The sequence below is a fragment of the Pseudomonas sp. Ag1 genome, from assembly GCF_000278565.1.
Taxonomy (GTDB): Bacteria; Pseudomonadota; Gammaproteobacteria; order Pseudomonadales; family Pseudomonadaceae; genus Aquipseudomonas.
In genome coordinates this window covers 1-57671 of the sequence record NZ_AKVH01000100.1, presented here as the reverse complement: position 1 = coordinate 57671, position 57671 = coordinate 1, and the positions used below count along the sequence as shown (strand labels likewise).

Genomic DNA, 57671 nt, shown 5'->3' with positions numbered 1-57671 from the left:
GCCCAGTACCCACGGTTGAATCAGCGACAGCAGGGCAATCTGCTGTGGGTCAAAGCGCTGTTTGGAGCCCAGGGACAGGCACAGGGTTCGCCCATCCGGTTGCTGGCAGTTGAACTGGATTTCATCGGCCACCACGTTCAGCCGGAAGTAGCGCTGGTAATACTCGGTCAGCTCGAAATGCTCCGGGGCCACTTCGGCCAGGCGAAACAGCCCGGTGCGCGAGTGTTCGCGGCTGGCGATGTAGAAGGGATCGAGCAGGTATAAACCGTTGAGGTAATCCTGGAACAGATGGTCGGGTTCGCCGTCCTGGCCCGGGCATTCGGCGAACACCAGGGGTTTGTGCTCGCTGCTGAACAGCAACACCACCCAACTGTCGAACGGCACATATTGGTCCAGCAACCGGACAAGCTGCGTCCAGAAATTCGGCTGGTCCAGGGCGTCTATCATCTGCCCCACCGAACGGTGCCAGGCGATGTCTTCCAGCGACAATGTCATGCATCTACCCCCATAGGGTTAACCCGGCTGCGTGATTTCCCGAGTGTTCGCGGCTGCGCATACTGCGCCACAGATAAAGAACAAGGAATAACCATGAAGGTCGAATTTGCCCAGCTGGCAGGCCGCGATAACGGCACAGCTTACAACCTTGAGCGCGCGTTGGCGGCAATTGCTGCGTGTGCGGCGGATACCCAATTGGTCGTATTCCCGGAAACCCACCTGATGGGCTTCCCGACCGCCGGCACTGTGGCGGACGTCGCCGAACCAGTGGACGGCCCGACCGTGCAGGCGATTATCCAGGCCGCCCGCGCGCGCAACATCGCCGTGGTCATCGGCATGGCCGAGAGCGACGCGGGCCAATTCTATAACACCACCTTGATGATCACCCCGGACGGCATCGCCCTGCGCTATCGCAAGACCCACCTGTGGGCCTCGGACCGCGGCGTCTTCACCCCGGGTGACCGCTACGCCACCTGCGTGTGGAACGGCGTGCGAGTTGGCCTGTTGATCTGCTACGACATCGAATTCCCGGAAACCGCCCGGGCCCTGGCGCAGTTGGGCGCTGAAGTGTTGATCGTCACCAACGGCAACATGGACCCGTACGGCCCCACCCACCGCACCGCGATCATGGCCCGCGCCCAGGAAAACCAGGCGTTCGCGCTGATGGTCAACCGGGTGGAAGAGGGCGATGACGGCCTGATGTTCGCCGGTGGCAGTGCGCTGGTGGACCCGTTTGGCAGCTTGCTGTTTGAAGCCGGGCGCGGGGAAGGGCAGTTCAGCGTTGAACTGGACCTGGGGCAACTGGCGGCGGCGCGACAGGACTATCGCTACCTGGATGACCAGCGCTTGAAATTGCCGGGGGAGGTGATTGAGCGCGAGGACGGGACGCGGGAATTGTTGATCCCCAAACCCTGACACGGGTCTCGTGGCAAGGATGCTGTTGTGGCGAGGGGGCTTGTCCCCCGTTGGAGTGCGAAGCGCTCCCGCTTTTTCTGGGGCCGCTTCGCAGCCCAACGGGGGACAAGCCCCCTCGCCACAGAAGCTGCATTTCACCAAAAAGCTGCTTCAACCATAAAAATTATTGCGTTCGCTGCACCGACTTCAGTTCTGCCATAAATCTAATAATTGCGCGGAGAATCGCTCATGGCTCGTTTGCAACGCACCCTGTCGTTAGGGTCGGTGGTGCTGTTTGGCATCGCCTATATGACACCGATCATTGTCCTGGGCACCTTCGGTATCCTGGCGCAATCCACCGCCGGCATGGTCCCGGCCGCTTACCTGGCCGCCCTGGTGGCGATGTTCTTCACCGCCATGAGCTACGGCCGCATGGCCTCGGCGTTCCCGGTGGCCGGGTCTGCCTACAGCTATGTGCGCAAGGCCATCAGCCCCAAGCTCGGGTTTATCGCCGGTTGGGCGGTGTTGCTCGACTACCTGTTCCTGCCCATGGCCATCTGGCTGATCGGCGCGGCCTACCTGCATTCGGCTTTCCCGGCCGTGCCGCAATGGGTCTGGGTACTGGCGTTTATCGGGGTCACCAGTGTGATCAACATCATCGGCCTGAAACTCGCCAACGGCATCAACGCCTTGCTGATGCTGGTGCAGTTCCTGGTGCTGGTCGCCTTCGTCGCGCTGTGCATCCACTACATCGGCGGTGATGCGAGCAAGCCGCTGTGGACCATCACCCCGTTCTTCAACGGCCAGATGCAAATGCCGTTGATCATGAGCGGTGCGGCGATCGCCTGCTATTCGTTCCTGGGCTTTGACGCGGTCAGCACCCTGACCGAAGAAACCCGCGACCCGCGCCGCACGATTCCCCGGGCGATCATGCTGATCACCCTGATCGGCGGGCTGATCTTCGTCGGTGTGTCGTACTTCGTGCAGATCGCCCACCCATCGTTCGAGTTCACCGACGTGGATTCTGCCGCCTACGAGATTGCCCGCAACATTGGCGGCGACCTGTTTGTGTCGATCTTCCTGATCGGCCTGATCGTCGGCCAGTTCGCCTCGGGGCTGTCAGCGCAGGCCAGTGGTTCGCGGTTGCTGTTTGCGATGGGGCGCGACGGGGTGTTGCCCAAGTCGTTCTTCGGTACCTTGCACGCGCGCTTCGGTACGCCGGTCAACAGCATCCTGCTGTGCGCGGTGGTTGCGTTACTGGCGTTGAGACTGGACGTCACCACCTCCACCTCGTTCATCAACTTCGGTGCGTTCCTGGCTTTCAGCCTGGTGAACCTGTCGGTGATCTTCCACTACTGGATCGGTGCCAAGCAGCGCGGTTTGCGGGAGTTGGTGCTGTTCCTGGTGTTCCCGACCATCGGCCTGGTGGCGGATTTGTGGTTGATGGTCAGCCTTGATCACCTGGCGATTTACCTGGGCCTGAGCTGGTTGGCGATTGGCCTGGTGTACCTGGGTTTCCTGACGCGGGGCTTCTCCCGGCAGCCCCCGGAAATGGACTTTCAGGAAGCTGCATAGAAGCTTGGGGTCTATTCTTATTGCAATCGGTTCTCGTTTGGGTGCATCATTTGTGTTACTGTATAACACTTGATGTTCACCCAGACGCCCCGGAGGCCTTATGAAACCTGGTATCCACCCCGACTACCGCACCGTGTTGTTCCATGACACCGCCGCCGACGTTTTCTTCCTGATCGGTTCCACCGTGGAAACCGACCGTACGCAACAACACAGCGACGGCAATACCTATCCCTACGTGCTCCTGGACGTGTCCAGCGCCTCGCACCCGGTGTACACCGGCCAACAGCGCAAGACCCAGTCCGAAGGCCGCATCGCCGGCTTCAACAAGCGATTTGCGTCGTTTGGTTCGGCCGGTAAAACCGCCGAGGCGTGATGCACCGCGCGTTACCTCAGGGCCGCTTCATTCAATGAAGTGGCCCTTTTTTATACCCATCTGACGAAGTGATATCGCAAGGCCATCACTGCAAAGAAAAACCGACTAAACTGCTGGGTAATGGCCAGGAGGCTGTTACCTTGACCGTAGGACACGCACATCGACGCTATACGAGGTGCCCCATGGGAGAGTCAGTGACCTTCGCAAATCCCGACCGTCCGGTGGTGCTGTTGATTGACGCACACCCGGACGTGCTGGACCGCCTGACGCAGTTGCTGCGCCTGGAACCCTTTGAATTATGCAGCGCCACCGACGCCGCTCACGCGCTGGCGATTCTGGCGCAGCAACCCGTCGACCTGGTGATGAGTGCCGCGCGCCTGCCGGACATGGACGGCGCCACCCTGCTTGCGCAGATCCACCATGATTACCCGCACACCGTGCGCATCCTGCTGACCGGTGAAACCGACCTGACGCTGATCATCAAGGCCATCAACGAAGGGCAGATCTACCGCTACCTGAGCAAACCCTGGAAAGACGAAGAACTGCTGCTGGCGTTGCGGCAATCCCTGGCCCATCAACACTCCGAGCGTGAGCGCCTGCGCCTGGAGCAATTGACCCGCCAGCAGAACGACGAACTCAAGCAACTCAACGCCAGCCTGGAAAAACGCGTGGCCTCACGCACCAGTGAGCTGCAGCAAACTGCTGACATGCTCGACCTGGCCTACGAAGAACTCAAACACAGCTACGCCACCGGCACCGAAGTGTTCTCGCTGCTGGCCAACCTGCGCTTGCCCCGAGCCAAGCAAACCAACCGGCAGATCATCGAGCTGGTGCGCACCTGGTGCCACGGCCACGGCCTGGATGAGGCCAGCAATCGCGACCTGACCATGGCCGCCGCGCTCTACAACATCGGCAAGTTGAGTTGGAGCGACAACATGATGGTCTCTCCCAGCGACCTGCTGCACAGCACCTACCGTGAGCGGTACCGGGCGTATCCGGCCCAGAGCGAATCGTTGCTGATGACCCTGGAACCGATGAAAGACGCGGCACGCTTGATCCGCCACCACCAGGAACGCTGGGACGGCAGCGGTTTTCCCGACCACCTCAAGGGCGAAGCAATACCTGTAGGTTCGCGCCTGTTGAAACTGGCGGTGGACTTCATCGAATTGCAACGCGGCTTGATCCTTGAGCGGCAGATGAACAGCGACGAAGCGCTGCTCTACATCCGCAAATACGCCGGGCGCCTTTACGACCCGGACATGGTCGAGGACTTCATCCAGGCCTGCGCCGCGTTCCTCAGCGACGTGACCCTGGGCGACCCGTCGGTGAAGGTCCTGACCACCCGCGAACTGGCCGAAGGCATGGTGCTGGCGCGCAACCTCAACGCCGACAACGGCATGCTGCTGCTCAACGCCGGCAAGGTGTTGAACCTGCCGCTGGTGGACAAGCTGATTGCGTTCGAGGCCATGGAAGGGGCGAAGTACAGCGTGTTCATCAAGGAGCCGGATGAGGCACTGCTTTCGGGGTGAGACCGGTTCATGGGATCCTTGCGCCTTTGTATTCAAGGCGACCTTTTCATGACCTCCACCATTCGCATCGCCGCCGCCCTGCTGATCGGCAGCGACGGCCAGACCCTGCTGGTACGCAAGCGCGGCACCCAGGCCTTCATGCAGCCGGGCGGCAAGATCGATGCCGGCGAGCAACCCGCAGAGGCTTTGGCCCGTGAGCTGCACGAAGAACTGGGCCTGCGAGTTGATCCGGAGGCGGCTGTGTACCTTGGGCAGTTCTCGGCGCCGGCGGCGAATGAGCCGGGGTTCGTGGTGCAGGCCGAATTGTTCCAGGTGCACATCGACGTGCCTGTGACACCGGCTGCCGAGATTGAAGAGGTGTGCTGGATCGACCCGGCGGGCGACGGCGGTTTGCAGCTTGCGCCGCTGACCCGGGATTTGATTCTGCCGTTCTACCGCGCCTCTCTGATCCCTGCCTGATCTTGTGGCGAGGGAGCTTGCTCCCGCTGGGGCGCGAAGCGGCCCCAGGATTTTTGGGTCTGCTGCGCAGCCCAGCGGGAGCAAGCTCCCTCGCCACAGGTATCCGCTACAGGTCAGCGAACGGCGCTGACGCCGTCCAGGGTCGAAAACGAGGTGTCCTTGGCCGTCAGCAGAAAATCACGCATGTACGGCGCGTCCAGCATGTCGGCGCGAATCCCGGCGTACAGCGTGGCAAACAAACCTTTCTCCCCCAGCCGCTTGGCCTTCACATACCCCCGGGAGCTGTATTCATGCAGCGCCCAATGGGGCATGCCGCACACGCCGCGACCGCTGGCCACCAACTGCATCATCATCACCGTCAGTTCCGAGGTGCGCACCTGGGCCGGTTCTACATCCGCCGGTTCCAGGAAGCGGGTGAAGATGTCCAGGCGATCCCGCTCCACCGGGTAGGTGATCAGGGTTTCGCTGATCAGGTCTTCGGGCACGATGTACGGCTTGTTCGCCAGCGGGTGCTGGTTGGCCACGGCGAGCATGGCTTCGTAGGTGAACAGCGGTACATAGGTGATGCCCGGCAGCTCCAGCGGGTCCGAGGTCACCACCAGGTCCAGGTCGCCACGGGCCAAGGCCGGCAGCGGCGCGAAGGCGAAGCCGGAGGCCAGGTCCAGCTCGACTTCCGGCCAGGCATCGCGGAACTGGTCGATGGTCGGCATCAACCACTGGAAGCAACTGTGGCACTCGATGGCCATGTGCAAACGCCCGGCCGTGCCGCCGGCCAGGCGCGCGATGTCGCGTTCGGCACCGCGCAGCAAGGGCAGGGTGGCGTCCGCCAGTTGCAGCAGGCGCAGGCCGGCGCTGGTGAAGCGCAGCGGCTTGGTCTTGCGCACGAATAACTGCATGCCCATGCGCTCTTCCAGTTCCTTGAACTGGTGGGAGAGCGCTGATTGCGTCAGGTGCAGGCGCTCAGCGGCCTCCACCAGGCTGTCGGCTTCGCGCAAGGCGTGCAGGGTCTTGAGATGGCGGATTTCGAGCACGGGGTCTCCATGAATATAACTTGTGACAAATTCGGATCGGTTGAGTTTGTCTCATGTTGATAGGCCTGTCGACCGTCGTGCTCAAGTCCCGCCGCCTCACACCCCGGCAAAGTGCCGGGTGGCCAGCGCTCGCCCGATATTGCCGCGCCAGATAGGGTCCACCGCGGCCCCGGCTTGCGCCTGGGCGACTTGCCATTGCAGGCCCAGGTTGCGCTGCTCGGGAATCTTCAAGTGGGCCTTGATGAACTCGTCGAACTGCGCCCCGGCCTTGTCGTAATGAAAGTGCGCGTACCACAGGGTGGCGGGCGGCGTTTGTGTCAGGTCCTGAACCACGTATTCCTGAAGATAATCCGCCCGTCCTTTCTTGCCTTCATTGAGGTTGCGGGCCGGTTCGCCCTTGCGAATCTCCACCACCCGTTGTTCGCGAAGGTAGTCCAGATAACCTTCGGTAGGGGTTTTGCTGGCGAGGGTCTGGCGGATTCGCAGGTTGCGGCCCTTGATGGTCAGCTCCGCGGCCTTGGCCCGCAGTTGGCGCACGAGGTCCTCGGTGGGGTCCAGGCGTTCCAGGCGATTGGCCCGCAGGTTCAACTCGGCCGCTTCGCTGACCAGCAGGTGTTCGAGGTCCACCGGCAGCATTTTTTGCTCGGTGTAGGCGATGGCGCGGCTTTCGTACTGCGCGACGTTGTCGAGGCGAGCCCTGGCTTCGCTTACCACGAAGGGCTTGACGTTGGACTCCGGCGGCGCGGGTTCCGAGGCAGCACTGTCCTTGAGTCGGGATTTGCCGCCGGGGCCCTTCACCCAGGTCTCGACGCGCCCGCTGGCGCTCTCAACCTGGTAAGTGGTGGCTTGGGTTTGTGGGTCGATGCTCTCGGTGCCCACCAGGGAAATATTGTCCTCGGTGTCGAATACCCGCCGCACGGGTTGCCCGGCCGGTGGGCGGCTTGCCGGCGACTCCTTGATGGCCCGGCGGGCGAGTTCGATCATCTGGTCAATGTCGACGAAAAACGCACTGAGTTGCGCCTGGTCGAAATGCTGCGGGTAACCGAGGTTCCAGGTGCGGATGGTCAGCCGGAATTGTTCATAGGCCTGTATGCAGTCTTCCAGCACCTTGCGCCGCTGTGTGATGTTGGCGCTGGCGTTGGGCAGTTCAAAATGCGAAGCCCATGCCCGGTTGACTTTGGCGTAGCTGTCCCGGGCCTGGGCCCGCAAGTAGAACCAAGACAGCTCGGCAACTTCGGGGTAAGTCTCAAGGGTATCGAAGCGGTGTAAGAATTTCAGGTGCGTGCGGTAGCTGTCATTGAGCGTACGTCGGAATTGCTCCAGCATCGGGCTTAGCCGGGTACGGTGGGCGGCATCGGTAACCTGATCGAACCAGCGGTTGAACTGGGAAAAGTCGGCATCGATCCGGTCCAGGTCACGCAGAATCTCGCTGCTGATCCTTTTACGCTGCCGCAGGATCTCCAGCATGGCGGGAACGATTGCCAAGGTGTCGAAAACCTCGGGGGAGATAGCGGTCATGTTATGGGTTCCAAGCTCCAGGATCCGTGCCTCGATCTGCTTGAAGTGATAGCGCGCCCGGTTCAGGGTGGTCAGGGTCAGGCGCGCCGCATTGCGGCTCATGTCCTCTCTGATCGCGCGCTGGCGGTTGCCGCTGGTAAAGGGCACGAACTCCGTCAGTTCCTGATACTGGCGGCTGTACAGCTCGATGTCCTGCTCGAAGGCTCTGCGGATCGCCGGGCCTGCGCTGTCGGTGCGGGCCATCAGTTCTTCGGTTCGGTTAATGGAGAGCGCAATCAGGTCTTCGCGGCTGTTGATACTGTTGGCCAGCGCCTGTTGGCGGCGCAGGGCGCGGTCGGTCCACCAGCGTGGCAAGTAATCACGGATCGACTGGGGCCAGATCGGATCAAGCACTTCGGCCATATGCCCGAGCACGCTGCCGCCACCCGCCAGGCCGCCCTTGAATGCGCTGCCGTAGACGCCGTAGTGAGTGTCCCATTCGCCGTTTTCATCCAGGGCAATCGGCTGCTTGTAGGTTTTGCTGCGGGTCGGGCTCAGGCGCCAGTCCAGGGGATCGCCGGCCAGCTCAACCTGATAGATGCGCCCGCGCCGCATGATGAAGTCGCCTTCGGTATGCCGGTACACATTGCGATAAAAACCGTGGGTCTGCGGTTGCAGCCCGGCCAGCGAGATCACTCCTTCATATTCATAACCGGCGAAACGCTGTGCCGCCCGCCGAGCCTGGGTGACCGAGGGCAGGTGCAGGCTGGCGGCGCTGCTGGCCAGATGGCGCAATTGACGCTGGCGCGTGGCGGCGCGGGCGTTGACCGGCAGGGCTAGGCTGCCCGGCAGAATGTCCATGGCGCAGTCGATCAGCGACAACAGCACCGCCTCGACCTCGGCCAGGCCATGGCCGACGTTCCCGCGCAGGAACGCAGCAGTGGCCAGGTTGGCACTGGACCAGGCGTCATACAACGCGACGACCGAACCGACGAAAGGCACCAGCCCCAGGGCGATTTTCAGGTAGTTGAAGATCAGCCCGGCGCGCAGCGCATTCTGCTCCAGCAACAAGGCCGCGTTGGAGCGCGAGGTCGCGCGGTGCGCTTCTATGACGCGGCCCATATGGGCGTTCAGCAAATGAGTGGCCAGCGATGTGGTGGCCGGCCACGGGGTTCCGACGGCAAAGACCGGATCAAAATTCCGTTGCTGGGCCTGGGCGATCCGGGCGAGGTGGGCGGCGGTGTCGCCCTTGATGGCCAGGCCGGCCAGGTAGGCGCTCATGCCGCTGACCAGGCTGAGGTCGTAGAGCGCCTTGCGGGCCAGTTCCAGGCTCGCGTAGCGCCGCAGGTCCTGGTTGTCCGGGCTGTTCGGCAGGTACAGCAGGGTCAGGCCGGAGACTTGTTCCTGAATAAACGTGACCCCTGACAGGGTGGTCGGACCAAAGTCGGTATCTTCACCGCCCGCACTCAGGGTGGCCGGCAGCAGCACGATTTTCTTGTCTTCCACCTGCCAGGCATCCGCGTTGTCGGCGTCGATGGCTATGCTCAGCAGCCGCAGATCGTTGTCGTCGAATCGCCCCAGGGCCCGCGCGCGTTTGCCTTGCAGCTTGAGCATCAGGCGCAGCGGCTCGGTCAGGCATTCGCGACGGTGCTGCGTGGTGAAAGGCGCCGCCGCGGGATCACCGAGGAAGGTGCGGGTGATCAAGCTTTCGTAGGCCCCGGCGAGGTCCAGCTCCTTGACCAGGGTCTTCAGGTATTCCAGGGACAGGCCGGTGGTCAGCCGGGTGGTTTCAGGGGCATTGGGGCCGGAGACATCGAGCTTCATGTAGGTCAGGCGCTGGGCCAGCGTCGGGTCGATGTTTTGCTGGGCCAGTTGCAACAATGACAGGGTGCTGCGGCGGGTACTGGGCACCGTCACATACTTGAACGGTGTACCCGGGCCCGCGTATTCGGACAGGTATTCGCGCTCCTGGCTGACCGTATCGGGCAGGTCCAGTTGCACCGACCAGGTGTGTTCAAGCTGGAAGTCTTCGCGCAGGCGTTGGTCCAGGCGGCGCTGGCCGAAATCGTCGAAAGGTTCCAGCTCGCGTTCGAGCAATTGCTGCGAGCGATGCAGGGCGCTGATCTGCGCTTGAATCAGGTGCTTGAGTGCCAGGCGTTCATCTGCCGGCAACTGGCTCAACTCCCCAGGCAGTGCCCCGGCCAGGGTGCTGCTGCGTTGTTGCTCGAGCAGTTGTCCATACGCCAGTTCCCGCGCCGGGCACACCGGGGTTTGCAGGGTAAACAGGGTTTGCTCTTTGAGTCTGTCCAGGCCTTCGGTTCGCTCCTGGCCGAACGGAGGCACCGGGAAGAGGGAGATCAGCGCATACGCCTGTTGTTCGCTGGCGTACAGCTGCTGTTGCAACGAGTATTCAATCGGGTCGCCGGTGAGCAGCGACAATTGCAGGGTGACGTCCTGCGCTTCGCTCGACAGCTTGAACAGCGAGTGTTCCAGGGCTTGGCGGGATTCGAAACGCTGCAGGCCGCCTGCATTGCCGGGCCAGTACAGCAACAGGCTGTGGGGCGCCGAAGAGGTCAGCGCGCTGGTCTGGGTGATGAGCAACAGGCCTGTCAGCTCCTCGGAACCTTCCCTTGGGTCACGGCTGGAGAGGATCAGGCGGGTCACCGCGACAGCCGGGCGGCGTTCCGGGGCCGCGGGGTGTTCCGTGACGGCCAGGAGCAGGCCGTGTTCTTCATCGCTGATCTGCTGGAGCGCATGCTGGATGGCGCCCTCGGCGCGCAGGGCGGCGAGCCGCGCCTGGTAAAGCGCGTCATAGTCCGGATTGGGTTTTTGCCGCAGCTCAAGTTGATCAAAGGCGGCTTTTTTTGCCAGCAGGCCGCTGGCGGCATCATTACCGGCCTGCTCTGCGTCTTTCAGCGCTTGCATCAAACCCTTCAACTGCGCCAGCCGGGCGGTTTGCTCAGGGCCATCGCCCAGGAAGCGCTCCAGTGCGCTGCGTTGCAGCCTGATCGCGGCCCAGCGTTGGCCCAGGGCAATGTCGGCGCTGAGATGGCCGAAGGGCAGGGCAGGAGGCAGGTCGTCAGCGTCCGGGCCGGGCGTATCTGCCGGTTGATGCGGTGCGATAAGCATCGGGATTTCCCGGCGCTGGCTGTCCAGGCGGTCGGCATCATCCAGGGCATGGCTGGCGTAACGGGCCAGGTCACTGCCATTGCGATGACGGTTGCGCAGGCTTTCCAACTGAGCCGCGTGCAGGTGCGACAGCAGGTCCAGAATGCCGTGCTCCAGGGGTTCGGTGCGCGAGCTGTATTCGACGGTGACAGCGTCAGCCGCGACGTCCGGCGGGATCAGTTGCTGATGCGCTGCGACCAGCCACTGCTCCATGTCGCGGCGTTGGCTGAAGACCATCACGCCGGGTTGCCGGCAGGGCAAGTACAGGGTTTGTGTCAACAGCGGCTCCTGGCCCACGGAGATGACCCAGGCGCCAGCCAATTTGACCTTGCTCTGGTCGGGCAGCAGCAACGCCAGCTGGCAGGTCTCGACGGGGCGTACGCCATTGGGGGTGGTGACCGGGTTGAGCACTGTCTGCAACGAGATCAGTTGTTGGGCACCCAGCCTTCCCTGGGCATAGGCCGATTGCCCGCAGGCCTCGAAATGCTGGCAGTACAGTTGTGCCGCCCGCTCGCGACGGGACAACGGCGTACCCGGCGCCCGGGTACTCCAATAGTTTTCCCAGCGGGCGCTGAGCAGTTTCCCCAGGCCCAGTGCCTGGAGCCGCTTGAGCAATTGCACGGGCGTGAGGGCTGACAGGCGGTGGGACGCCAGGCCGACCACGGTGCTGCGGGCATCCAGGGTGGGGGAGATGTCTGGAAACTGGCAGATAAATCCCCAGGCATCCACCAGGCTGACGAAGTGCTCGTCGTGATCTTCGGTCTTGAGAAAACCCAGGCCGACCGGTGCGGCGCCCAGTTGCCAATGCTCTGTGAGCAGTTGTTCGATGGAGTCGCGCACGCCGGGTGCCTGGGCAATCAGTTGATGCAGTTCCTGTTGGCTTTCGCGCCAGCGCGCTGAGGCTTGCAGGGACAGGCTCTGGTCCTGGAGGCGGGCCTGGCCTGGAAGCGACGGTGAGGCGAAGTCGCTCAGGGTGGCAGACGGGGGAAGTAGGGTGAGGTCACTCATGATGGTGTGTTCATGCTCTGGTGAGACCGGGCTTGCCGGTGAATGCACCATTAAAAAGGCGGGGCCAGGGCGTGAGGTGATAGATAGATACGCGGATGACCGTTGGGCGCCCTTCATCAAACTGTCACTGAACTGTGGCAGCGCGCTTGTACAAAGTTCATCAGACTCGCGCTCTACTGGGGTTCTGCGTTTCGGTGTTTTTCATGCGCGTGTTGTTTTTCATGGCCGCTCTGTTATTCGGCCTGCCGTCCTTTGCGGCTTCTCGATGTGATGTGAATGTCCCGACTGAACGGGTTGATCTGGAACAGGTGAGCCTGGCCTACCAGAGCATTGGTCGTGCCTCCGACCCGGCCTTGCTGCTGGTGATGGGCCTGGGCGGGCAGTTGATCCACTGGCCGGACGAAGTGGTGGTGGCCCTGTGTGAGCAGGGCTTTCGGGTGATTCGTTATGACAACCGTGATGTCGGGCTGTCCACCTGGCGCCAGGCACCGGCCAGCGCCAACCTGACCTTTGAAGTGCTGCGCTACAAGCTCGGCCTGCCGGTGGCGGCGCCCTACACCCTGACCGACATGGCGGACGACGCACTGGGCTTGATGGACGGCTTGCACATCCAGCAATTCCACGTGCTGGGCGCGAGCATGGGCGGCATGATCGCCCAGCACCTGGCGGCCATGGCGCCGCAACGAGTGGAAAGCCTCACGCTGATCATGACCAGCTCCGGCGCCGAAGGCCTGCCGGCACCGAGTGCGGCGCTGGTGCAACTGTTGTCGCGCCGCAGCGCGCCCAATCGTGAAGTGGCCCTGGAACAACAGGCCGACCTGCTGGCGGCGCTGGGCAGTCCTTATGTGAAGGATGATCGCAAGGTGCTGTTGCAGCAGGCGGCGCAGTCGTACGACCGGGCGTTCAACCCTGACGGTGTGAAGCGCCAGATCATGGCGATCCTTGCCGAACCGAGCCGGGTGCCGTTGCTCAATCAACTGCGTGTGCCGACGCTGGTGGTGCATGGCACGGCCGATCCGTTGTTGCCGGTGATGCATGGGGTGCACCTGGCGGCGCATATCCAGGGCAGCCAGTTGCGGCTGATTCCGGGGCTGGCCCATCGTTTCCAGGAGGCGTTCAAGGCGCCGTTGCTGGCGGCGGTCTTGCCCTACTTGCAAGCGCATCGGCAGGATGCGGCGCATTGGGCGCAGATCGACCCGGTGGTGCCTGCGAAGGTTTTGTAAGGGCTTGACGGGGTGTATCGTGGGACCTTTCCGGCGTTTAATGCCAGCGAGGTTGCCTAGTCATGAGTACTCCCCTGAAAATCGATTTCGTCAGCGACGTGTCGTGTCCCTGGTGCATCATTGGCCTGCGTGGCTTGACCGAGGCCCTGGACCAACTGGGTCCGGAGGTGCAGGCCGAGATTCATTTCCAGCCGTTTGAGCTGAACCCCAACATGGCTGCCGAAGGGCAGAACATTACCGAGCACATCACTGAAAAGTACGGTTCCACGGCTGAGCAGTCCCAGGCTAACCGGGCGCGGATTCGTGATATGGGTGCGGAGTTGGGGTTTGCGTTTCGTACTGACGGGCAGAGTCGTATCTACAACACGTTTGATGCGCATCGTCTGTTGCATTGGGCGGGGCTTGAGGGGTTGCAGTACAACCTCAAGGAAGCATTGTTCAAGGCGTATTTCACTGACCAGCAGGATCCGTCTGATCACGGGACGTTGGCGGGGATTGCCGAGGGTGTTGGGCTGGACCGTGTGCGGGCAGAGGAAATTCTGGCTTCGGACGAATATGCCGCCGAGGTGCGGGAGCAGGAGCAGTTGTGGGTATCTCGCGGGGTGACTTCTGTGCCTACCATCGTGTTCAACGATCAGTACGCGGTGAGTGGTGGGCAGCCGGCTGAGGCGTTTGTCGGGGCGATTCGGCAGATTATCAGTGAGGCCAAGGGCTGAATGGGGGCTGTCAGATAAAAATTAAAAAGCAGCCGACCTGAGTGTTAGAAGCAAAAGCAGAGCCGCTTTATGTGGGAGCGGGCTTGCTCGCGAAGAACCAGACGGCGCCGCGTTGAATCAGGATGCCCGAGTCATCGTTAACGACCTTCGCGAGCAAGCCCGCTCCCACATTTGGAGCGTGCCCGCCTTTGATTTTGCTGTTGCTTCAATCAAACTTATAGCTGATGGCCGTCTGCACCTGCCCCTGATTCACATCCCCGGTCTCCTTGACGATGCTGCTATTGGCCGCTGACCCCACCAGGTGTATCCAACTGGCACTGGTCAACAGCGACCACTTCGCATCCAAAGGAAACTCAAAACTCTGCGTCAACGTCAGGTTTTGAAACCCGGCACTGGCGTTATACGGCCGAAACCCGGAGGCCGCAGCCTCATTGGCATCCACCCCGAAAAACGTCTGCGCCTGGCGGGCATCGGCAAAGTGCGCCATCAAGCCGGTGCTGCCGATAATGCCGCTCCCCAACGGATAACCCAACTCGCCGCCGAGCTTGCCCACCACGCCGCTTTGATCACGCGCCCCGCCCACGGCCTGACCCACCTGTGCATACACCCGCCAGAACTCAGCCGGAGCGTATTGGATGAAACCGCCGATCTCGGCCATGTCCGAAACATCGCGTAACCCACGCAACGAGCCATTGGCCGTGCGCCCCGGCAGGTAATTGATATAGGGCCCCGCGGTAAAACCGTTGGTATTGAGCGCACTCCAGGTCAGCCCATCGTCGGTACCCAGGCTGACACTCCCCCAATCCAGGTCGAAATACGGGATCGGCCGCGTTTCGTAGCGGCTGCCCGTGGGATCGTGGGGCTGATAGCTGACGCCTGCGCCGGCTTCACCGGTAATTCCGTCCGCCAGCGCAGCGCCGCAAACGCCCCACAGCCCCAGCAAACCGGTGAATACAGCAAAAGTAACCCTGAACATGGAGCCATTTCCTTTTGTGAACATGCGCGCATGAACGCGCAAACGCCCTGCCTTAGGCAAGCACTCATCTAGGTTGTAGCAAGCTACAAAAATTGTAGCAAGTTCCGACACAACCACACGCCGATACCCGCCAAACCCTTTGAAAACAGGGGTTGGTGGCACTTGGCACACTCCATGCTCTATCCCCTGCAAGCGCAACAGCGCGTTCCTACTTCATAGGTAAATGCAGATGATCCACTGGCATATCGTGTGTGACTTCGACGGGACTATCACTCCTACCGACGTCATCGACAACGTCCTCCAACGCTTCGCCGGCCCCGAGTGGGAAACCATCGAGCAGGAATGGCTGGATGGGCACATCGGTTCGCGCGAATGCCTGAGCCGTCAACTGGCGCTGATCAAGGCGACCCCGGCCGAGTTGCTGGCGTATTTCGACAGCGTCGAGATCGATCCGGACTTCCCGGACTTCGTCGACCACGTCATGGGCCTGGGCGCTTCCATTGAAGTGGTCAGCGATGGCATCGAACAAGGCATCGCGCGGATTCTGTCGCGCAACTACGTGACCTTGCTGCCGATCCTCGCCAACCGCCTGCGCCAGGTCGACCAGAACAGCTGGCGCATCGACTTCCCGTATGCCAGCGACGCCTGCCGTGCCGCCTCGGGCAACTGCAAGTGCAAGTCCACGCCGCGCAACAAGCGCGTGCTGGTGATCGGCGACGGCAAGTCCGACATGTGCGTGGCCTCCACCGCCGACTTCGTCTTCGCCAAGGCCAGCCTGGCCGACTACTGCGAAACCAACAACATCCCTTACGCGCGGTTCGACACCTTCGCCGAACTGCCGGCATTGCTGGCCAAGCTGCCTCAGGGCATCGCCGCCAACGCCACCTCCTTCAGCACCTCTTCCGACAATCAGGAACTCTTCCACCATGTCTGATATCCGCATCGCTACCGCAGAAGACCAGGTTCTTCTGGATAAAGAAGCCAAGTACTGCTCCTACGGCGACACCGTTCACTACATCGACCCGCCGCGCATTTTCAGCCGCTGCGAAGGCTCCTACGTGTGGGACACCGAAGACCAGGCTTACCTCGACCTGCAAATGTGGTACTCGGCCGTTAACTTCGGTTACGCCAACCCACGCCTGAACAACGCGCTGAAGCAGCAGATCGACACCCTCCCGCAAATCGCCAGCCAGTACCTGCACAAAGGCAAGATCGAGCTGTCGGAAATGATCGCAGTCGACGCCAAGAAAAAATTCGGCCTCGACGGTCGTGTGCACTTCAACGTGGGCGGTTCGCAGTCCATCGAAGACTCCCTGAAGGTGGTGCGTAACGCCACCAACGGCAAGAGCCTGATGTTCGCCTTCGAAGGCGGCTACCACGGCCGTACCCTTGGCGCTTCGTCGATCACTTCGAGCTACCGCTACCGTCGTCGCTATGGCCACTTCGGCGAGCGCGCCAACTTCATCCCGTTCCCGTACCACTTCCGCGGCCCTAAAGGCATGACCAAGGAAGAATACGGCAGCCACTGCGTGCAGCAGTTCGCCCGTCTGTTCGAAACCGAATACAACGGTGTGTGGGACCCGAAAGTCGGCCAGAGCGAATACGCCGCCTTCTACGTCGAGCCGATCCAGGGCACCGGCGGCTACGTGATCCCGCCGATGAACTTCTACAGCGAGCTCAAGCAGGTCCTCGACCAGCACGGCATCCTGATGGTTGTCGACGAAATCCAGATGGGCTTCTGGCGTACCGGCAAGCTGTGGTCGATCGAACACTTCGACGTCAAGCCGGACGTGATCGTCTTCGGCAAGGCATTGACCAACGGCCTGAACCCGCTGGGCGGCATCTGGGCCAAGGAAGAGTTGATCAACCCTAAGATCTTCCCGCCAGGCTCCACTCACTCCACCTTCGCGTCCAACCCGTTGGGCACCGCGGTAGGCCTGGAAATGTTCAAGATGACCAGCGAAGTCGATTACGGCGCAATGGTCATGGCCAAGGGCAAATACTTCCTGGCCGGCCTGCAAGAGCTGCAAAAGCGCTTCCCGATCATCGGCGACGTCGATGGCCTGGGCCTGGCCCTGCGCTGCGAAATCTGCGGCCCGGACGGCTTCACTCCGGACAAGGCGACCCTGGACTACATGGTCGAGGAAGGCATGAAGGGCGACATGGTGGTTGACGGTCAGAAACTCGGCCTGATCCTCGACGTGGGCGGCTACTACAAGAACGTGATCACCCTGGCACCGTCGCTGGAAATCAGCTACCCGGAAATCGACCTGGGCCTGAAGCTGCTCGAGCAACTGCTTGTGCGAGCGACCAAACGGTGAGCAGCCACGAGATCGACCTCGGTGAAGGTGATGCCGGCTTCGTTCTCGGTAGCGGTCCGATTGGGATCTTGTTGATCCACGGCCTGACGGGCACCCCGACGGAACTCCGTCGGGTGGCCCAGGGGTTGGCCAAGGTCGGTAACTGCACGGTGTACGTGCCGACCCTGGCCGGCCACTGCGGGGACAACAGCGACCTGCAAGCCACCGGCTGGCAGGACTGGTACGAAGGCGTGCGCAAGACCTTCGTCGCGGTGAAACAGCGTCACGAGCAGGTATTCGTCGGCGGCTTGTCGATGGGCGCGGTGATGTCGATGTACGTGGCGTCGCAGTTCCCCGGCCAGGTTGCCGGCTTGCTGATGTACTCCACGACGTTGAAGTACGACGGCTGGAGCATCAACAAGATGGCGTTCATCACGCCCTTGCTGATCCGTATTCCCTTCGGTGTGCGCCTGTTCCGCTTTACTGAAAAGCCGCCCTACGGCATCAAGAACGAGCGCCTGCGGGCGATCGTCGAGCGGCAGATGAAGGAAGGGGAGAGCAGCGAGGCGGGTCTCTTGACCATGGAGGGCGTCACGGTGCGCGAGTTGCACTGGATGAATGCCGTGGTGAAGAAGCTCATGCCATCGATCAAGACCCCGGCCCTGGTGCTGCATTCCATCGAGGATGACATCACCAGCCGTTGGAACGCCGATTACGTGGAACGCCATCTCGGCGGCCCCGTGACCAAGATCCTGCTGGACAACTGCTACCACATGATCACCGTCGACCTGCAATACCGTCGGGTGATCGAGTTGAGTGCCGAGTTTGTCGGGCAGCACGCACACGCCACAGAGGCACCTGAAGATTATCGACAGCTGGCTTGAACCCTAAGGATTTGACGTGATCACCGCCCAAGCCTTTTCGACCATTCGGGCCATCGAACGCAGTGCCTGGAACGACTGTTTTCCCGATGCCCTGGAGGATTGGGACTATTACGTGGCCGTGGAAAACGCCGCTATTGATGACTTTCAGTGGCGCTACCTCGCGGTGTTTGACGATGCAAGGCTGGTGGCGGTCGCGCCGGCGTTCATCACGCGGTATCGCCTGGACACCACCGTGTCAGGCGTAGGCAAGCGCTTTACCGAGCGCCTGGAGCGACTGTGGCCGGGTGTTTTGAAGTTGGGCCTGTATGCCATCGGCTCGCCGGTGGCGGAGCAGTGCAATGCGGGCATCGCCAGCCACGTTGCCGAATCAGGGCGCGAGGCTCTGCTTGCGCAATTGCTCGCTGCCGCGCGCCAGGATGCCGATACGTTCGGCGTCGGGCTGGTGGCGGTCAAGGATGCACCGACCAGGGACGAAGGCTGGTCAAACAGCTGCCTTGGCGCGGGTTTCCAGAGCATGCCCAGCCTGCCAACGGCCTTGTTGCCGATCCCTTTTGGTTCAGTGGACGCCTACCTCGGTTCCCTGGACAAAGCCACCCGCAAGGACCTGCGTCGCAAACTGCGTGCGCCGGGGCCGCGTGTCGAGTGGCGACGCAACATCGACGACGTACTGCCGCGCATCATGGCGCTGTATGAGGCCACCCTGGAACGCTCCGACCTGCAGTTCGAGCGACTGCCGGCAGGCTATTTCACCGGTATCCTTGAACAGCTGCAGGAACGTGCGGTCTGTGTGCTTTATTGGGTGGACGAGCAACTGGTGGCGTTCAACCTGATCCTGTTGAACCAGGATCGCCTGATTGACAAGTTTTTCGGCGAAGACAGTGACTACAGTCGCGAATACAGCCTGGCGGTGCGCAGTTGGTTAACCAACATCGACTACTGTATTCGCAACGATATTGCATTATATGAATGTGGTCAGGCCGGCTATGCCAGCAAGTTGCTGCTGGGCTGCGAGTTCCAGGGTAACAGCATGTTTTTCCGCCACCGTAACTGGCTGGTCAACCGTGCGCTGTTCGTTGCAAAAGTGTTTCTCCGACCGGATCGATCCGACCCTGCCATGGCTGCTGCGATAAGCGAAACCTGATGATCAACAAGACCCGCCAAAAAGCCCGCCCCTTTGCCATTTCGCGTTGGAGCGTCCAGCGCAAGCTGGTGTTGGCGTTCTGGCTGGTGACAGTAATTCCGACGATGATCGCGGCGGAGCTGGCCGCCACGACGTTGTCGCAGATCTTCGACAGCAACGTGCGCATCTGGCTGCAGGAGTCGACCAAGATCGTCAAGGACGAGATCGGCGACATCCTCCACGACAACGCCCGGGTTGCCCAACTGTTCCTGCGCTATACCAAACCGCCGTCGTCGCGCCAGGCCGAGAAACACGACAAGCTGACCGCCGATATTGCCGCCGCCACCGACATCGACGTGGTGGCGCTGATCCGCAGCAGTGACCACAAAATCGTGTTTACCACCGCCGCCGATGACATCGTCAAGCAAATCAACCTGGCCAGTAATGCGGTGTTGCAGACGGTCCAGGTGGGTGGCGTGACCACCGGGGTTGTGGTGTCCACCTTCGAGACCAGCGAGGACGGCGTCGATTATCAACTGCTGGTGGCCACTTATCTGGACAGCAGTTTCCTGACCAGCGTGGCCGATGTGCATTCCCTCGACCTGCGTTTGTACCTGGCCAACCCCACCGGGTTTTCGGAGATTTTCTCCACCCAGCGCTTCGTCGATCACCCCACGCGGATTCCTTCGAGTATCGAATCCGCGCTGCGCAGCACCAAGCAACCCAGCGAACAATTCACCAACAACTACAGCGGTTTGTACTGGCCGATCTTCAACGATGCCGGCGAGCTGCAAGGGGTGATCTTCAGTGGCTTGCTGCGCCATACCAGCCTGGTGGGCCTGGTGAACCAGAGCAATCTGTTCGTGTTGATCTTCCTGCTCAGCTCGGCGTTGTCCCTTGGTGCGGGCATGCTGGTGTCCCAGCGCCTGACCCGGCCATTGCGGGATCTGTCCGAAGGCGTCAGCGCGGTGATCTCGGGTAACTATCAGCACCGTGTGGCGGTCAGCGGCGGCGACGAGTTGGCGCAACTGAGCAGCACCTTCAACCACATGACCGAGCGCCTCGGTGAGTTGCATCACCTGGAAGCGCAACTGCGCCGCCGCGACCGCCTGCATGCACTGGGCGAAGTCGCGATGGGCCTGGCCCACGAAATCCGCAACCCGCTGGGCATTATCAAGACGGCCACCCAATTGCTGCATCGCCGCGCCGATTTGCCGGAAACCGACAAGCGTCACCTCGAATATGTGATCAGCGAAGTCAGCCGGATCAACGACCTGATCACCGAATTCCTCGACTTCGCCAAACCCAGTGCGCCGCTGCGCACCGTGCAGGCGGCACGCCCGGTGGTGGAGGAGATCCTCGGCTTCTGCGGGCCTGAGCTTGCGACCCATAACATCGACGCGCAAATTGATGATGCGGCTCCCGGCGCGACGATTTATGCCGATGCCAAGCAGCTCAAGCAGGCGTGCCTGAACCTGATTCTCAACGCCATCGACGCCATGCCCGGAGGCGGGCGCCTGACCCTGGGCATCCACAGCGTGGGCGGCAACACGGTGATCAGCATCGGCGATACCGGCGAGGGCATTGCGCCGGACATGATCGAGCGGATCTTCACACCATTCGTCACCACCAAGGCCTCGGGCACGGGCTTGGGTCTGGCCAAAGTGTTCTCGATCATGGAAAGTCATGACGGCAGCATCGAATGTGTCAGCGAGACAGATGCCGGCGCCACCTTCAGCCTGTACATTCCGGCCCAGGGTGCAGACGACGGCGATGATGAGGATGGTGATGACGCATAACGTATTGGTAGTTGACGACGAACCCAAGCTCTGTGACTTGCTTTCGTCGGCCTTGAGCCAGAGCGGGATCCAGGTGTTTACCGCCGGCAACGGCCTGCACGCGCTCAAGGTGCTGGAGCAGGAAGATATCGACCTGGTGATCAGCGACTGGCGCATGCCCGGCATGGACGGGCCGGCGCTGCTGGCGGAAATCAAGGTGCGCTACCCGCAACTGCCGGTGATCGTGATGACCGCCTACAGCACCGTGAAGAACGCGGTGCAGTCGATGCGCAACGGCGCCTACGACTACATCGCCAAGCCCTTCGATATCGACGAGCTGGACATCACGGTGGCGAAGGCCCTGCAGTTTCGCGACATCATGCGCGACAACGCGCGCATGCGTGCCGAGTTGGATGAACATGCGCAGTTCGACAGCCTGGTGGGTGACAGCCCGGCGTTCCGCCGCGTGCTGCACGCCGTGGACTCGGTGCGCGACAGCAACGCTACGGTGCTGCTGACGGGCGAAAGCGGCACCGGCAAGGAGATGGTCGCCCGCGCCATTCACAAGCACGGCAACCGCGCCGACAAGCCGTTTGTGGCGGTCAACTGCGCGGCAATCCCCGAAGGTTTGCTGGAAAGCGAGATGTTCGGCCACCGCAAGGGCGCCTTCACTGGCGCCGTGGCGGATCGGGTCGGGCGCTTCATGCAGGCCGACAAGGGCACGTTGTTTCTCGATGAAGTGGGTGACATGCCGTTGGCGTTGCAGGCGAAAATCCTGCGGGCCTTGCAGGAGCGGGTGATCGAGCCGGTGGGTGACCCGCGCGAGCGCAAGGTGGATGTGCGAGTGATCGCTGCCACCAACAAGAATTTGCTGGATGCGGTGGCGAACAAAGAGTTTCGTGAAGACCTTTTCTACCGCTTGAACGTATTTCCGATTCCGCTGCCGGCCTTGCGTGAGCGGGTGGAAGATATCGCGCCGCTGGCCCGGCACTTTGCCCAGACCTTGAGTGCCACGGCGGGCAAACGCATCACCGGTTTCAGCCCCGAGGCGTTGCAGGCCATGGCGGCGTATTCCTGGCCGGGCAATATTCGTGAGCTGCAGAACTGTGTGGAGCGGGCGACCATTGTCGCGGCGACGCCGGTGATCGAGGATATTGATTTGCCGGCGTATCTGTTTGCTTCGACGCCTGCTGAGGATGGGGTGGGCGCGATACTCAGCAACGGGCCGGGTGTGCCGCAGGATCTGGATGCGGCGCTGGCTGAGGTGGAGAAGGCTTACATCATGGCTGCGTTGCAGGAGAGCAACGGGGTGCAGGCTGCGGCGGCGCAGAAGATCGGGATTTCCGAGCGCAGTTTTTGGTATCGGTTGAAGAAGCTGGGGATTCAGGTGGACAAGATTGTTCGCTAGGGGGCGCTGAGCGGTTGCTTGGGGGCATATCCGTTATTTAGGTAACGGCGRCTTATGGTTCCGCTCTTACAGCGGGTCACTTTTGGCAAACGCCCGGAATGCCGGCCCAGCCAAAAGTAACCAAAAGGTCTTTGCCCCACCACTCGGTGCCTCGCYTAGGCTCGGCATGCCCGCACTCCGGCMCGGYTCCGCGGGCCGCCGCGACGGGCCATCCATGGCCCGGCGCGGCTAAATCGGCATCCYTGCCGATTTACCCGCTCCACCGTGCCTACTTGCGGCCATCGTGGTTGACGGGGCCCGCAGATCAARATCAAAAGCAARAGCACGGCGGCCTGAAAGCCGACCTGAGTGTTAGAAGCAAAGGCAAAAGCTGCTTTTCTGTAGGAGCTGGCTTGCCTGCGATGCAGACACCTCGGTGKATCAGGCAGACCCAGTTGATGCCATCGCAGGCAAGCCAGCTCCCACATTTGACCGTGCCCGCTCTTGATTTGGCTTGTGCCTTTGCTTCACCACACTCAAGCCGGCTCTCAGGCCGCTGTGCTCTTGCTTTTGATCTTGATTTTGATCTTAGGCGCCCCGTTAAACCACGCTGGCCGAACGCAGGCTTTGGAGCGTGGGTAACCTGGCAGGACGCCAGGTTAGCCGTCCTGGGCCAGGGATGGCCCATGACGGCGGCCCACGGTCCAAAGCCGGAGTGAGGGCACTCCGAGCCTARGCGAGGAGCCGAGTGGTGGGGCAAGAGCGTTTTGCTTACTTTTGCGCTKTTCAAAAGTGAGCCGCTGTAARAGCGGAACCAATAGCGGCCATAACCGCAGCAACGGATATGCCCCCAATCAGCCCCCCAATCAAACCAGATGCAGATGGTTATCCCAAAGCCCCGCCGGCAACTCCAGCGGCTTGCCCACCAACGGCACCTGCCGGCAATCATAAAACCGGCAACGCCCCTGCCCGGAAGTCACCACAAACCCATCAGCCACCGCACCCACCCCGGCACAATCCGGCAATGGCCCGTCCAGCAGCAACTGCGCGCTGTCCATGTTCCAGATAAAGAACCGATTCCCCCGAGGCGCCGTCAACGCCACCAGCCGCAACTCACTGTGCACCGCCACACTGGCCGTGTAATGCCCCATGGCCTGCAACTGCTCATCCGCCACCGGAAACGCCACAAACGCCTGCCCCGGCCGCTTGATCGCCAGCAACTCCGAACGCTCATGAGACGCCCCCATGAACTGCTGCCCCGCGAGGATCGTCCCGTCGCTGGCAATCCCCATATGCCGCACACTGTTCATCTGCTGGCCCAGGGTCTCCTTGCTCAACAGCGTCCCGTCGCGCTTCATCAGGACCAGGCTCGGCTCCATGGCATTCAGGTTCATCTCCACCCGGCTCTCAGCCTCAGTGCGAATCCCGCCGTTAGCCACCACCAGCGTCTCGCCATCAGGCATCCACGACACTTGGTGCGGCCCGATGCCATGGGTGGAAATCTCCCCGGTGTGCACCAGCCGCTCACCCTCGAACCGGTACACACCCAGCAAACCGCGACCCGGGTCAGACGTGTCGTTCTCTGTGGCATACAACCACTCGCCATCCTTGTGCACCACCGCATGCCCGTAAAAGTGGCGATTGGCCTTGGAGGTGATGGTTTGCAGCAGCGCCCCGTCCCGCAAGTCGATCAGGTAACTCTCGGTGCCCGGCCGGCGGGCGACAAACAGCGCAATCGGCAGCGTCGGGTGGTTGATGATGTCGTGGCAGCGCTGGCCGACCTCGGTGGCAAATACCTGCTTGCCGTCCAGGCGAAAGCCGACGGCGTAGTGCCTGCCATCACTGTCATCCCGCGCCGAGAGCAGCAGCGGGCTTTTGCCCTTCTGCTTGAACAGCGTCCAGCCGCCCAAAGTGATCGCACTGAGCAGCACGCTGCCGAGGGCCAAAGCCTGTCGCCTGAGCATCATCAGTCACCGTCGTTGGCGTTAAAGCCCAGTTGGATGCCCAGCGCCTTGGCCAGCTCGCCTTCGTGCAGGCGGTGGACCACGTTGAGGCTGTCGTAGATATCGTTGAGTTGCTGGCGCCCGGCATCGTCGGCCAGCAGTTCATTCAGCGTACGCTGGTTGCTGGCGAAGAGTTTCAGGGAGGCGGCATACGCGGCGTCGATCTTGTCAGCCAATGGCTTTTGATCGGCAGGCAACAGGCCGCGCAGGCCTTTGTTGTCGACGCCGACCCAGACGGTCTGGGCGGCAGCCAGGCTGGCTTCCAGGCTTTGCAGGGACGACTGGCTGCGCCACGCATCGGCCTGGAACGGTTGCGGGATGCCCTTGGTCTGGCGGCCCATCGGGGTGCCGAGTTTTTTCTTCAGGGTGTCCAGTGCAGTCACTTGTACCCGCAGCAGGTCAGCAATGGCTTCGTGGGAATCGGCGTAGCGTTGGTTAGGAAACTTGGTCATCTGCGCCAGCATGCCGTCGGTGCTGTTCCAGCTCGACAGGATCTCTTCGGCCAGCAGTTTCTGGCGCTCGCCGATGGCTACCAGCAACGGGCAGTAGCGGGCTTTTTGCGTCTCGTCCGCCAGATCGGTCTTGGCGTCGTAGAGGATGTATTCGTAGGCCGACAGGCCCTGCACCACGACGCTGGATTTGGCCAGGGCGGCGGCGTCGATCTGTGGTTGGGCGGTCACCAGTTGCTCGACTTGACGACCCACCAGGTTTTTCTTGTCCGGCCAGAACTGCACCTGCCACGAGCGGTTGCCCTCGGCCAGCGGGCCGATCAGCAGCGGTTGCAACTCGGCCCAGGCCTTTTGCGCGTGCAGGAAGTCGGCGCGGGCGGTCTCCAGGCTTTCCTTGCCCTGGCAGTAGGCCAGGGCGCTGACGGCCAGTTGGCGGTCGGCTTCAACCCAGCGGCTGTAGGTCGGCAGGATCACTTGCTTGGCGATGGCCGCCGAGGTCACCGCTTGCGGGTCCTGGGGCGAGCACGCACCGAGGGCGAGGGCGGCCAGGCTGGTGAACAACAACTTGGGACGGAACATGTCGAGCTCCCTTCTGTAATTAGGACAAAGCTTATAAAGAATTCAGGAATGCCAGCAACGCTGCGCGCTGTTCGGCATTAAAAGACAACACATGCTGCTGCGCCGCCTGGGCTTCACCGCCGTGCCACAGCACGGCCTCCATCAGGTTGCGGGCGCGGCCGTCATGCAAGAACTGGGTGTGGCCACTGACGGCTTGCGTCAGGCCAATGCCCCACAACGGCGGCGTGCGCCAGTCGCGGCCACTGGCCTTGAATTCGCTGCGGTTGTCGGCGAGGCCGTCGCCCATGTCGTGCAGCAGCAAGTCGCTGTAGGGGCGAATCACCTGGTTAGCCAATTCAGGTTCGGCGGCGGTGGGCGCCGTGGTGAATTGCGGGGTGTGGCAGCCCTGGCAACCGGCCTGGTAGAACAGGTTTTTCCCGGCCAGCACTTGCGGTGCGTTGACGTCGCGGCGGGCGGGGACGGCCAGGTTGCGGGTGTAGAACAGCACCAGGCGCAGGATGTTGTCGCTGACCTCAGGCTCGCCATCCGGGCCATTGCCGTTGGGCGCCTGTTTGCAGGCCACTTGTGCATCGGTGCAGTCATCGAACGGTCTCAGGGAGGTGGTCAGGCCCATATCACCAGAGAACGCGTGAACATTTTGTTGATTGAGGTTCGGTTGCCCGGCTTTCCAGCCAAATCGACCGAGTACGGTCTTGTGTTGCGCGTCGTCCCAGACCCAATTCGCCCGCCCGACGATGGCTTCCTTGTCGGCGGTTTTCGGGTCGGTGTTGCGCAGGATGTCGGCGTCGGGGATCGCTTCGAGCAGCCCCAGGCCGATCATCGGCGGTGCAACCCGCGCCGAGAAGCGCGTGTCGGGGTGCATCGGCCCATAACCGAGCTGGGTGATTTGCAGGGCAGGCTTGCGCAATTCGACCACGGTGCCGTCCTTGAAGCGGACGTTGACCGGCGTGTAGTCGACCCGCACCTTGCCCTCCGGGGCGACGCCGGGCACGGCCATGTCCTGCAATTGCCCACCGTAGACCGGCTCGGGGACTACACCCAGTTGCTCGATGACCTTCGCATAGGGCGGCGCATCGGGAATCGACAGGCGTACCAGCATCGACACCGCGTTGGGCGCATCGGGCAATGGCGGATGCCCACGGCCATCCTTGATATGGCAGTTCTGGCAGGCATTGGTATTGAACAGCGGCCCCAGCCCGTCGCGGGCAGTGGTGGTGGACGGGGCAATCACCCAGGGGCTGCGAAAGAAACTGTTGCCGACGCTGAAGTCCAGGCGCCGGGTGGGCGACAGGTTGGCCGAGGGCAGGGAGAAGGCGTTCTGGTCGGTCTTCCTCACCGTGGTCGCGCCACCGGCACGCGCTTCACCAGGCTCGGCCTTGGTGAATCGCGGGGCGTCATCGCAGGCACTCAGGCTCAAGGCCATCAACAGTGCAGACAGGCGAAGGGGCGAACGGGACATCAGTCTTCCTGAACGTAGGCTGAAAATAAGGCCGCAAAGTCTAACAGGGCAGGGCGGATTGAATAAGAGCAATTATCGTTTGGTGGTATCCGATTCATTCCCGCTAGAATGACCGCACATTTTTCTCTGGAGGTGGCCAATGCAGGCTCTCGACGCTTTGCTCAACCGTGTTTCCGTGCCGCGACTGCTGGACCCGGCACCGACCCAGGAGCAGCGCGACCTGCTGTTCGCCGCTGCCATGCGCGCGCCCGACCACGGCCAACTGCGCCCTTGGCGCTTCCTGACGGTGGAGGGTGCGGCACGTGAGCGCATGGGCACCCTGCTGGCCGAAGCCGCCCGCCTGCAGGACGCCGACGCGCCCCAGGCCGCGATCGACAAGGCGCAGAACGGCCCGCTGCGGGCGCCGTTGGTGGTGGTGGTGATTGCCCGCCTGCAAGAACATTTCAAAGTGCCAAAATCCGAGCAGCTGCTGGCGGCGGCCTGTGCGGCTCACGGGATTCTGCTGGCGGCGTACGCCCAGGGGATCGGCGCGGTGTGGCGCACCGGTGAGTTGTCGTACTCGGCCCATGTCGCCAAAGGCCTCGGGCTGAAGGCGGATGAGGAAGTGATTGGCTTCCTCTACCTGGGCACCCCACAAAACCCGCCGCGTACGGCCCCGAAAGAAGACCTCGCGCCGTTTGTGGCGGCCTGGACGGGTCAATAAGGCACCGCGACTCTAAATGTGGACGGGCTTGTGTGGGAGCGGGCTTGCTCGCGAATGCGGTGTGTCAGTCAATACATATACCGACTGATCCACCGTATTCGCGGGCAAGCCCGCTCCCACATTGGGTGCTTACTGGCTTCAAGCCCGGGTCAAACCCGAAACTGATCCATCAGCTTCATCTGCTGGCTGGCCAGGGCATTGAGCTGGCTGCTGATGGCCGCCGATTCGGTGGCCTGGCCGGTCAGGGTTTCGGTCACTGTGCGGATTGCCGAGACGTTGCGGTTGACCTCCTCGGCCACCGCACTTTGCTGCTCGGCGGCGCTGGCGATTTGCAGGTTCATGTCGCTGATCACCGTTACCGCATCGCTGATCTTGCCCAGGGCCTGCACCGCCTGATGAATCTGCCCGGCGTTGTTCTGCGCCTGGGTCTGGCTCGAATGCATGGTCGCCACCACTCCACGGGTGCCAGTCTGGATGCGCTCGATCACCAGGCGAATCTCCTCCACCGAGTCCTGGGTACGCTTGGCCAGGTTGCGCACCTCGTCGGCCACCACCGCAAAACCGCGCCCGCTTTCCCCGGCTCGCGCCGCTTCAATCGCAGCGTTCAGGGCCAGCAGGTTGGTCTGTTCGGCGATGCTGCGGATCACTTCCAGTACCGAGCCGATCTGCTCGCTGTTCACCGCCAGGGCTTCGACTTCGGTCACGGCCTTGCTGACTTCTTCGGCCAGGGTGGTGATGTCGCGGGTGCTGCGTTCAATGATCTGCATGCCTTCGCGGGCTGACTGGTCGGCGCCGCGGGCCGCGCTGGCGGCGTTGGAGGCGCTGTTGGCCACGTCGTGGGCGGTGGCGCTCATTTCATTCGAGGCGGTGGCCACCTGGTCGATCTCACGGAACTGCACCTGCATGCCTTCGCTGGTCTGGCGCGCGATTGCCGAGGACTGGTCGGCGGTGCCACGGGCTTCGGTGATGCTTTGCTTGATCTGCGCAATGGTCGGCTGCAGCTTGTCGAGGAAGCGGTTGAACCAGTTCACCAGTTCCCCCAGTTCATCTTTTTTACCGTAGGCCAGGCGCTGGGTGAGGTCGCCGTCGCCGCTGGCGATTTCCTTGAGCATGGCGGCCACGCTGTTGATCGGCCGGGTCACGCCGGTGGCGGTCAGCCAGATCAGCAACAGGCCCAGCAGCCCGGCGGCTGCGCCTACCAGCAACGCCTTGACGGTGCCACTGGCCTGGGCCTTGTCGAGCACCGCCTGGAGTTTGAGCGAGTCTGCCAGCAGCACTTGTTTGGGCAGTTTGATCACCACGCCCCAGGATTTGGCGTCGGCAATCGGTTTGACCGGGTACACGGCGCGAATCGTGCCGTCCTCCTCGCGGATCTTGCGGGTATCGCTGGCCAGCAGTTGCACGATCTCTTTGCCTTCGGCACCGAGGGTGTCCACCAGGTTTTTGCCGACTTTGGCCGGCTCGCCGCTGTAGCCGGCGATCAAGCCGTTACCGGACAGTATTTCGAGAATTCCGGCGCCGTTGAACAGTTCTTTTTGCGCCGCATCGGTCGCCGCTTGCAGGGCATTGAGGGCGAGGTCCACACCGACCACGCCGATCACTTTGCCGTCGACCAGCAGGGGCAGGGAAATGGTGGTCATCAACACCGGCTTGCCGGCCACGGTGTCTTCATACGGGTCCAGCAGGCAGGTGTTTTTTGTGTCCCGCGGGCAGGTGTACCAGATGTTGTAGGGCGTGCCGCTGAGGTTGAGGGTGGTCTTGGTCAGGTCATCCTCGACCATCACGGTGTTCAGGCCTTCACCGCCGGCGCGGCTCCAGTAGCTGGAAAAGCGGCCTTTTTCGTTGGACACACGGGCGGCATCATTGACGAATTCACTGTCTTTGCCATCGAGGGCGTTGGGCTCGAACGACAGCCAGATGCCGAGCACCTTGGTGTTGCGGTCGAAGGCGGTTTTCAGGCTGTGGTTGAGTTCTTCACGCAGGGCCCCGGCATCCAGCGAGCGCTTGCCGGCCAGAGTGCGCAGGTCCTTGATCTGGTCGGCAAGGGCCGTCACCACCAACAGGCTTTCACCGAAGGTTTTTTGCAGTTGTACCGCTTGCTCGGCGGCCTTGGCCTGCAGCAGGTTCTGCACACTGTCGGTGAGCATTCGCGAGCTTGAATCGCTGATCAGTTGATCGTTCTGGCTGGTCTGGTAAAGGTTCATGCCCACAACAAGGGCAATCACCCCCAGCAGGCACAGACCGGACAACAGCACGATTTTCAAGCGAATGGAGAGGGTGTCGAACATAGAAGTACCCGCGAATGGACTTATTAGTATGCAAGCTCAGGCGAGTCCATTCGGCGCTATGCCCGGAACATCGGCTTGGGCCGGCAGTTCATGAGCGGGAGCCGATGAGCGGTAGTGGGGGGTTTCAGGTGGGTTGCGGGAGACGTTCCGGTCGCGACCAGATCCACAGGTTGCCCATGCTCATTCCGGCGATGGCCAGGTAGATCGGCCAGCCGTGGTCGAGCATCACCAGCATCAGGCCGGCGCACAGCAGCATGCTCACGGTGGCGCTGACTTTGGCCCGGCGGGCGATGATCTTGCCATTGCGCCAATTGAACAGGATCGGCCCGAATAGCCGGTGGTTTTCCAGCCAGGCACTCAGGCGCGGCGAGCTTTTGGTGGCGGCCCAGGCGGCCAGCAGGATGAATTCGGTGGTGGGCAAGCCCGGTACCACAATCGCAATCAAGCCGATGCCCAGGCTGACGTAGGCCAGCAGGCCGAACAGGACGCGGGCGATTTTGGATGAGGATTGGGTTTTGCCGGTCATGGGTGCGGTTTGCATGGATGGATTTACGAAGGATTCAAAGTGAAACCGGATCAAAATGTGGGAGCGGGCTTGCTCGCGAATGCGGTGGTTCAGTCAATATATCTGGTGACTGAACCACGGCATTCGCGAGCAAGCCCGCTCCCACATTTGATTGCATTCCAATCAGGGAATCAGGCCAGTTCAGGGGCGCTAGCGTACGCCTGTTCCAGCAACACGGTGAAGCGCACGAACGCATCAATCGCGCCTTTCTCTACTTCGGCTTCTTCTTCAGCGGTGAATTCCAGTGCGTCGAGGGTGCGGGTGAAGCGCTTCCAGCCTTCAGCGCGACCACCTGCCGGCTCGCCCAGGTGACGGGCACCGAAGGTTTCGCTCAAACCCAGGCCCACGGCGCGCTTGATCAGGAACGCGGCGCCCAGCTTGGAGCCTTCGGACACGAACAGCCAGCCCAAGGCTTCGGCCTTGCTCGGGTTTTTCACCGCGCCGGCGACCGGGGCCGGTACTTCGGTGTCCAGGTCGCCCAGGTCCAGCTTGGCCGCTTCGGCACGGCAGCGTTCAGCGAGGTCAGGGACGATCTTGATCAACTCGGCATCGTTGTACAGCGCCACCAACTCCGACTGGAACAGGTACTGCGCGACCACGAAGCGGGCGAAGTTGGCCTGGGTTTCAAACGGTGCATGGGCCTTCACCAACGCATCGAGTTTGGTGTGCGGTTCATTGGTGATCTGGTTCAGGCGCTGGGAGCGCAGGGCTGCACGTTCTGCGGTAGGGGAGGCGGTCATCGGGGAATCCTTGAGAAGAGAAAGCGTCTGGTTGCCAGGCTGTTATGAACTAGACGAACCAGAAGACGCGTCACAGTAAAAAATCCTCACCCCGGCGCAGATTAAATTGCGCCGGGATGAGGCTCCATGGATCAGATGTCCCAGATCAGGTTGATCGCAAAGTTGCGGCCCGGCTGGGTCAGGCGGTCGAGGTTGGCCGGGCCGGTCACACCGGCTTCGCCGACGCTGTCGTAGCTGCGCACGTCATCCCAGTTCCAGTATTTCTTGTCCGTCAGGTTGTACAGGCCGCCGTTGATGGTCACGTCGTTGGTGACCTTATAGAAGCCGGTCAGGTCGACGATGCCAAAACCCGGGGTCTTGAACGGGCCGTTGGCGCTGTTGCCGTCAGGGGCGAAGAAGGTGGTGCTGTCGACGCGGTCCTGTTTCTTGACCAGGGTCCAGCTGACCAGGGCACCGTAGTTCTGCTGGTCATAGCCCAGGCCGAACACGCCCTTGAGCGGGTTGACGCTGTTCAACGGTTCTCCGTTGTCGTCATTGCGCCCGTAGGTGTAGGCAATCGAGCCTTGGGTATACAGGCCCTGCGGTGCGCCGAATGCGTCGAGGCTCAAGCGGCCCTTGGCCTCCACGCCCTTGATGGTGGCGTGCTTGATGTTGTTGGCTTCGAACTGCTGGACGGTGCCACCGGCAACCGAGGCATCTTCGTCGATGAAATCACGGTACTTGTTGTAGTACACCGCCACATCAAACGAGCCCGAGTCGAAGTTGCCGCGAATCCCGGTTTCGACGCCCCGGCTGCTTTCCGGCTTGAGGTCCGGGTTGGGTTCGACGGTGTAGCGCTGCTGCAGGTTTTCAAAGCGGCCATACAAGGCCTTGGCCGACGGGGTGCGATAGCCTTCGGCGTATTGGCCGAACCAGGTGTATTGCTCGGTCAGGGCGTAAGTCACGCCGAACTTGGGCGTTACACGGTGCCAGTTCTTTTCCGAATCGCTGTGGTCGTAGATGCGTGTCGGGTCAACGGTATTGAGGAATTCCTGGGTCAGCTTGGGTTTGAGCTGGATGTAGTCGTAGCGGACGCTGGGCAGGAAGGTCCACTTGTCCCAGGCAATCTGGTCCTGGGCAAACAGCGCGTAGGAGTTGATGGTCGGGTCGGGGAAGTCGCTGGCTTTTTTCACGCTGTCGGCGGCCGACGGGCTTGGTGCACCGATGGCGGTGCAGCCTGCGCCGACCGCCAGGCAGGTCGCGGCGCCCTCACGGGAACCGGTGACTTTCTGCTGCTTGAGGGTGGTGCCGTAGGTCACGACATGGTCGGTTTCGCCGATGCTGAAAGCCTTGTCCAACTGCGCGTCGAATACCCACTGCTTCTCTTCGTACAGGGTCTCGCGGGTGCGCAATACCTTGCGCGATGGCTGGTAGATTTCTGCGGTGGTCTGGTCGGTCTTGGCGATCTGGTAGTTGAGGCTGGTCTTGATGTGATCGGCAATCGGCGAGTCGAAGGCGAACTTGTTTTCGATGCCGAAGCGTTCGCGGGTGATGGTGTCGTTGCCCGTGCGGCCGCGGTAGAAATTGAAGCCCTGGCCACCGACAAACGGGCCACCCACTGCGTTTTTCAGGTTGGTGTCGCGATCGTCCTTGAACTTCTCGTAGGTCAGGCCCAGGCGGTTGTCTTCGCCGTAGTTCCAACCCAGTTTGGCCAGCACGTTGGTGGTGCGCGCATCTTCCGGGTTGGCGCCGGTGCGGGCCAGGCCGGTGGCGTTATTCCCGTCGTAGGATTCCATCTCGTGACCGTTGCGCTGGCTCAGGTGCAGCAAGCCGTCGAAGTCCTGCACGCGACCGGCGACGGTGCCGGAGGTCAGCCAGCTCTCATCGGCGGAGCTGTAGCCGGTCTTCAGGCGTGCGCCGTAGTCCTGCCCGGGCTTGATGATGTCGTTGGGGTCGAGGGTAAAGTAGCTCACCGCGCCGCCGATGGCGCTGCTGCCGTACAAGGCCGAGGCCGGGCCGCGCAGGATTTCCACGCGCTTGACGATTTCCGGGTCGACGTAGTTGCGGCGGGTCTTGGCGTAGGGGCCGTTGAAGAAGTTGTCGGGGACTTCGACGCCGTCCACCTGGGTCAAGATGCGGTCGCCGTCGATCCCGCGAATGTTGTAGCCGGCATTGCCGGAGCGGGTGCCGGCACCGCCCACCGAAACACCTGGCTCATAACGCACCAGTTCGCGGATGGTGTTGACGTTCTGGCGGTCCAGTTCTTCGCGGTCGTGCACGGTCACGGTGCTGGGCACGCTGTCCACGGCCTGTTCCTGGCGGGTGGCACTGATGGTCATCTGTTGCAGGGTGATGGCGCCGACGGCGACGCGTTTTTCCAGCACGATGTTGTTGTTGCCCAGTTTGCGATAGCCCAGGTTGGTCCCCACCAACAGCCGGTCCAGGGCTTTATCCGCCGGCAATGAGCCGCGTACGCCAGGGGACGACACACCCTGGCCCAGTTCTGCCGGCAGGCCGACTTGCCAGCCGGTCACCGCGGTGAAGGCGTTCAGCGCCGAGACCAGGGATTGCTGCTCGATGCTGAAGCTGTAATTGCCCTGGCTGCGGCTGGCAGGCTCGGCGGCGGTGGCGGCCATGACGGGCGCACCGGCCAACAGGATTGCGGCCGTCAGCAGCGACAAGCCCTGGCGGCGAACGGGCGAAGAGGACCGGCGGTTGAAACGAGACGACATCGAGAGCGCTCCGGAAGGTACGAATCTTATAGTTGCGCACTGAATCAAATAGGAATCAGTTGCATTGGCTATAACGAGACGTATCGTCGCTGGCTATCGAGTAAAAATAATTCTCATTTAGTTCAGGATCACCAGCGCCGGGTATTCCGAGAGCTTGGCCGAGGTGATGTGGGCCAGGGAGCGCACCACGTCGAGCGGCTGGTCGAGCCGGTAATTGCCGGTGACGGCCACGCTGGCCAGCCTGTCGTTGTTGTTGACGATCCAGCCGGGGTAGTAGCGACGCAATTCGGCCAGCACTTCGCTCATCGGGCAGTTTTCGAAGATCAGCCGGCCGTCGACCCAGGCCAGGTCCTTGGTGGTGTCGAGCTTGGCCGGTTGGCCGAAGCCCTTGGGCCCGATGCGGATACTTTCACCGGCGCTCAGGCGCACCCGCGCGTCGTCAAACGTGTTGCTCAGGTCGACATCACCGCGCTGTACCTGAACCTGGGCTTCACCGTTCAAGTAGCGCACCGCGAAAGAGGTGTCCCTCACGCTGGCGCGTACCGGGCCGGCGTCGATTTCCAGGGGCAGGCCACGGCTGGGCAGCACTTCGAAAAACGCCTCGCCCTGATACAGGCGGGCGATGCGCTGGTGGTCCTTGATGCTGCTGGAGAAGGCTGAATTGGTGTTGAGCAACACTTTCGAGCCATCGTCCAACTGCAGGCGCTGGCGCTCGCCCACCACGGTCAGATGGTCGGCCTGCAGGCGCATAGGCAGGTTGCTGAAGCTGAACAGGCCCAGCAGCAACACGGCGGCAGTGGCCAGGGGCTTCCAGTGCGGTTTGATACGGCGCCAGGCGCTGGGTTTGCGTGGCGCATTCAGGGCGACGGCAGCGCTGTGAACGGGCGCTCCGCTCCAGGCAGTCTGGGCCTTGATGAAGGCTTCGGCGTTTAACGGGTCGTTGGCGAGCCAGGCTTCAAATTCCGCTTGCTGCCCAGGTTGCGGGCACTGCAAGGCGATCAGCCAGTCGAGGGCTTGGTCCATGGCCGCGTCTTGCAACACCTCATGAGCCAGCTCATGGGGGTGCCGTTGATTCGGTTCCGTCACGGTGTTCCTCGGGTCTTCGCCACGTTTTAATCAAGAGTCCTACAGACTGTGCCGCCAAAGCTTAAGGGCGATCCAGTCTTTCGGCCACACCTATGCAGATGGCAATGATCAGTTTCAGTTCCTTCTGCACGGTGCTCAGGGACACGTCGAGCTTGTCGGCGATCTCCTGATAGCTGCAACCGTGCAGGCGGCTGAGGATGAATATCTGCTGCTGGCGGGCGCTCAACTGGCCGAGGCTGACACTCAGGTGCTCGAGCAATTGCTCGGCCTGTGTCGCGTCTTCGGGGGGGCTGACGGGGGAGGCGACGCTTTGCAGGACGTCCAGCGGGACATCTTCCTGCAGGGTGCGGGCCTGAATCCTGCGGGCGCGCAGGTGGTCCAGCGCCAGGTTGCGCGCCGTCTGGTAGACAAAGGGTTCAAGGTGGTCGATCGGCCGTTCGCTCAGGGCCCGGGTAACGCGCAGGTAGGTTTCCTGCAACAGGTCCTCGGCGGTGCTGTGGTTATTCACCATCCGCTGCAAGGTGCGCAGCAAAATCACCCGTTGGGTGAGGAAGACTTGGTTGAAACGAGATTGGCTCACAGTGATACCAGACCGATTTGCAGCGAATGATAATGCTTATCATCAACGCAAATGGCAAGTGGCACTTTGGATTACTGTAGGAGCGAGCTTGCTCGCGAAGGGCGTCAACGATATCGCTGGCATCCTGAATAAACGCGGTGGTTTTGCGTTTTTCGCGAGCAAGCTCGCTCCTACAGGCCGAGCATTACTCGGCGTTGCACAGCGCCAGGCAGTTATCCAGCATCCGGTTCGAGAAGCCCCACTCATTATCGTACCAGGCCAGCACTTTCAGCAGTTTGCCGCTCACTTTGGTGTGATTGGCGTCGAAGATCGACGACAGCGGGTTATGGTTGAAGTCACTGGAAACCAGCGGCAGGGTGTTGTAGCCGAGGATTTTCGAGTGCTGGCTGGCTTCTTTCAGCAGCGCGTTGACCTGCTCGGCACTGGCTTCTTTTTTCAGTTGCACGGTGAGGTCCACCAGCGACACGTTGATCACCGGTACACGCACGGCCATGCCGGTCAGCTTGCCTGCCAGTTCCGGCAGCACCAGGCCCACGGCTTCGGCAGCGCCGGTCTTGCTCGGGATCATGTTCTGGGTGGCCGAGCGCGCGCGGTACGGGTCGGTGTGGTAGACGTCGGTCAGGTTCTGGTCGTTGGTGTAGGCGTGGATGGTGGTCATCAGGCCGCTTTCGATGCCCAGCTCGCGGTGCAGCACCTGGGCCACTGGCGCCAGGCAGTTGGTGGTGCAGGAAGCGTTGGAGATGATCTGGTGGGATTGACGCAAAATGTCATGGTTTACCCCATACACCACGGTGGCATCAGCGCCCTTGGCCGGGGCCGAGATGATCACCTTGCGCGCGCCGGCGGTAATATGGGCGGCGGCCTTGTCACGGTCGGTGAACAGACCGGTGCATTCGAACACCACGTCCACCTTGTGCGCAGCCCACGGCAGGTCGGCCGGGTTGCGAATGGCACTCACGGCAATCCGGTCACCGTTCACGGTCAGGCTTTCCTGATCATGAGCGACCTCTGCGTCGAAAGTACCGTGGACGGTGTCGTATTTAAGCAGGTGGGCATTGATCGAGCTGTCGCCGAGATCGTTGATGGCGACGATCTGCAAATCCTGACGGTAGCCTTGGGTATAAAGTGCGCGCAGGACATTACGGCCAATACGGCCAAAACCATTGATAGCGATACGTAGAGTCATTGGAAGGTGCCTGTCGTCGATTTGTTGTAAGAATTACAAGATTATTCGCATAAAAATAGAAAACAAGCCTTTTTAGTGGCAATATTTTGTTCAATCTACAACGAGTGACCTGAATCAACTGGTCCGATTGGTCAAGCAACACCCTGCCAACCTCTTCGCGGCGGGCTTTTGACCAGCATAGACACTCAGGTCGCCACATCCGTTAGCCTGGAGTTCTATACATGCATCCCCGCGTACTTGAGGTCACCGAACGGCTTATCGCCCGCAGCCGTGCAACCCGTGAGGCATACCTTGCGCTCATTCGCGGCGCTGCCAGCGACGGCCCGATGCGCGGCAAGCTGCAATGCGCCAACTTTGCCCACGGCGTGGCCGGGTGTGGCACCGAAGACAAAAACAGCCTGCGCATGATGAACGCCGCCAACGTGGCAATTGTTTCGTCATATAACGACATGCTGTCGGCCCACCAGCCATACGAACATTTCCCCGAGCAAATCAAAAAGGCCCTGCGTGAAGTCGGTTCTGTTGGCCAGTTCGCCGGCGGTACCCCCGCCATGTGCGACGGCGTGACCCAGGGCGAGCCAGGCATGGAGCTCAGCCTGCTGAGCCGCGAAGTGATTGCCATGTCCACGGCGGTAGCGCTGTCCCACAACATGTTCGACGCCGCGCTGATGCTGGGTATCTGCGACAAGATCGTCCCCGGCCTGATGATGGGCGCCCTGCGCTACGGCCACCTGCCGATGATCTTCGTACCGGGCGGCCCGATGCCGTCGGGGATCTCCAACAAACAGAAAGCTGACGTGCGCCAGCGCTACGCCGAAGGCAAGGCCACCCGCGAAGAGCTGCTGGAATCGGAGATGAAGTCCTACCACAGCCCGGGCACCTGCACCTTCTACGGCACCGCCAACACCAACCAGTTGCTGATGGAAGTCATGGGCCTGCACCTGCCGGGCGCCTCGTTCGTCAACCCGTACACGCCGCTGCGTGACGCCCTGACCCGCGAAGCCGCGCACCAGGTCACGCGCCTGACCAAGGCCAACGGCAGCTTCACGCCGATCGGCGAGATCGTCGACGAGAAATCCATCGTCAACTCCATCATCGCCCTCAACGCCACTGGTGGGTCCACCAACCACACCCTGCACATGCCGGCCATCGCCATGTCGGCGGGCATCATCCTGACTTGGGATGACATGGCCGACCTCTCCGAAGTGGTGCCGACCCTGTCCCACGTGTATCCAAACGGCAAGGCCGACATCAACCACTTCCAGGCGGCGGGAGGCATGTCGTTCCTGATCCGCGAACTGCTGGAAGCCGGCCTGCTGCACAACGACGTCAACACCGTGGCCGGTCATGGCCTGAGCCGCTACACCCAGGAACCGTTCCTGGTGGACGGCGAGCTGGTATGGCGTGAAGGCCCGATCGAAAGCCTCGACGAAACCATCCTGCGTCCCGTGGCCCGTGCGTTTTCTCCGGAAGGCGGCCTGCGGGTAATGGAAGGCAACCTCGGCCGGGGTGTGATGAAGGTCTCCGCCGTGGCCCTCGAACATCAAATCGTCGAAGCCCCGGCCGTGGTGTTCCAGGACCAGCAAGACCTGGCCGACGCGTTCAAGGCCGGTGAGTTGGAAAAAGACTTTGTTGCAGTGATGCGTTTCCAGGGCCCGCGCTCCAACGGCATGCCGGAATTGCACAAGATGACCCCGTTCCTCGGCGTGTTGCAGGATCGTGGCTTCAAAGTGGCGTTGGTAACAGACGGGCGCATGTCCGGCGCCTCGGGTAAGATTCCCGCCGCGATTCACGTCAACCCCGAAGCCCAGAGCGGCGGGCCACTGGCACGTGTGCGCGATGGCGATATCATTCGCGTGGATGGCGTCAAAGGCACCTTGGAGCTTAAGGTGGACGCCGAAGAATTTGCCGCGCGCGCGCCTGCCACGGGCCTTCTGGGCAATAACGTGGGGGCCGGTCGCGAGTTGTTTGCGTTTATGCGTTTGGCTGCAAGCTCCGCAGAGCAGGGCGCCAGCGCCTTTACCTCTGCCTTGGAGACACTTAAGTGAAGCTAGCGCTGGTCGGTGATATCGGTGGTACCAACGCCCGTTTTGCGTTGTGGCGGGATCAGGAGCTGCATTCGATCCGCGTCCATGCGACGGCGGATCATGCCAGCCCGGAAGAGGCGATCCAGGTCTATCTGAAGGAAGAAGGCCTGGCCATCGGCTCGATTGGCGCGGTGTGCCTGTCGGTCGCGGGGCCGGTGAGTGGAGATGAATTTAAATTCACCAACAATCACTGGCGCCTGAGCAAGACTGCGTTCTGCAAGACCTTGCAGGTGGACGAGCTGCTGCTGGTGAATGATTTCTCGGCCATGGCCCTGGGCATGACCCGCCTGAAGCCCGACGAATTCCGCGTGGTGTGCGAAGGCACGCCGGAGCCGTTGCGCCCTGCGGTGGTGATCGGCCCGGGCACTGGCCTGGGTGTCGGCACCTTGCTCGACCTCGGCAATGGCCGTTGGGCGGCATTGCCGGGGGAGGGCGGCCATGTCGACCTGCCCGTGAGCAGCCCGCGTGAAGCCCAGCTGTGGCAGCACATCTACAATGAGATCGGCCATGTCAGCGCTGAAACCGCCTTGAGCGGTGGCGGTTTGCCCAGGTTGTACCGGGCGATCTGCGCGGTGGACGGTCACGAGGCGGTTCTGGAAACCCCCGAGGCCATCACTGCCGCTGGCCTGGCGGGCGACCCTATTGCCCTGGAAGTGCTGGACCAGTTCAGTATCTGGCTGGGCCGCGTTGCCGGTAACAACGTGCTGACCACCGGTGGTCGTGGCGGGGTGTACATCGTGGGTGGGGTGATCCCGCGCTTTGCCGATTTCTTTATCAAGAGTGGTTTTGCCAGGAGTTTTGGCGACAAGGGCTGCATGAGCGACTACTTCAAAGGCATTCCGGTGTGGCTGGTGACGGCACCGTATTCAGGGTTGACAGGTGCTGGTGTGGCGCTTGAGCAGGCATTTGCGTAGGCAGTGATGGCCTCTTCGCGAGCAAGCCCGCTCCCACATTCAATCCCATTCCAACTGGATGAATGAGGTCGAATGTGGGAGCGGGCTTGCTCGCGAAGGCGGCCTCAAGGGCAACAAATGACTTAAGCTTGGCCATAACAACAAGGAGGACCCCGTGAGCGTAATCAGTAAATCCATTCTCCTGGTCGACGACGACCAGGAAATCCGCGAGTTGCTGCAAACCTACCTCAGCCGCGCCGGTTTCCAGGTGCGTGGCGTGCCGGATGGCGCGGGGTTCCGCCAGGCGATGAACGAAGCGCCGTGCGACCTGGTGATCCTTGATGTGATGCTGCCGGACGAAGACGGTTTCAGCCTCTGCCGCTGGATCCGCCAGCACCCACGCCAGGCCCAGGTGCCGATCATCATGCTCACCGCCAGTTCCGACGAAGCCGACCGCGTCATCGGCCTGGAGCTGGGTGCCGACGATTACATCGGCAAACCCTTCAGCCCCCGTGAGCTGCAGGCCCGTATCAAGGCCCTGTTGCGGCGTTGCCAGTTTGGCCAGGAGCGCAGCGGCGGCGAGGTGCTGGTGTTTGGCGAGTGGCGCCTGGACATGGTCAGCCACCGGCTGTTCCACGTCGACGGCGAGGAAGTGATTCTTTCCGGCGCCGATTTTGCCCTGCTCAAACTGTTCCTCGACCACCCCCAGCAAATCCTCGACCGCGACACCATCGGCAACGCCACCCGTGGCCGCGACCTGATGCCGCTGGACCGGATTGTCGACATGGCCGTCAGCCGTCTGCGCCAACGCCTGCGCGACACCGAAAAACCACCCCGGCTGATCCGCACCGTGCGCGGCAGTGGCTATCAATTGGCAGCCAGCGTGGTTGCCGGCAATGCCCACTGAGCGCCTGCGTGAACTGCGCCGGCGCATCCCGGTACCGCGTTCGCTGCTGGGGCGGATGTTACTGCTGACCCTGTTGGCGGTGCTGTTTGCCCAGGCGTTGTCCAGCGTGATCTGGGTCTCGCAATTGCGCGCTACCCAGCTTGAAGGCCTGGTAACCGCCGCCCGCAGCCTGGCGCATTCGATGACCGCCAGCGTCAGTTATTTCCGCTCGTTGCCGGTGGCCTTCCGGCCGTTGGTACTGGACCAGTTGCGCAGCATGGGCGGTACCCGGTTTGTGGTGACGCTCAACGACAAGCCCCTGGACATGGCGGTATTGCCGGAAACCCCGCGCAAGCATGCAGTGCTCGGTGCTGTCGAAGAAGTGTTGCGCCAGACCCTGGGCAGCGACGTGCATGTTTCGGTGGAGTTCGTCAGCGCCGAAGACCTGCGCATCTTCAACGCCGGCTTGAAACTCGATGAATTGCCGCGCTCCTGGGCGCATTACGCGTTGACCCTGGAACCGGTGAATCCGCCGGTGTTGGTCACCCAGATCCAGCTGGCCCAGGGCGAATGGCTCTACATTGCCTCCTTGCTGCCCGAACCCTATACCAGCCTCGAAGAACAAGGCCTGCCATACCAGCAGGTGTGGTTTATCGTGCTCACCAGCGGCTTCCTGCTGCTGTTTATCGGCCTGTTGGTGCACTGGCAAAGCCGTCCACTCAAGCGCCTGGCGAGGGCGGCGCGGGACATGTCCCTGGGCGCCGACGTGGAGCCGGTGGCCGAAGGCGGCGGCAGCGAAGTGGTGGAAGTAGGCCGCGCGTTCAATGCCATGCGCGAACGCATCAGCCGTTACCTGACCGAACGCAGCCAGCTGTTCAGCGCCATTTCCCACGACCTGCGCACACCCATCACACGCCTGCGGTTGCGGGTGGAATTGCTGGAAGACGAGAACCTGCAAGCCAAGTTCGGCCGCGACCTGGATGAACTGGAGTTGCTGGTCAAAGGCGCGTTGCAGTGCGTGAAGGACACCGACATCCACGAAAACATCGAACCGGTGGACCTCAACCACGTACTCGACTGCCTGGTGGAGCCGTACCTGGCGCCCAACGGCAATGGGCGCGTGACCCAACATGGTCGGGCACTTACGACGTACCCGGGCAAGCCGCTGGCGCTCAAGCGCTGCATCGGCAACCTGATCGACAACGCCCTGAAGTACGGGCAGAACGCCCATTTGCACATTGAAGACGATGGCGCGGAGTTCATCCTCCACGTCGACGACGAAGGCCCGGGCGTGCCGGAACAGCGCCTGGAGCAGGTCTTCGAACCGCACTTCCGCCTGGCCGGGCAGCAACAGGGTTACGGCCTGGGCCTGGGCATCGCCCGCAACATTGCCCACAGCCATGGCGGTGAAGTGAGTTTGCAGAATCTGCGGGAGGGCGGTTTGCGGGTGACCTTGCAACTGCCTCGTGGCCTGGATTGAACGCCACCAATACCGCAGCTGATTGAGTACTTGTGGCGAGGGAGCTTGCTCCCGTTGGACTGCGCAGCAGTCCCCTCTTTTGGGGCCGCTTCGCGCTCCAACGGGAGCAAGCTCCCTCGCCACATTATTAGTATCCGGCGTTATAACCGTGGTTAGACGCTCTGGCGCAACCTGGCCAGATCCCGCAACGGCGGCGCACCAAACAGCCGGCTGTATTCGCGGCTGAACTGCGATGGGCTCTCATAGCCCACCCGATACCCCGCCGCCGAGGCTTCCAGGCCCTCGGCGATCATCAACCGCCGAGCCTCCTGCAAACGCAGTTGCTTCTGGTACTGCAACGGGCTCATGGCGGTCATCGCCTTGAAGCGGTGGTGCAAGGTCGAGACGCTGAGGTTCACTTCCTTGGCCAGGTCATCAATGCGCAGGGGCTGTTCGTAGTTGCCGTTCAACCAGGTGATCGCCTGGCTCACCCGATGGCTCTGACTGTTGGCGACGGCAATTTCATACAGCCGATAACCCTGCGGACCGCGCAACAGGCGATAGAGAATTTCCCGATTGATCAGCGGCGCGAGCATTGCGATGTCTTTTGGTGCGTCGAGCAATCGGGTCAGGCGCAGCACGGCGTCCAGTAGCTGGCTGTCCAGGCGGTCGACATACATCCCTCGGGAGGTCGGGCGCGGGGGCACGCCCATCGGCCCGGCTTCGGCAATCAGTGCGGTGATCTGTGCCGGGTCGATATTCACCCGAATCGACAGGTTGGGGTCTTCCGGCGTGGCATCAAGGATGCGCCCGGCCACCGGCATCGCTACCGAAAACACCAGGTAATTGAGCGGGTCGTAGGCGAAGACTTCATCCGCCAGGCGCACTTCCTTGCTGCCCTGGGCGAGGATGCACAGCGCGGGTTCAACCAGCACCGGCGTGAATTCACGCGGGGAGTTATGGCGGTTGAGATACAGCGACGTGATCGCCGTGCCGTAGGAACCATCCTCCCAGGTATGCCGGCGAACGATGCCGGCGAGTTCTGCGCGCTGCTTTTCCATATCGGCGTCGAGGGGTTTGGAGCGAAGTTCGGGCGACGACATGGGACATCCTCTGGTGCTTTGACGATGGGCACAGCTTAAGGGCGGCTTTGCAAAAAGCGGTATTTCGATTCTGCACAATCCTTGCCTGATCCTGCGAAAAATCGTGAATCAGGCAAGCCGGGGCCTGTCATGCCCCTGAAATACGGCAGTCATGCCGGGAATAAACTTCGCAGGCCGATTGCTATATCTACGTATCTCGCAGGATTGTGCAATAAGCCAGCAGGAATTGACTAACCGCATCCACACCCGCGCCCGTATCTTTGATCCTGTGGCAACACGCCCTCATAGTGCTTGCCGAGCATCACTTCTCAACGGGAGAGTCGAACATGTCCACCCCCATTCCCGCGAGCCATATGGCCTTTATCCGTGCCCGTACCGGGTACAGCACCGAACTGGGTGCACGCTTGAGCAGTTTGATCGAACCGGGCCGCCAGGCTCAGGGTTGCCTGCAATTCTCGTTGCAGCACTCCCTGGCCGACCCGGATGTGTGGTTGGTGTCGGGCTTCTGGAGCAGCGAGCAGGCGATGAGTGCCTACTTCAGCTCGCCGGCGCTGATGGTCTTCACCGAGTTGTTGAATGACATGGTGGTTCGCAGCATGGACTTCCAGACCTTTACCGACGCCTCGGCGGCCAATGCCTATGGCGAGTACCTGCAACTGGCGGGCTAGTGCTTTAGAATGGCCGCCTTTCCCATTGGCCAGGACCTGCAACATGGCACGTAAAGAGTTTGCCCACCACGAAGCCGTTTCCGCCTTGGTGCGTGAAGAAGAGGGTGGCTATAGCGCCGCCATCGCCGTCAAGGCGCTGGATGGCATGGGCGCACCGCGCTTTCACAAGATCCTCGATGGACAGACGTTCAAGACTGCCTCCGACGCCGACGATGCCGCAGCTCTGCAACTGGAGCGCTTGGTCGATGTAGATGAAGACGGTCAGCTTTCTTGGGCAACTTCCGCCAACTAAAAACACCGCTGATCCAAATCTGGGAGCGGGCTTGTGTGGGAGCGGGCTTGCTCGCGAATGCGGTGGATCAGTTGGCATATGCATTGACTGATACGCCCCCTTCGCGAGCAAGCCCGCTCCCACATTTTTATCTCGTTCCAATCAGCGTTGCGCGGCGCCTGGGCGGTACATTTTGAACAGCGCTTCCGGCCCCAACTGAAAATAATCCGCCGGGCCACCTCCACGCAGGATCGGCTGGGCGGCAGCCGTGTCGTACACCCCGTCTTTCAGCAGCCATTTGGCGATATGCACCGCGACCACCTCGCCGAGCACCAACCAGCTTGGCACCAGCTCCTTGTCGGCGCGCTGCAGCTGAATGATCTGCGTCACCTTGCACTCGAACGACACCGGGCTTTCGGCCACGCGAGGCACGGCGATCACCTTTGAAGCCACCGGCGTCAAGCCGGCCAATTCAAACTCGTTGACCTCGGGTGATACCGGCGCGCAACTCTGGTTCATCTGCTCGGCCAGCGGGCGGGTAGCCAGGTTCCACACGAATTCGCCAGTCTGTTCGATGTTGTTCAGGCTGTCTTTGCGCCCGACACTGGAAAACCCAATGATCGGCGGAATGTAGTTGAACGCGTTAAAGAAACTGTAGGGCGCCAGGTTCAGGCGGCCCTGGCTGTCGTGTGACGAAATCCAGCCAATCGGGCGCGGGCCGACAATCGCATTGAACGGGTCATGGGGCAGGCCGTGGCCGTTGGCGGGTTCGTAGAAATGAATATCGTCGGACATGGCCGGGGTTCCTGCTGCGCGGTTCTGGGGAGGGCACCATAGTGCAATCCGGCGCGGCGGATTTCTATCATCCATATGGAATTTTCATACAGCCCCCACCTATTTTTCACAGCTCCCGGGTCAGTCTGCGCGCCAGGTCGACACCCCCTATAAGTCGACCGATTGAACGACTGAGCCTTTGGAGCCTTCTGCACAATGAACAAACTTCCTCAGATCACCCTGGCGTTCTGGGTCACGAAAATCTGCGCCACGACCCTGGGCGAAACCGCCGGGGACTTGCTGTCGATGACCTTGAATGTCGGTTACGCCATCAGCTCGATGATCCTGATCAGCGTGTTCCTGGTCACTCTGGTGACGCAACTCTGGTCGAAAACCTACAACCCGGTGCTGTACTGGATCGTGATCCTGTCCACCAGCACCGCCGGCACCACCATGTCGGACTTTATGGACCGCACGCTGGGGCTGGGTTATGCCACGGGCTCGATGATTCTGGTGTCGATCCTGGTGGCGATCTTTGCCCTGTGGCGTATCAGCGGCGACTCGCTGAACGTGAACAAGGTGCAGACCTTTCGCGGTGAGCTGTTCTACTGGATGGCGATTCTGTTCTCCAACACCCTGGGCACGGCGCTGGGTGATTTCCTCGCGGATGATTCCGGGCTGGGGTTCGCTGGTGGCGCGTTGCTGATCGGGGCGAGTATCGCGGTGGTGGTGTTGCTTAAATACTTCACGCGGATTTCGTCGGTGCTGCTGTTCTGGGTGGCGTTTGTGTTGACCCGGCCGTTCGGCGCAACCCTGGGTGACTTCCTGACCAAACCCCATGAAAAGGGCGGGCTGGACTTTGGCACCATCGGCTCGTCGGCCGTGTTGGCGGCGGTGCTGGTGGTGATGATTGCCGGGGCGGCGTATGCCCAGCGTCGGTATGGACGCCAGGCGGCTGCCGAGCTGTCTTGAGGGCAATGAAAAAGGGCCGTGTCATTGACTGATATGGCCCTTTTTTTACGCCTGCCGAACCCTTAGTCCGTAGTAATCCGCGAATGCTTGCGGGTGTCCTTCATGGTCACATACACCAACAGCGACACCGCAATACACGCGGTGACGTACCAGTAGTAACCGGTTTCCATACCAATGCTCTTGAACCACAGCGCGATGTATTCAGCGGTGCCGCCGAAGATCGACACGGTCAGTGCATAGGGCAAGCCAACGCCCAGGGCGCGGATTTCGGTGGGGAACAATTCGGCCTTCACCACGGCGTTGATCGAGGTGTAGCCGCTGACGATGATCAGCGCCGCCATGATCAGGAAGAACGCGCCCCACCAGGTCTGGATGGTGTGCAGGGTGGTGAGGATCGGCACGGTGAACAGCGTGCCGAGGACGCCGAAGGCGATCAGGATCGGCCGGCGGCCAACCTTGTCCGACAGCCCGCCGATGATGGGTTGCAGGCACATGAACAGGAACAGCGTGGCCGCCGAAATGGTGGTGGAGTCGGAGATGCTCATGCCGACGGTGTTCACCAGGTATTTCTGCATGTAGGTGGTGTAGGTGTAGAACGCCAGGGTGCCGCCCATGGTCAGGCCGACTACGGTCATCAGTTCCTTGGGGTGGCGCATCAAGGTGCGCATTGCGCTTTCCTTGGCCTTTTCTTTCTTGGTGAACGACTCGGTTTCTTCCATGCCACGACGCAGGTACAGCGCCACTACCGCGCACAGCGCGCCGATGGCGAACGGGATACGCCAGCCCCAGTCGTACAGTTGTTCGGTGGTCAGCAATTGTTGCAGCACGATCAATACCGCCAGGGCGATGAGCTGGCCGGAGATCAGGGTCACGTACTGGAAGCTGGAGTAGAAGCCCCGACGTTCCTTGGTCGCCATTTCGCTGAGGTAAGTGGCGGAGGTGCCGTATTCACCGCCGACCGACAGGCCCTGCAGCAAACGGGCGAATACCAGCAGGATCGGCGCACCGATACCAATGGCTTCATAGCCCGGGCTCAGGGCAATCAGCAGCGAGCCGAAGCACATCAGGTAGACCGACGCCATCAAGGCCTTTTTACGCCCGACCTTGTCGGCGTACAGGCCCATCAGCCAGCCACCGATCGGGCGCATCAGGAAGCCCACGGCGAAGATCGCGGCGGTGTTCAGGAGTTGGGCGGTGGTGTCGCCTTTCGGGAAAAAGGTCTTGGCGAAATACAGGGAGAAAGCCGCGTAGACGTACCAGTCGTACCACTCGACCATGTTGCCGACCGATCCGCTGAAGATCGACTTGATACGGCTGGAGGTGGTGCGTCCTTTTGCCGGCGCAGTCGCCGACCCCAGAGGCAGGGAGTTGGAGTTATCCATTTAAGGATCCTTCATCTAATTGTTTTTGTGGAGCGCGCGGTAGCGCAGCCTGGCTGGGCTATAGCAGGAGCTGTGCCAAGCCGATGAAGGCCCGGTCTAGAAGGGTTTGCGGAAATTTTTGAGCGGAAAATTGCTGATGAATCAAGGGGGATGAGCGGAAAACCGCCGACGAAGATCGCTCCCACGCTCTGCGTGGGAGCGCATCCTGTGACGCTCCGCGTCACGATTTTAAGGGCGGACGCGGAGCGTCCAGAGCTGCATCCCCACGCGGAGCGTGGGAACGATCGGGTTAGAGGAACGTATCCCGCGCCAAGCCATGGCGCTGCATTTTTTCATTGAAGGTGCGCCGTGGCAGTTGCAGCTCGGCCAGCACCGCCTTGATATCGCCTTTGTGCCGGGTCAGCGCGGCTTTCAGGCAATGGGCTTCAAATGCTTCCTGCTGAGCCGCCAACGATTGCCCGGCTTCGATGCCTTCCGGTTCCGGTTCACCCAGCCCCAGCACCTGGCGTTCCGCGGCATTGGCCAGCTCCCGCACATTCCCCGGCCAGTCATGGCTGAGCAGGCGCCCCAGCGCGGGTCCGCTCAGCGGCGCGAAGTTGCGGCCCAGGCGCTCGGCGGCGCTTTGTGCAAAGTGCTCGAACAGCAGGGGAATGTCTTCCCGGCGTTCCCGCAGCGGTGGCAGGCGCAGTTGTGCGACGGTCAGGCGATAGGCCAAATCCTCGCGAAAACGCCCGGCGCGAGCTTCGTCCAGCAGGTCGGGTTTGGTGGCGGCGATGATCCGCAAGTCCACCTTGATGCTTTGATTGGAACCGAGCCGTTCGAGTTTTTGCTCCTGCAACACCCGCAGCAATTTCACCTGCTGGGCCAGCGGCATGCTTTCGATCTCATCGAGAAACAGCGTGCCGCCATTGGCGTATTCCAGCTTGCCGATGCGCTTGCCCTGGGCGCCGGTGAACGCGCCACTTTCATGGCCGAACAGCTCGGCTTCAAACAGCTGCTCGGGAATCGCCGCGCAGTTCAGCGCCACAAACGGCTTCTTCGCCCGGGGGCCGAAATCATGCAGGCAACGGGCGACCAGCTCCTTGCCGCTGCCGGTTTCGCCGCGAATCAACACATTGACCGGCAAGCCGGCCAGGTCCAGGACTTGCCGGCGCAGGTTCTGCAAACCCCGGGACACCCCCAGCAGGCTCGATTCCAGTTGGGCACGGTGATCGGCCTGCTGATGCAAGCGGCGGTTTTCCAGCACCAGCCCGCGCTTGTCCAGCGCCCGGCGCAGGCTGCTGAGCAGGGCTTCGGGGCTGAAGGGTTTTTCGAGGAAGTCGTAGGCGCCGTCGCGCATGGCTTCGACGGCCATCGGCACATCGCCGTGGCCGGTGAGCAGAATCACCGGCAGGTCGGCGTCACGCCGCTGCACTTCAGCCAGCAACTCCAGGCCGCTGAGGCCGGGCATGCGCACGTCGCTCAGGATCACCCCGGGAAAGTCCCTCGGCAATTGCGCCAGGCATTCTTCGGCGCGGCCGAACAACTGCACCTCAAAGCCCGACAGGCTCAGCCATTGCTCGACGGCCGTGCGAATGCTGGCTTCGTCGTCGACCACAATCACCGCATTCAACATAGGTCTGGCGTCTCCAGCGCGATGGGCAAGGTCAGGGTAAAGATCGCCCCGTCACCTTGATTGCCGGCGCTCAGGCGCCCGCCAAGTTCGTGGACGATAGCGTACGACACGGCGAGTCCCAAGCCGAGCCCGTCGCCTACCGGCTTGGTGGTGAAGAACGGGTCGAACACGCTGTTGAGGTTTTCCTCGGCAATCCCGCCGCCGCTGTCGCTGACGGTCAGGTGCCATAGCTGCTGATCGGCGTGCAGACGGATCTCCAGGCGCTTGCGTGGCTTGTCGGCCATGGCGTCGAGGGCGTTGCGCAGCAGGTTGATCAGCACCTGTTCGAGGCGGATCGCGTCGCCGCGTACCCAGGCGGGGCGGGTCAGGTCCAGTACGGTGCCGATGGCTTCGTCCCGCAGGCGCGCATCGAGCAAGTGCAGGGATTGGTCCACCACCGTCGCCAGGTCGAGGCGTTCGCGCAGGCCGCTGGGGCTCTTGCGGGCGAAGGTCTTGAGGTGGCCGGTGAGCGCGGCCATGCGTGTGAGCATGTCGTCCAGCGGGGTCAGGGCCTGGTAGGCGTCGTCCACCCGGCCATGGTCCAGCAGCAGCCGCAGAGTCGCCAACTGCATGCGCTGGGCGGTCAATGGCTGGTTGATTTCGTGAGCGAGGGCGGCAGACATCTGCCCCAGCGCTGCCAGTTTGGCGGATTGCACCAGGCCATCCTGGGCAGTACGCAGGGCGCGGGTGCGTTCTTCCACCAGTTGTTCAAGTTCTTCGCGGCTGCGCTGGCGCAAGCGGGCGAGGCGCCAGCGCTGGGTCAGGAACAGCACCAGGAACACCAGCGCCAGCCATGAGCCGGCGGCGGCGAGGCCGGCGTTGCGTTGGTCTTCAAAGGCAAATTGTGGCTTGCGCAGCAGGTGCAAGGTCCAGCCTTCGGCCTTCAGCGGCAGGGATTCCCAAATGTAATTGGCCTTGCCGTCGGGGCCGTCGACGCGCATCAGGTGGCTGTTTTCGTCAAAGCGCTGCAAGGCTTCGGTGTCCAGCGGCAGCAATTGTTTCTTGTCGTATTGGCGGGTGGCCTTGAGTTCGGCGTGGTCGCTGTCCGACAACGGACGCAGCGCGCGGTAGCGCCAGCCCGGCTGATTGGCGATAAACACAATGCCCCGGGCATCGCTGACCAGCAGCAGGTCATTGCCCTGGGCCCACTCGCGCTCCAGTTCCGGGAACTCCAGCTTGACCACCATGGCACCGAGGAACTGTTCGTTCTCGCCGACCACCGCGCTGGAGAGGAAATACCCCGGAATCCCGGTGGTCACCCCCACTGCATAAAAACGCCCGGTGCCCTGGCTCAGGGTCTGGCTGAAGTACGGGCGAAACGCGTAGTTGTGCCCCACATAACTGCTGGGCAGGTTCCAGTTGCTGGCGGCCACGGCGAGGCCGTTGCGGTCCATCAGTTCCAGGGTCGAGGACTGGGCGGCGCCGTTGATGCGCTCCAGCTTGCGGTTGAGCAAATCCTGGGTGGCGGTGTCCAGCGGGCCCTTCAGGGCGCTGATCATTTCCGAGTCCAGGGCCAGCACGGCGGGCAGGGCGCGGTAGCGTTCGATCAGGGTGTGCAGGGAGTTGCCATAAAGCATGAGCTGCTGATTGGCGCGGGCGGCGTCATCCACCAGGGCCAGGCGTTCGGCGTGGCGGGTAGCCAGGGCGGCAGCCAGTACCGCGCCGGCGATGATCAGCAAGGAGTAGAAGGTCAAACGCAGCGGACGGGGAATCGCAATCATACGAAGATGAACAGTGCAATTAGGGGCGAGCACCATAGCACGAGGCGCATGGCTGTTGTGGCGAGGGAGCTTGCTCCCGCTGGGGCGCGTAGCGGCCCCAAAAAAATGGGAGCGCTGCGCACTGGAGCGGGAGCAAGCTCCCTCGCCACAGTGAGAGGTGCATGAAACAAAAAAAGGCGACCGTAGTGGTCGCCTTTTATCCTTGCAGGGGAAATGCTTACTGCACTTCAACCGCCAGGCTTTCACTGATCTTTTTCTGCCAGATGGCAGGACCGGTGATGTGTACCGACTCGCCCTTGCTATCAACGGCAACGGTGACCGGCATGTCTTTCACGTCGAACTCGTAGATCGCTTCCATGCCCAGCTCGGCGAACGCCACGACGCGGGATTTCTTGATGGCCTGGGCCACCAGGTAAGCCGCGCCGCCCACTGCCATCAGGTAAACCGCCTTGTGGTCCTTGATCGCTTCGATAGCGGTCGGGCCGCGCTCGGATTTGCCGATCATGCCCAACAGGCCGGTTTGCTCGAGGATCTGGCGGGTGAACTTGTCCATCCGCGTGGCGGTGGTCGGACCGGCAGGCCCCACCACTTCTTCGCGCACCGGATCAACCGGGCCGACGTAGTAGATGAAGCGACCCTTGAGGTCCACCGGCAGGGTTTCGCCCTTGTTCAGCATCTCGACCATGCGCTTGTGCGCGGCGTCGCGACCGGTGAGCATCTTGCCGTTGAGCAACACGGTTTCGCCCGGCTTCCAGCTCTGCACGTCTTCCGGGGTCAGGGTGTCGAGGTTGACGCGACGGGCCGACGGGCCGGCTTCCCAGACGATTTCCGGGTAGGCGTCCAGCGGTGGCGCTTCGAGCGATGCAGGGCCCGAGCCGTCGAGCACGAAGTGCGCGTGACGGGTGGCGGCGCAGTTGGGGATCATGCACACCGGCAGCGAGGCCGCGTGGGTCGGGTAGTCCATGATTTTCACGTCGAGCACGGTGGTCAGGCCACCCAGGCCCTGGGCGCCGATGCCCAGTTGGTTGACCTTCTCGAACAGCTCCAGGCGCATCTCTTCGATACGGTTGGACGGGCCGCGCTTCTTCAGCTCGTGGATGTCGATGGATTCCATCAACACTTCCTTGGCCATTACCGCGGCTTTCTCGGCGGTGCCGCCGATGCCGATGCCAAGCATGCCCGGTGGGCACCAGCCGGCGCCCATGGTCGGAACGGTCTTGAGCACCCAGTCGACGATCGAGTCGGACGGGTTGAGCATGGCCATTTTCGACTTGTTCTCGGAACCACCGCCCTTGGCGGCCACGTCCACTTCCACGGTGTTACCCGGGACGATGGAGTAGTGGATCACGGCAGGGGTGTTGTCCTTGGTGTTTTTACGCGCACCGGCCGGGTCGGCGAGGATCGAAGCCCGCAGGACGTTTTCCGGCAGGTTGTAGGCCTGGCGCACGCCTTGGTTGATCATGTCGTCCAGGCTCATGGTGGCGCCATCCCAGCGCACGTCCATGCCTACACGTACAAATACGGTGACAATCCCGGTGTCCTGGCAGATCGGGCGGTGGCCGGTGGCACACATGCGCGAGTTGATCAGGATCTGAGCCATGGAGTCACGGGCCGCTGGCGATTCTTCGCGCAGGTAGGCCTCGTGCATCGCCTGGATGAAGTCAACGGGATGGTAGTAGGAAATGAATTGCAGGGCGTCGGCAACGCTCTGAATCAGGTCGTCTTGCTTGATCACGGTCATGAGTCGCGCTCCTCTATAAGGGAACATTCAATAAAGGTGGCGTCAGTGTTGCATCGGTCGGCTGAAGCCACCTTTCCAAGGCACGCCAAAGTGGTGCAGGCGCGACGCTAAAAAGGCGCGGCAGTATAACCCGCCACGGTGGCCGATACACCCGACTATGGTCAAACTCTACCGGGCGTGATTCCCTGTAGACGCCTTTTTGATCCGAGACCCTTGATGCCTGAACTTCACGTCGGTGAACGCCACTGGTCGGTAGCCGCCGGCAGCAACCTGCTGGATGCCCTGAACCAGGCGGGCGTGGCCGTGCCTTATAGTTGCCGCGCCGGCAGCTGCCATGCCTGCCTGGTGCGTTGCCAGGGGGATATCCAGGACAACCAGCCGGATGCCCTGAGCCCGGCGCAGCGCCAGGATGGCTGGCGCCTGGCGTGCCAGTGCCAGGTCGCAGGTGACTTGCACGTCGAAGCCTTCGACCCGCTGCGTGACGGGTTGCCGGCGACGGTGCTGAGCGTCGATTGGTTGACCCCGAGTGTACTGCGCTTGCGGCTGCAACCCGAACGCGGCTTGCGCTACCGGGCGGGGCAGCATCTGGTGTTGTGGGCCGGCAGCGTTGCGCGGCCTTATTCATTGGCCAGCCTGCCCCAGGAAGATCCGTTTCTCGAATTTCACATTGATTGCCGCCTGCCCGGCGAATTCAGCGACGCCGCCCGCCAATTCAAGGCCGGTGACAGCCTGCGCCTGGGCGAATTGCGGGGCGGCGCCTTGCAGTACGACCCCGACTGGCAATCGCGGCCGCTCTGGCTGCTGGCCTCGGGCACCGGACTCGGCCCGCTATGGGGCGTGTTGCGCGAGGCCTTGCGCCATGATCACCAGGGCGCCATCCGGGTCATTCACCTGGCCCATGACGCGGGCGGTCATTACCTCGCCGGGCCATTGGCCCAGCTGGCTGGTGCGCATCCGAACGTGACCGTTGAGCTATGGACAGCGGCTGAGGTGACGCAGGCGTTGGCGCAACTGCGGCTTGTTTCCCGGCAAACTCTGGCTTTACTCTGCGGGCACCCGGCCAGTGTCGAGGCCTTTTCCAAGCGCCTGTTCCTGGCCGGACTGCCGCGCAATCAACTGCTGGCCGATGTGTTCCTGCCCCGTGGTTGAGCGCTGAATTTCCCAGCCGCGAGATTTGTCATGACCGATGCCATCCTGCAGCAACGCGAACGCGGGTTGCTGATTTTGCAGCTCAATCGCCCGGACAAGAAAAATGCCCTGACCCGCGCCATGTACAGCCAATTGGCCGAGGCGCTGGAGCAGGCGGATGCCGATACCAGCGTGAATGCCGTGCTGATCCAGGGCAGCAGCGAGTGCTTCACCGCCGGTAACGATATTGGCGACTTCCTCGAACAACCGCCGGCGGATCTCGACAGCCCGGTCTTCAATTTCATGCGCAGCTTGCTCAACTGCCGCAAGCCGGTGATTGCGGCGGTGGCGGGCGTGGCGGTGGGAATTGGCACGACGCTGCTGCTGCATTGTGACCTGGTGTATGTCAGCCGGGATGCACGGTTGCGCATGCCGTTCGTCAACCTGGGGCTGTGTCCGGAGTTTGGGTCCAGCTTGATCCTCCCGCGATTGCTGGGGCACGCCAAGGCGGCGGAGTTGCTGCTGCTGGGTGAAGGGTTTACCGGCGAACAGGCTGCCGCCTGGGGCATTGCCACCGAGGCATTGGGCAGCGGTGAATCGGCCCTGGCCAAGGCACGGGAAATTGCTGGACGGTTTGAGACCCTGGCGCCGGGCGCGGTGCAAGTCAGCAAGCATCTGATGAAAAGCGTTGATCGCGAGCAGTTGCGCAAGGTGATCGAGGAGGAGGGGGCGTTGTTTACCCAGAGGTTGAAGTCGCCGGAGGCGATTGCGGCGTTGTCGGGGTTTATCACTCGGAGATGAATGAGCGTTGACTGGTCGGCCGTCTTCGCGAGCAAGCCCGCTCCCACATTCGACCGTGTTTCTTCAGGATGTACGCGATCAAATGTGGGAGCGGGCTTGCTCGCGAATAGGCCAGTAAAGCCAACACACAAGCCAATTTGCAATGCAAAAAGCCCCGCCATTCACATGGCAGGGCTTTTGTTTTTCAGCGAGCGGTCACTCAGACCATTGGGTCGCCAACGTGCAGGATCTTCATGCCGTTGGTGCCGCCGATGGTGTGGTAGCTGTCACCCTTGGTCAGGATGACCCAGTCGCCTTTCTCCACGACGCCGCGCTTGAGCAACTCGTCGATCGCGGCCTGGCTGACTTGCTCAGGCGGCAGCGATGCCGGGTCGAACGGTACGGTGTAGACGCCGCGGAACATGGCCGCACGGGCCTGGGTTTCGCGGTGCGGGGAGAACGCGTAGATCGGGATCGAGGAACGGATGCGCGACATGATCAACGGCGTGTAGCCACTTTCGGTCAGGGCGATGATCGCTTTCACACCCGGGAAGTGGTTGGCGGTGTACATGGCCGCCAGGGCGATGCTCTGGTCGCAGCTTTCGAAGACCTTGCCGATACGGTGGCTGGAGGTCTTGCTGGTCGGGTGCTTTTCAGCGCCGACGCAGATGCGTGCCATGGCCTGCACGGCTTCCAGCGGGTACGGGCCAGCCGCACTTTCAGCTGAAAGCATCACGGCGTCGGTGTAGTCAAGCACGGCGTTGGCCACGTCGGACACTTCGGCACGGGTTGGCATCGGGTTCTGGATCATCGACTCCATCATCTGGGTCGCAACGATCACCGCCTTGTTGTGGCGACGTGCGTGCAGGATGATTTTCTTCTGGATACCGATCAGCTCGGCGTCACCAATTTCCACACCCAGGTCGCCACGGGCAACCATCACGGCGTCGGAAGCCTTGATCAGGCCGTCGAGGGTTTCGTCATCGGCCACGGCTTCGGCGCGTTCGATCTTCGCCACCAGCCAAGCAGTGCCGCCGGCTTCGTCGCGCAGTTTACGGGCGTATTCCATGTCGGCGGCGTCGCGCGGGAAGGATACCGCGAGGTAGTCCACTTCCATTTCGGCGGCGAGCTTGATGTCGGCCTTGTCTTTTTCAGTCAGGGCCGGGGCAGTCAGGCCACCGCCGCGACGGTTGATGCCTTTGTGGTCCGACAGCGGGCCGCCGATGATCACGGTGCAATTCAGTTCGGTCGGGGTGGCGGTGTCGACGCGCATTACCACACGGCCGTCGTCCAGCAGCAGTTCGTCGCCCACGCCGCAGTCTTTCACCAGGTCCGGGTAGTCGATACCCACGACTTGCTGGTTGCCTTCGGTCAGCGGATGGCTGGTGGAGAAGGTGAACTGGTCACCGATCTTCAGCTCGATCCGCTTGTTGGCAAATTTGGCGATACGGATTTTCGGGCCTTGCAGGTCACCCAGCAACGCCACGAAGCGGCCATGCTTGGCGGCCAGGTCACGCACCAGCTTGGCGCGAGCCTTGTGCTCGTCCGGGGTGCCGTGGGAGAAGTTCAGACGGGCAACGTCCAGGCCAGCCAGAATCAGCTGTTCGAGGACTTCCGGCGAGTTACTGGCCGGGCCAAGGGTGGCGACGATTTTGGTACGACGGACGGACATGCACGGACTCCTGAGTTCAAGCGCTGGGGAAGGCTACTATGCTCTTTGGTTGTAGTCATTGTTCGTTTGCACTACTTATCGATGATTCGCTTGTTTTCACTCTGCATGAACAGATGAACAACCTTGAAGATTTTCGATGAAGGGTCGATACACTGCACAAGACAGGAGAACCCCCATGCGAATCGTGATCATTGCTGCCCTGGCCGTCAGTGTTGTCGGCTGCACCCGTTGGTCGATGGACCATCATTTGAACAATGCGTACCGCGCCTACGGTGTGGGCGATTGCCAGCGGGTCACCCTTGAGTTGTCCCAGGTCGACCGTGAAAGCCGTTCCCGGCGCTACGTGCAACCGGAAGTCTCGATGTTGCGCGGGCAGTGCCTGGAGCGCGAGAAGCTGTTTGTCGATGCGGCGCAAACCTATCAGTTCATCATCAGCCAGTACCCGGCGAGCGAGTACGCATTCCGTGCCCGTGCCCGTTTGGATACCCTGCAGCAACTGGGGCATTACCCCGGCGCGAGCGTTGCCCAGCCGCGGCCGGCGTCGTTGTGATGATATTTGTCATGCCATAGCTGGCTCGTTGCCAGTCTTGGGCTAATCTTTGAATGTCAGTTTGTATAAGTTGGCGGCGGCAAAAACTGAGTGCAACACCTGACCTTTCCGGTAGGGTGTTGCCATGTCTTATCACGAACTCAGCGTTGAAGAACGCTCCGATATCCAGGTCAGTCTGCTGCGTGGCATGAGCCAGCGCGCCATTGCCCGAATGCTCAACCGCAGCCCCTCAACGATCAGTCGCGAGATCCGTCGCAATCGTGATGCCCGGGGTGAGTACACCACCCAGCATGCCCAACAAGCCATGCGCGATCGTCGATTGCCCTGCCGGCCCCGGCAAAAGCTGGTGCCCGGCAACGAATTGTTCGAGCTGGTCGCCCACCTGCTGCGACAGCGCTTTTCTCCCGAGCAGATTGCCGGCAAGCTGCGAACCATGAAATCCCCAAGCTTCGAAGACGCCTACGTCTGCCGCGAGACGATCTACAACGCGATCTATGCCCTGCCGGTCGGCGAACTGCGCAAGGAGCTGATCATCTGCCTGCGGCAAGGCAAAACCTCCCGCCGTCCGCGTTCTGGCGGCGTAGATCGCCGTGGCCAGATCCCGGACATGGTCAGCATCCATGTGCGTCCGCCGGAGATCGAGGATCGCGTGATGCCGGGACATTGGGAGGGCGACTTGATCAAGGGCAAAGCCAACGCATCGGCCGTGGGTACGCTAGTCGAACGCACCAGCGGCTACCTGATGCTGGTGAAGATGCAAGACGCGACGGCGACCTCGGCCGTGGAAGGCTTCAGTTCGGCGCTGAACCATATGCCGCTGGCGGCCCGCAAGAGCATGACCTACGACCAAGGGCGGGAGATGGCGCGTCACGCGGAAATCACCCAGAAGACCGGGGTGGCAATTTACTTCTGCGACCCGCACAGCCCCTGGCAGCGCGGCAGCAATGAGAACATCAACGGACTGATCCGCCAGTACCTGCCCAAGGGCACGGATCTGTCGGTGTGCAGCCAAGAGCAGTTGGATGCGATTGCCTACGAGTTGAACATCCGACCGCGTAAGCGCTTCGGTTTCAAGTGCCCCATCGAGGTCATGACCGAGCTGATGGCCAAGCATCACGAGGCTCCCGCCTCAATCCAGTAACTGTGTTGCACTCAGCTCCTGCAACCG

The 57671-nt window shown here is 61.9% G+C and carries 46 protein-coding genes and 1 pseudogene (1 of these 47 running past the window's edge); 25 read left to right on the top strand and 22 right to left on the bottom strand.

The window, feature by feature from the left end:
- Window positions 1–495: the 5' portion of a helix-turn-helix transcriptional regulator gene (locus A462_RS15250; RefSeq protein WP_003216446.1), read on the bottom strand. Its footprint begins 270 nt before the window's first position; 495 of the gene's 765 nt are visible here — the first part of the coding sequence; the start codon lies at window positions 493–495; its stop codon lies beyond the left edge, outside the window.
- 93 nt (window positions 496–588) lie between these two features.
- On the opposite strand from A462_RS15250, the gene A462_RS15255 reads away from it, so the two are divergent.
- The 5 genes from A462_RS15255 to A462_RS15275 all read left to right on the top strand — a co-directional run bounded on the left by A462_RS15255 (window position 589) and on the right by A462_RS15275 (window position 5325).
- Window positions 589–1410, top strand: a complete 822-nt coding sequence (locus A462_RS15255; protein WP_008435543.1) for a carbon-nitrogen hydrolase family protein — start codon at window positions 589–591, stop codon at window positions 1408–1410.
- Window positions 1411–1638: 228 nt separating this feature from the next.
- Window positions 1639–2964, top strand: a complete 1326-nt coding sequence (locus A462_RS15260; protein ID WP_003216451.1) for an APC family permease — start codon at window positions 1639–1641, stop codon at window positions 2962–2964.
- A gap of 100 nt (window positions 2965–3064) precedes the next feature.
- A complete protein-coding gene (locus A462_RS15265) occupies window positions 3065–3337 on the top strand; it encodes a type B 50S ribosomal protein L31 (protein WP_003216453.1) in 273 nt (90 codons plus the stop codon).
- Between the two features lie 182 nt (window positions 3338–3519).
- Window positions 3520–4866 (top strand): HD domain-containing phosphohydrolase, encoded by a 1347-nt coding sequence (locus A462_RS15270; protein ID WP_032899420.1) that lies wholly within the window; start codon window positions 3520–3522, stop codon window positions 4864–4866.
- A 48-nt stretch (window positions 4867–4914) separates the two neighbouring features.
- Window positions 4915–5325 (top strand): NUDIX hydrolase, encoded by a 411-nt coding sequence (locus A462_RS15275; protein WP_008435540.1) that lies wholly within the window; start codon window positions 4915–4917, stop codon window positions 5323–5325.
- Between the two features lie 113 nt (window positions 5326–5438).
- On the opposite strand, the gene metR is transcribed toward A462_RS15275, so the two are convergent.
- Together metR and A462_RS15285 are read right to left on the bottom strand one after the other, a co-directional pair.
- The gene (gene metR / locus A462_RS15280; protein ID WP_003216460.1) at window positions 5439–6356 is read right to left on the bottom strand and encodes a transcriptional regulator MetR; all 918 of its coding nucleotides are present in this window, start codon (window positions 6354–6356) and stop codon (window positions 5439–5441) included.
- 96 nt (window positions 6357–6452) lie between these two features.
- A complete protein-coding gene (locus A462_RS15285; protein WP_008435537.1) occupies window positions 6453–12029 on the bottom strand; it encodes a dermonecrotic toxin domain-containing protein in 5577 nt (1858 codons plus the stop codon).
- 203 nt (window positions 12030–12232) lie between these two features.
- On the opposite strand from A462_RS15285, the gene A462_RS15290 reads away from it, so the two are divergent.
- Window positions 12233–13252, top strand: coding sequence for an alpha/beta fold hydrolase (locus A462_RS15290; protein WP_032899419.1), 1020 nt, complete (start codon window positions 12233–12235; stop codon window positions 13250–13252).
- Window positions 13253–13314: 62 nt separating this feature from the next.
- The gene (locus tag A462_RS15295) at window positions 13315–13968 is read left to right on the top strand and encodes a DsbA family oxidoreductase (RefSeq protein ID WP_003216466.1); all 654 of its coding nucleotides are present in this window, start codon (window positions 13315–13317) and stop codon (window positions 13966–13968) included.
- A 205-nt stretch (window positions 13969–14173) separates the two neighbouring features.
- Here the strand turns inward: A462_RS15295 and A462_RS15300 are convergent, their stop codons facing one another.
- A complete protein-coding gene (locus A462_RS15300) occupies window positions 14174–14944 on the bottom strand; it encodes a MipA/OmpV family protein (protein WP_008435532.1) in 771 nt (256 codons plus the stop codon).
- A gap of 229 nt (window positions 14945–15173) precedes the next feature.
- On the opposite strand from A462_RS15300, the gene A462_RS15305 reads away from it, so the two are divergent.
- The 6 genes from A462_RS15305 to A462_RS15330 are packed head-to-tail and all read left to right on the top strand — an operon-like array spanning window position 15174 to window position 22434.
- Window positions 15174–15878 carry an MtnX-like HAD-IB family phosphatase gene (locus A462_RS15305; protein ID WP_008435530.1) on the top strand — a complete coding sequence of 235 codons (705 nt, stop codon included), beginning with the start codon at window positions 15174–15176 and terminating at the stop codon, window positions 15876–15878.
- Window positions 15871–17265, top strand: a complete 1395-nt coding sequence (locus A462_RS15310; protein WP_003216473.1) for an aspartate aminotransferase family protein — start codon at window positions 15871–15873, stop codon at window positions 17263–17265. The genes A462_RS15305 and A462_RS15310 overlap by 8 nt, the downstream gene beginning before the upstream one ends.
- On the top strand, window positions 17262–18128 hold the full coding sequence (locus tag A462_RS15315) for an alpha/beta hydrolase (RefSeq protein WP_003216475.1): 867 nt from the start codon (window positions 17262–17264) through the stop codon (window positions 18126–18128). Before A462_RS15310 ends, A462_RS15315 begins: the two co-directional genes overlap by 4 nt.
- 16 nt (window positions 18129–18144) lie before the next feature.
- A complete protein-coding gene (locus A462_RS15320) occupies window positions 18145–19269 on the top strand; it encodes a GNAT family N-acetyltransferase (protein WP_008435526.1) in 1125 nt (374 codons plus the stop codon).
- A complete protein-coding gene (locus A462_RS15325; RefSeq protein WP_003216479.1) occupies window positions 19269–21047 on the top strand; it encodes a sensor histidine kinase in 1779 nt (592 codons plus the stop codon). The genes A462_RS15320 and A462_RS15325 overlap by 1 nt, the downstream gene beginning before the upstream one ends.
- Entirely contained in the window at window positions 21037–22434 is a 1398-nt protein-coding gene (locus A462_RS15330) for a sigma-54-dependent transcriptional regulator (protein ID WP_008435524.1), read from the top strand. The genes A462_RS15325 and A462_RS15330 overlap by 11 nt, the downstream gene beginning before the upstream one ends.
- Window positions 22435–23279: 845 nt before the next feature.
- Here A462_RS15330 and A462_RS15335 read toward each other — a convergent pair.
- From A462_RS15335 to A462_RS15345, 3 genes are read right to left on the bottom strand one after another with little or no spacing between them, the layout of a single operon-like run.
- The gene (locus tag A462_RS15335) at window positions 23280–24377 is read right to left on the bottom strand and encodes a DUF1513 domain-containing protein (RefSeq protein ID WP_008435520.1); all 1098 of its coding nucleotides are present in this window, start codon (window positions 24375–24377) and stop codon (window positions 23280–23282) included.
- Between the two features lie 2 nt (window positions 24378–24379).
- On the bottom strand, window positions 24380–25444 hold the full coding sequence (locus A462_RS15340) for an imelysin family protein (RefSeq protein WP_008435517.1): 1065 nt from the start codon (window positions 25442–25444) through the stop codon (window positions 24380–24382).
- A 31-nt stretch (window positions 25445–25475) separates the two neighbouring features.
- Window positions 25476–26903, bottom strand: a complete 1428-nt coding sequence (locus tag A462_RS15345) for a di-heme oxidoreductase family protein (RefSeq protein WP_008435515.1) — start codon at window positions 26901–26903, stop codon at window positions 25476–25478.
- Window positions 26904–27042: 139 nt separating this feature from the next.
- On the opposite strand from A462_RS15345, the gene A462_RS15350 reads away from it, so the two are divergent.
- Entirely contained in the window at window positions 27043–27606 is a 564-nt protein-coding gene (locus tag A462_RS15350) for an NAD(P)H nitroreductase (RefSeq protein WP_003214103.1), read from the top strand.
- Between the two features lie 149 nt (window positions 27607–27755).
- Here A462_RS15350 and A462_RS35250 read toward each other — a convergent pair whose 3' ends face one another.
- From A462_RS35250 to gap, 8 genes and pseudogenes are all read right to left on the bottom strand, one after another.
- Window positions 27756–28511, bottom strand: coding sequence for a methyl-accepting chemotaxis protein (locus tag A462_RS35250; RefSeq protein ID WP_371103562.1), 756 nt, complete (start codon window positions 28509–28511; stop codon window positions 27756–27758).
- 102 nt (window positions 28512–28613) lie between these two features.
- Window positions 28614–29753: pseudogene (locus A462_RS35245) on the bottom strand (PDC sensor domain-containing protein); the annotation flags it as partial.
- A gap of 265 nt (window positions 29754–30018) precedes the next feature.
- Window positions 30019–30420, bottom strand: coding sequence for a YbaN family protein (locus A462_RS15360; protein ID WP_008435511.1), 402 nt, complete (start codon window positions 30418–30420; stop codon window positions 30019–30021).
- Window positions 30421–30590: 170 nt separating this feature from the next.
- Window positions 30591–31199 carry a biliverdin-producing heme oxygenase gene (locus A462_RS15365; protein WP_003214109.1) on the bottom strand — a complete coding sequence of 203 codons (609 nt, stop codon included), beginning with the start codon at window positions 31197–31199 and terminating at the stop codon, window positions 30591–30593.
- Between the two features lie 131 nt (window positions 31200–31330).
- The gene (locus A462_RS15370; protein ID WP_008435508.1) at window positions 31331–33910 is read right to left on the bottom strand and encodes a TonB-dependent receptor; all 2580 of its coding nucleotides are present in this window, start codon (window positions 33908–33910) and stop codon (window positions 31331–31333) included.
- 117 nt (window positions 33911–34027) lie between these two features.
- A complete protein-coding gene (locus tag A462_RS15375) occupies window positions 34028–34996 on the bottom strand; it encodes a FecR family protein (protein ID WP_032899418.1) in 969 nt (322 codons plus the stop codon).
- Window positions 34997–35057: 61 nt separating this feature from the next.
- Window positions 35058–35576, bottom strand: a complete 519-nt coding sequence (locus A462_RS15380) for an RNA polymerase sigma factor (protein ID WP_008435506.1) — start codon at window positions 35574–35576, stop codon at window positions 35058–35060.
- 184 nt (window positions 35577–35760) lie between these two features.
- Window positions 35761–36762, bottom strand: a complete 1002-nt coding sequence (gene gap, locus A462_RS15385) for a type I glyceraldehyde-3-phosphate dehydrogenase (RefSeq protein ID WP_003214117.1) — start codon at window positions 36760–36762, stop codon at window positions 35761–35763.
- 221 nt (window positions 36763–36983) lie between these two features.
- Between gap and edd the strand changes: the two genes are divergently transcribed.
- The 4 genes from edd to A462_RS15405 all read left to right on the top strand — a co-directional run bounded on the left by edd (window position 36984) and on the right by A462_RS15405 (window position 42108).
- A complete protein-coding gene (gene edd / locus A462_RS15390; protein WP_003214119.1) occupies window positions 36984–38810 on the top strand; it encodes a phosphogluconate dehydratase in 1827 nt (608 codons plus the stop codon).
- Window positions 38807–39763, top strand: a complete 957-nt coding sequence (locus tag A462_RS15395; RefSeq protein WP_008435504.1) for a glucokinase — start codon at window positions 38807–38809, stop codon at window positions 39761–39763. The genes edd and A462_RS15395 overlap by 4 nt, the downstream gene beginning before the upstream one ends.
- Before the next feature lie 154 nt (window positions 39764–39917).
- Window positions 39918–40649, top strand: coding sequence for a response regulator (locus A462_RS15400; RefSeq protein ID WP_003214124.1), 732 nt, complete (start codon window positions 39918–39920; stop codon window positions 40647–40649).
- Window positions 40639–42108, top strand: a complete 1470-nt coding sequence (locus A462_RS15405; protein ID WP_003214126.1) for an ATP-binding protein — start codon at window positions 40639–40641, stop codon at window positions 42106–42108. The genes A462_RS15400 and A462_RS15405 overlap by 11 nt, the downstream gene beginning before the upstream one ends.
- A gap of 152 nt (window positions 42109–42260) precedes the next feature.
- Here the strand turns inward: A462_RS15405 and A462_RS15410 are convergent, their stop codons facing one another.
- Complete coding sequence (locus A462_RS15410) at window positions 42261–43190, bottom strand: AraC family transcriptional regulator (protein WP_003214128.1); 930 nt, start codon at window positions 43188–43190, stop codon at window positions 42261–42263.
- Between the two features lie 326 nt (window positions 43191–43516).
- Here A462_RS15410 and A462_RS15415 point away from each other — a divergent pair, with 326 nt between their 5' ends.
- Window positions 43517–43858: an antibiotic biosynthesis monooxygenase family protein gene (locus A462_RS15415; protein ID WP_003214130.1), complete on the top strand. Its 342-nt coding sequence runs from the start codon at window positions 43517–43519 to the stop codon at window positions 43856–43858.
- 43 nt (window positions 43859–43901) lie between these two features.
- Window positions 43902–44150 (top strand): hypothetical protein, encoded by a 249-nt coding sequence (locus tag A462_RS15420; protein ID WP_003214132.1) that lies wholly within the window; start codon window positions 43902–43904, stop codon window positions 44148–44150.
- A gap of 141 nt (window positions 44151–44291) precedes the next feature.
- Here A462_RS15420 and A462_RS15425 read toward each other — a convergent pair whose 3' ends face one another.
- Window positions 44292–44924, bottom strand: a complete 633-nt coding sequence (locus A462_RS15425; protein ID WP_008435502.1) for a flavin reductase family protein — start codon at window positions 44922–44924, stop codon at window positions 44292–44294.
- 195 nt (window positions 44925–45119) lie between these two features.
- On the opposite strand from A462_RS15425, the gene A462_RS15430 reads away from it, so the two are divergent.
- Window positions 45120–45875, top strand: coding sequence for a COG4705 family protein (locus A462_RS15430; protein ID WP_008435501.1), 756 nt, complete (start codon window positions 45120–45122; stop codon window positions 45873–45875).
- 62 nt (window positions 45876–45937) lie between these two features.
- Here the strand turns inward: A462_RS15430 and A462_RS15435 are convergent, their stop codons facing one another.
- The 4 genes from A462_RS15435 to A462_RS15450 form a co-directional block, all read right to left on the bottom strand.
- Complete coding sequence (locus A462_RS15435; RefSeq protein ID WP_008435500.1) at window positions 45938–47257, bottom strand: MFS transporter; 1320 nt, start codon at window positions 47255–47257, stop codon at window positions 45938–45940.
- A 289-nt stretch (window positions 47258–47546) separates the two neighbouring features.
- Window positions 47547–48872 (bottom strand): sigma-54-dependent transcriptional regulator, encoded by a 1326-nt coding sequence (locus A462_RS15440; RefSeq protein WP_008435499.1) that lies wholly within the window; start codon window positions 48870–48872, stop codon window positions 47547–47549.
- A complete protein-coding gene (locus A462_RS15445; RefSeq protein ID WP_008435493.1) occupies window positions 48866–50632 on the bottom strand; it encodes an ATP-binding protein in 1767 nt (588 codons plus the stop codon). Before A462_RS15445 ends, A462_RS15440 begins: the two co-directional genes overlap by 7 nt.
- Before the next feature lie 217 nt (window positions 50633–50849).
- Entirely contained in the window at window positions 50850–52373 is a 1524-nt protein-coding gene (locus tag A462_RS15450; protein ID WP_003214142.1) for a fumarate hydratase, read from the bottom strand.
- Window positions 52374–52589: 216 nt separating this feature from the next.
- Here A462_RS15450 and A462_RS15455 point away from each other — a divergent pair, with 216 nt between their 5' ends.
- Entirely contained in the window at window positions 52590–53522 is a 933-nt protein-coding gene (locus A462_RS15455) for an iron-sulfur-binding ferredoxin reductase (protein WP_008435492.1), read from the top strand.
- A gap of 30 nt (window positions 53523–53552) precedes the next feature.
- Window positions 53553–54302: an enoyl-CoA hydratase-related protein gene (locus A462_RS15460; protein ID WP_003214147.1), complete on the top strand. Its 750-nt coding sequence runs from the start codon at window positions 53553–53555 to the stop codon at window positions 54300–54302.
- Window positions 54303–54501: 199 nt separating this feature from the next.
- Here A462_RS15460 and pyk read toward each other — a convergent pair whose 3' ends face one another.
- Window positions 54502–55953, bottom strand: a complete 1452-nt coding sequence (pyk, locus tag A462_RS15465; RefSeq protein WP_003214149.1) for a pyruvate kinase — start codon at window positions 55951–55953, stop codon at window positions 54502–54504.
- 175 nt (window positions 55954–56128) lie between these two features.
- Here pyk and A462_RS15470 point away from each other — a divergent pair, with 175 nt between their 5' ends.
- Entirely contained in the window at window positions 56129–56503 is a 375-nt protein-coding gene (locus A462_RS15470) for a tetratricopeptide repeat protein (protein WP_003214151.1), read from the top strand.
- A 124-nt stretch (window positions 56504–56627) separates the two neighbouring features.
- The gene (locus A462_RS15475) at window positions 56628–57644 is read left to right on the top strand and encodes an IS30 family transposase (protein ID WP_008435491.1); all 1017 of its coding nucleotides are present in this window, start codon (window positions 56628–56630) and stop codon (window positions 57642–57644) included.
- Window positions 57645–57671 lie beyond the last annotated feature (27 nt).

What these genes read in the sequence shown, in the direction of transcription:
- A462_RS15305 (WP_008435530.1), top strand. Translation starts at nt 15,174, where the DNA reads ATGATCCACTGGCATATCGTGTGTGACTTCGACGGGACTATCACTCCT.
- A462_RS35250 (WP_371103562.1), bottom strand. Translation starts at nt 28,511, where the DNA reads ATGCAGGTGCAGTTCCGTGAGATCGACCAGGTGGCCACCGCCTCGAAT.
- A462_RS15450 (WP_003214142.1), bottom strand. Translation starts at nt 52,373, where the DNA reads ATGACCGTGATCAAGCAAGACGACCTGATTCAGAGCGTTGCCGACGCC.
- A462_RS15265 (WP_003216453.1), top strand. Translation starts at nt 3,065, where the DNA reads ATGAAACCTGGTATCCACCCCGACTACCGCACCGTGTTGTTCCATGAC.
- A462_RS15445 (WP_008435493.1), bottom strand. Translation starts at nt 50,632, where the DNA reads ATGATTGCGATTCCCCGTCCGCTGCGTTTGACCTTCTACTCCTTGCTG.
- A462_RS15475 (WP_008435491.1), top strand. Translation starts at nt 56,628, where the DNA reads ATGTCTTATCACGAACTCAGCGTTGAAGAACGCTCCGATATCCAGGTC.
- A462_RS15440 (WP_008435499.1), bottom strand. Translation starts at nt 48,872, where the DNA reads ATGTTGAATGCGGTGATTGTGGTCGACGACGAAGCCAGCATTCGCACG.
- A462_RS15285 (WP_008435537.1), bottom strand. Translation starts at nt 12,029, where the DNA reads ATGAGTGACCTCACCCTACTTCCCCCGTCTGCCACCCTGAGCGACTTC.
- A462_RS15325 (WP_003216479.1), top strand. Translation starts at nt 19,269, where the DNA reads ATGATCAACAAGACCCGCCAAAAAGCCCGCCCCTTTGCCATTTCGCGT.
- A462_RS15255 (WP_008435543.1), top strand. Translation starts at nt 589, where the DNA reads ATGAAGGTCGAATTTGCCCAGCTGGCAGGCCGCGATAACGGCACAGCT.
- A462_RS15415 (WP_003214130.1), top strand. Translation starts at nt 43,517, where the DNA reads ATGTCCACCCCCATTCCCGCGAGCCATATGGCCTTTATCCGTGCCCGT.
- A462_RS15470 (WP_003214151.1), top strand. Translation starts at nt 56,129, where the DNA reads ATGCGAATCGTGATCATTGCTGCCCTGGCCGTCAGTGTTGTCGGCTGC.
- A462_RS15360 (WP_008435511.1), bottom strand. Translation starts at nt 30,420, where the DNA reads ATGACCGGCAAAACCCAATCCTCATCCAAAATCGCCCGCGTCCTGTTC.
- A462_RS15290 (WP_032899419.1), top strand. Translation starts at nt 12,233, where the DNA reads ATGCGCGTGTTGTTTTTCATGGCCGCTCTGTTATTCGGCCTGCCGTCC.
- A462_RS15420 (WP_003214132.1), top strand. Translation starts at nt 43,902, where the DNA reads ATGGCACGTAAAGAGTTTGCCCACCACGAAGCCGTTTCCGCCTTGGTG.
- A462_RS15340 (WP_008435517.1), bottom strand. Translation starts at nt 25,444, where the DNA reads ATGTTCCGTCCCAAGTTGTTGTTCACCAGCCTGGCCGCCCTCGCCCTC.
- A462_RS15335 (WP_008435520.1), bottom strand. Translation starts at nt 24,377, where the DNA reads ATGCTCAGGCGACAGGCTTTGGCCCTCGGCAGCGTGCTGCTCAGTGCG.
- gap (WP_003214117.1), bottom strand. Translation starts at nt 36,762, where the DNA reads ATGACTCTACGTATCGCTATCAATGGTTTTGGCCGTATTGGCCGTAAT.
- A462_RS15460 (WP_003214147.1), top strand. Translation starts at nt 53,553, where the DNA reads ATGACCGATGCCATCCTGCAGCAACGCGAACGCGGGTTGCTGATTTTG.
- A462_RS15260 (WP_003216451.1), top strand. Translation starts at nt 1,639, where the DNA reads ATGGCTCGTTTGCAACGCACCCTGTCGTTAGGGTCGGTGGTGCTGTTT.
- A462_RS15295 (WP_003216466.1), top strand. Translation starts at nt 13,315, where the DNA reads ATGAGTACTCCCCTGAAAATCGATTTCGTCAGCGACGTGTCGTGTCCC.
- A462_RS15425 (WP_008435502.1), bottom strand. Translation starts at nt 44,924, where the DNA reads ATGTCCGACGATATTCATTTCTACGAACCCGCCAACGGCCACGGCCTG.
- pyk (WP_003214149.1), bottom strand. Translation starts at nt 55,953, where the DNA reads ATGTCCGTCCGTCGTACCAAAATCGTCGCCACCCTTGGCCCGGCCAGT.
- A462_RS15345 (WP_008435515.1), bottom strand. Translation starts at nt 26,903, where the DNA reads ATGTCCCGTTCGCCCCTTCGCCTGTCTGCACTGTTGATGGCCTTGAGC.
- A462_RS15435 (WP_008435500.1), bottom strand. Translation starts at nt 47,257, where the DNA reads ATGGATAACTCCAACTCCCTGCCTCTGGGGTCGGCGACTGCGCCGGCA.
- A462_RS15405 (WP_003214126.1), top strand. Translation starts at nt 40,639, where the DNA reads ATGCCCACTGAGCGCCTGCGTGAACTGCGCCGGCGCATCCCGGTACCG.
- A462_RS15300 (WP_008435532.1), bottom strand. Translation starts at nt 14,944, where the DNA reads ATGTTCAGGGTTACTTTTGCTGTATTCACCGGTTTGCTGGGGCTGTGG.
- edd (WP_003214119.1), top strand. Translation starts at nt 36,984, where the DNA reads ATGCATCCCCGCGTACTTGAGGTCACCGAACGGCTTATCGCCCGCAGC.
- A462_RS15270 (WP_032899420.1), top strand. Translation starts at nt 3,520, where the DNA reads ATGGGAGAGTCAGTGACCTTCGCAAATCCCGACCGTCCGGTGGTGCTG.
- A462_RS15365 (WP_003214109.1), bottom strand. Translation starts at nt 31,199, where the DNA reads ATGACCGCCTCCCCTACCGCAGAACGTGCAGCCCTGCGCTCCCAGCGC.
- A462_RS15410 (WP_003214128.1), bottom strand. Translation starts at nt 43,190, where the DNA reads ATGTCGTCGCCCGAACTTCGCTCCAAACCCCTCGACGCCGATATGGAA.
- A462_RS15350 (WP_003214103.1), top strand. Translation starts at nt 27,043, where the DNA reads ATGCAGGCTCTCGACGCTTTGCTCAACCGTGTTTCCGTGCCGCGACTG.
- A462_RS15310 (WP_003216473.1), top strand. Translation starts at nt 15,871, where the DNA reads ATGTCTGATATCCGCATCGCTACCGCAGAAGACCAGGTTCTTCTGGAT.
- A462_RS15275 (WP_008435540.1), top strand. Translation starts at nt 4,915, where the DNA reads ATGACCTCCACCATTCGCATCGCCGCCGCCCTGCTGATCGGCAGCGAC.
- A462_RS15330 (WP_008435524.1), top strand. Translation starts at nt 21,037, where the DNA reads ATGACGCATAACGTATTGGTAGTTGACGACGAACCCAAGCTCTGTGAC.
- A462_RS15430 (WP_008435501.1), top strand. Translation starts at nt 45,120, where the DNA reads ATGAACAAACTTCCTCAGATCACCCTGGCGTTCTGGGTCACGAAAATC.
- A462_RS15370 (WP_008435508.1), bottom strand. Translation starts at nt 33,910, where the DNA reads ATGTCGTCTCGTTTCAACCGCCGGTCCTCTTCGCCCGTTCGCCGCCAG.
- A462_RS15455 (WP_008435492.1), top strand. Translation starts at nt 52,590, where the DNA reads ATGCCTGAACTTCACGTCGGTGAACGCCACTGGTCGGTAGCCGCCGGC.